The sequence below is a fragment of the Roseobacter sp. genome (assembly GCF_045106495.1).
Lineage (GTDB): Bacteria > Pseudomonadota > Alphaproteobacteria > Rhodobacterales > Rhodobacteraceae > Roseobacter.
Window position 1 is genome coordinate 57672 of sequence record NZ_JBGCEQ010000005.1, and the last position, 56174, is coordinate 113845.

The 56174-nt window shown below is 56.4% G+C and carries 59 protein-coding genes (2 of these 59 cut by a window edge); 48 read left to right on the plus strand and 11 right to left on the minus strand.

The features are described from left to right. The 3 genes from AB8B75_RS05155 to AB8B75_RS05165 form a co-directional block, all read right to left on the minus strand. A protein-coding gene (locus AB8B75_RS05155) for an ABC transporter permease (RefSeq protein ID WP_405360362.1) crosses the window boundary here: on the minus strand, window positions 1-486 show its start. 501 nt of this gene lie to the left of the window's left edge; only the first 486 of its 987 coding nucleotides appear in the window; it begins with the start codon at window positions 484-486; its stop codon lies off the left edge, out of view. Next, window positions 479-1486, minus strand: a complete 1008-nt coding sequence (locus AB8B75_RS05160; RefSeq protein ID WP_405360364.1) for an ABC transporter permease — start codon at window positions 1484-1486, stop codon at window positions 479-481. The genes AB8B75_RS05155 and AB8B75_RS05160 overlap by 8 nt, the downstream gene beginning before the upstream one ends. A gap of 121 nt (window positions 1487-1607) precedes the next feature. Further along, complete coding sequence (locus AB8B75_RS05165; RefSeq protein WP_405360366.1) at window positions 1608-3338, minus strand: peptide ABC transporter substrate-binding protein; 1731 nt, start codon at window positions 3336-3338, stop codon at window positions 1608-1610. A 276-nt stretch (window positions 3339-3614) separates the two neighbouring features. Here AB8B75_RS05165 and AB8B75_RS05170 point away from each other — a divergent pair, with 276 nt between their 5' ends. The 4 genes from AB8B75_RS05170 to AB8B75_RS05185 all read left to right on the plus strand — a co-directional run bounded on the left by AB8B75_RS05170 (window position 3615) and on the right by AB8B75_RS05185 (window position 9428). Beyond that, complete coding sequence (locus AB8B75_RS05170; protein WP_405360367.1) at window positions 3615-5459, plus strand: ABC transporter ATP-binding protein; 1845 nt, start codon at window positions 3615-3617, stop codon at window positions 5457-5459. 3 nt (window positions 5460-5462) lie between these two features. Next, entirely contained in the window at window positions 5463-6629 is a 1167-nt protein-coding gene (argE, locus tag AB8B75_RS05175) for an acetylornithine deacetylase (RefSeq protein WP_405360369.1), read from the plus strand. 88 nt (window positions 6630-6717) lie between these two features. Further along, window positions 6718-8064: an NAD(P)/FAD-dependent oxidoreductase gene (locus AB8B75_RS05180; protein ID WP_405360371.1), complete on the plus strand. Its 1347-nt coding sequence runs from the start codon at window positions 6718-6720 to the stop codon at window positions 8062-8064. Between the two features lie 197 nt (window positions 8065-8261). Continuing rightward, window positions 8262-9428 carry a M20 aminoacylase family protein gene (locus tag AB8B75_RS05185; RefSeq protein ID WP_405360372.1) on the plus strand — a complete coding sequence of 389 codons (1167 nt, stop codon included), beginning with the start codon at window positions 8262-8264 and terminating at the stop codon, window positions 9426-9428. A gap of 22 nt (window positions 9429-9450) precedes the next feature. Here the strand turns inward: AB8B75_RS05185 and AB8B75_RS05190 are convergent, their stop codons facing one another. The 3 genes from AB8B75_RS05190 to moaA are packed head-to-tail and all read right to left on the minus strand — an operon-like array spanning window position 9451 to window position 12835. After that, window positions 9451-10524: a glycosyltransferase family 4 protein gene (locus AB8B75_RS05190; protein WP_405360373.1), complete on the minus strand. Its 1074-nt coding sequence runs from the start codon at window positions 10522-10524 to the stop codon at window positions 9451-9453. After that, the gene (locus AB8B75_RS05195; RefSeq protein ID WP_405360374.1) at window positions 10521-11819 is read right to left on the minus strand and encodes a 3-deoxy-D-manno-octulosonic acid transferase; all 1299 of its coding nucleotides are present in this window, start codon (window positions 11817-11819) and stop codon (window positions 10521-10523) included. The genes AB8B75_RS05190 and AB8B75_RS05195 overlap by 4 nt, the downstream gene beginning before the upstream one ends. 8 nt (window positions 11820-11827) lie before the next feature. Further along, on the minus strand, window positions 11828-12835 hold the full coding sequence (gene moaA / locus AB8B75_RS05200) for a GTP 3',8-cyclase MoaA (protein WP_405360376.1): 1008 nt from the start codon (window positions 12833-12835) through the stop codon (window positions 11828-11830). A gap of 91 nt (window positions 12836-12926) precedes the next feature. Here moaA and AB8B75_RS05205 point away from each other — a divergent pair, with 91 nt between their 5' ends. Next, a complete protein-coding gene (locus tag AB8B75_RS05205) occupies window positions 12927-13391 on the plus strand; it encodes a hypothetical protein (protein WP_405360377.1) in 465 nt (154 codons plus the stop codon). A gap of 2 nt (window positions 13392-13393) precedes the next feature. Here AB8B75_RS05205 and AB8B75_RS05210 read toward each other — a convergent pair whose 3' ends face one another. Genes AB8B75_RS05210 through glmU form a run of 3 tightly spaced genes read right to left on the minus strand, consistent with a single transcriptional unit; the run spans window position 13394 to window position 17129 of the window. Continuing rightward, the gene (locus tag AB8B75_RS05210) at window positions 13394-13948 is read right to left on the minus strand and encodes a pyridoxamine 5'-phosphate oxidase family protein (protein WP_405360378.1); all 555 of its coding nucleotides are present in this window, start codon (window positions 13946-13948) and stop codon (window positions 13394-13396) included. A 3-nt stretch (window positions 13949-13951) separates the two neighbouring features. Continuing rightward, window positions 13952-15772, minus strand: coding sequence for a glutamine--fructose-6-phosphate transaminase (isomerizing) (gene glmS / locus AB8B75_RS05215; protein ID WP_405360380.1), 1821 nt, complete (start codon window positions 15770-15772; stop codon window positions 13952-13954). Between the two features lies 1 nt (window position 15773). Then, the gene (gene glmU, locus AB8B75_RS05220) at window positions 15774-17129 is read right to left on the minus strand and encodes a bifunctional UDP-N-acetylglucosamine diphosphorylase/glucosamine-1-phosphate N-acetyltransferase GlmU (protein ID WP_405360381.1); all 1356 of its coding nucleotides are present in this window, start codon (window positions 17127-17129) and stop codon (window positions 15774-15776) included. A 138-nt stretch (window positions 17130-17267) separates the two neighbouring features. Between glmU and AB8B75_RS05225 the strand changes: the two genes are divergently transcribed. From AB8B75_RS05225 to AB8B75_RS05435, 43 genes are all read left to right on the plus strand, one after another. Further along, window positions 17268-17933, plus strand: coding sequence for an HAD-IA family hydrolase (locus AB8B75_RS05225; RefSeq protein ID WP_405360383.1), 666 nt, complete (start codon window positions 17268-17270; stop codon window positions 17931-17933). Window positions 17934-17980: 47 nt separating this feature from the next. Further along, a complete protein-coding gene (locus AB8B75_RS05230) occupies window positions 17981-19189 on the plus strand; it encodes a DegT/DnrJ/EryC1/StrS family aminotransferase (RefSeq protein WP_405360385.1) in 1209 nt (402 codons plus the stop codon). Window positions 19190-19322: 133 nt separating this feature from the next. Further along, entirely contained in the window at window positions 19323-20486 is a 1164-nt protein-coding gene (locus tag AB8B75_RS05235; protein WP_405360386.1) for an isovaleryl-CoA dehydrogenase, read from the plus strand. After that, on the plus strand, window positions 20483-20980 hold the full coding sequence (locus AB8B75_RS05240; protein WP_405360387.1) for a lysozyme inhibitor LprI family protein: 498 nt from the start codon (window positions 20483-20485) through the stop codon (window positions 20978-20980). The genes AB8B75_RS05235 and AB8B75_RS05240 overlap by 4 nt, the downstream gene beginning before the upstream one ends. Next, entirely contained in the window at window positions 20980-21300 is a 321-nt protein-coding gene (locus AB8B75_RS05245; protein ID WP_405360388.1) for a hypothetical protein, read from the plus strand. The genes AB8B75_RS05240 and AB8B75_RS05245 overlap by 1 nt, the downstream gene beginning before the upstream one ends. A gap of 39 nt (window positions 21301-21339) precedes the next feature. Next, complete coding sequence (locus tag AB8B75_RS05250; protein WP_405360389.1) at window positions 21340-22944, plus strand: carboxyl transferase domain-containing protein; 1605 nt, start codon at window positions 21340-21342, stop codon at window positions 22942-22944. Window positions 22945-23025: 81 nt separating this feature from the next. Further along, complete coding sequence (locus AB8B75_RS05255) at window positions 23026-23724, plus strand: hypothetical protein (RefSeq protein WP_405360391.1); 699 nt, start codon at window positions 23026-23028, stop codon at window positions 23722-23724. A gap of 3 nt (window positions 23725-23727) precedes the next feature. Then, window positions 23728-25668 carry an acetyl/propionyl/methylcrotonyl-CoA carboxylase subunit alpha gene (locus AB8B75_RS05260; protein ID WP_405360393.1) on the plus strand — a complete coding sequence of 647 codons (1941 nt, stop codon included), beginning with the start codon at window positions 23728-23730 and terminating at the stop codon, window positions 25666-25668. Next, a complete protein-coding gene (locus AB8B75_RS05265; RefSeq protein WP_405360395.1) occupies window positions 25665-26330 on the plus strand; it encodes a glutathione S-transferase family protein in 666 nt (221 codons plus the stop codon). Before AB8B75_RS05260 ends, AB8B75_RS05265 begins: the two co-directional genes overlap by 4 nt. 30 nt (window positions 26331-26360) lie before the next feature. Next, complete coding sequence (locus AB8B75_RS05270) at window positions 26361-27218, plus strand: hydroxymethylglutaryl-CoA lyase (protein WP_405360397.1); 858 nt, start codon at window positions 26361-26363, stop codon at window positions 27216-27218. A gap of 13 nt (window positions 27219-27231) precedes the next feature. Continuing rightward, entirely contained in the window at window positions 27232-27747 is a 516-nt protein-coding gene (locus AB8B75_RS05275) for a DUF6653 family protein (RefSeq protein ID WP_405360399.1), read from the plus strand. Next, on the plus strand, window positions 27740-28522 hold the full coding sequence (locus tag AB8B75_RS05280; RefSeq protein WP_405360401.1) for a crotonase/enoyl-CoA hydratase family protein: 783 nt from the start codon (window positions 27740-27742) through the stop codon (window positions 28520-28522). The genes AB8B75_RS05275 and AB8B75_RS05280 overlap by 8 nt, the downstream gene beginning before the upstream one ends. Window positions 28523-28732: 210 nt before the next feature. Continuing rightward, window positions 28733-29425, plus strand: coding sequence for a phosphatidylserine decarboxylase (locus AB8B75_RS05285; protein WP_405360468.1), 693 nt, complete (start codon window positions 28733-28735; stop codon window positions 29423-29425). Window positions 29426-29428: 3 nt separating this feature from the next. Beyond that, the gene (pssA, locus tag AB8B75_RS05290; RefSeq protein WP_405360403.1) at window positions 29429-30169 is read left to right on the plus strand and encodes a CDP-diacylglycerol--serine O-phosphatidyltransferase; all 741 of its coding nucleotides are present in this window, start codon (window positions 29429-29431) and stop codon (window positions 30167-30169) included. A gap of 382 nt (window positions 30170-30551) precedes the next feature. Next, complete coding sequence (locus tag AB8B75_RS05295; protein WP_405360405.1) at window positions 30552-30917, plus strand: NADH-quinone oxidoreductase subunit A; 366 nt, start codon at window positions 30552-30554, stop codon at window positions 30915-30917. Continuing rightward, window positions 30908-31444 carry a NuoB/complex I 20 kDa subunit family protein gene (locus AB8B75_RS05300; RefSeq protein ID WP_405360407.1) on the plus strand — a complete coding sequence of 179 codons (537 nt, stop codon included), beginning with the start codon at window positions 30908-30910 and terminating at the stop codon, window positions 31442-31444. The genes AB8B75_RS05295 and AB8B75_RS05300 overlap by 10 nt, the downstream gene beginning before the upstream one ends. 12 nt (window positions 31445-31456) lie before the next feature. Further along, on the plus strand, window positions 31457-32062 hold the full coding sequence (locus AB8B75_RS05305) for an NADH-quinone oxidoreductase subunit C (protein ID WP_405360409.1): 606 nt from the start codon (window positions 31457-31459) through the stop codon (window positions 32060-32062). 13 nt (window positions 32063-32075) lie between these two features. Beyond that, a complete protein-coding gene (locus tag AB8B75_RS05310) occupies window positions 32076-32465 on the plus strand; it encodes a hypothetical protein (protein ID WP_405360472.1) in 390 nt (129 codons plus the stop codon). Continuing rightward, window positions 32465-33685 (plus strand): NADH-quinone oxidoreductase subunit D, encoded by a 1221-nt coding sequence (locus tag AB8B75_RS05315; RefSeq protein WP_405360470.1) that lies wholly within the window; start codon window positions 32465-32467, stop codon window positions 33683-33685. Before AB8B75_RS05310 ends, AB8B75_RS05315 begins: the two co-directional genes overlap by 1 nt. Before the next feature lie 78 nt (window positions 33686-33763). Then, window positions 33764-34789, plus strand: coding sequence for an NADH-quinone oxidoreductase subunit NuoE (nuoE, locus tag AB8B75_RS05320; RefSeq protein WP_405360410.1), 1026 nt, complete (start codon window positions 33764-33766; stop codon window positions 34787-34789). A 66-nt stretch (window positions 34790-34855) separates the two neighbouring features. Then, entirely contained in the window at window positions 34856-35560 is a 705-nt protein-coding gene (locus AB8B75_RS05325) for a hypothetical protein (RefSeq protein ID WP_405360412.1), read from the plus strand. A gap of 20 nt (window positions 35561-35580) precedes the next feature. After that, entirely contained in the window at window positions 35581-35829 is a 249-nt protein-coding gene (locus AB8B75_RS05330) for a DUF5337 domain-containing protein (protein WP_405360414.1), read from the plus strand. A 12-nt stretch (window positions 35830-35841) separates the two neighbouring features. Further along, complete coding sequence (gene nuoF, locus AB8B75_RS05335) at window positions 35842-37137, plus strand: NADH-quinone oxidoreductase subunit NuoF (protein WP_405360416.1); 1296 nt, start codon at window positions 35842-35844, stop codon at window positions 37135-37137. A gap of 7 nt (window positions 37138-37144) precedes the next feature. Then, the gene (locus tag AB8B75_RS05340; protein WP_405360418.1) at window positions 37145-37567 is read left to right on the plus strand and encodes a DUF5333 family protein; all 423 of its coding nucleotides are present in this window, start codon (window positions 37145-37147) and stop codon (window positions 37565-37567) included. A gap of 4 nt (window positions 37568-37571) precedes the next feature. Beyond that, complete coding sequence (locus AB8B75_RS05345) at window positions 37572-38063, plus strand: DUF3291 domain-containing protein (RefSeq protein WP_405360420.1); 492 nt, start codon at window positions 37572-37574, stop codon at window positions 38061-38063. A gap of 4 nt (window positions 38064-38067) precedes the next feature. Continuing rightward, window positions 38068-38391, plus strand: coding sequence for a hypothetical protein (locus AB8B75_RS05350; RefSeq protein WP_405360422.1), 324 nt, complete (start codon window positions 38068-38070; stop codon window positions 38389-38391). 120 nt (window positions 38392-38511) lie between these two features. Beyond that, window positions 38512-38919 carry a DUF5333 domain-containing protein gene (locus tag AB8B75_RS05355; protein ID WP_405360423.1) on the plus strand — a complete coding sequence of 136 codons (408 nt, stop codon included), beginning with the start codon at window positions 38512-38514 and terminating at the stop codon, window positions 38917-38919. A gap of 138 nt (window positions 38920-39057) precedes the next feature. Then, entirely contained in the window at window positions 39058-41073 is a 2016-nt protein-coding gene (gene nuoG / locus AB8B75_RS05360; RefSeq protein WP_405360424.1) for an NADH-quinone oxidoreductase subunit NuoG, read from the plus strand. Beyond that, window positions 41070-41453 carry a hypothetical protein gene (locus AB8B75_RS05365; RefSeq protein ID WP_405360426.1) on the plus strand — a complete coding sequence of 128 codons (384 nt, stop codon included), beginning with the start codon at window positions 41070-41072 and terminating at the stop codon, window positions 41451-41453. The genes nuoG and AB8B75_RS05365 overlap by 4 nt, the downstream gene beginning before the upstream one ends. A gap of 6 nt (window positions 41454-41459) precedes the next feature. Continuing rightward, window positions 41460-42497: an NADH-quinone oxidoreductase subunit NuoH gene (nuoH, locus tag AB8B75_RS05370; RefSeq protein WP_405360428.1), complete on the plus strand. Its 1038-nt coding sequence runs from the start codon at window positions 41460-41462 to the stop codon at window positions 42495-42497. A 1-nt stretch (window position 42498) separates the two neighbouring features. Further along, window positions 42499-42993 (plus strand): NADH-quinone oxidoreductase subunit NuoI, encoded by a 495-nt coding sequence (nuoI, locus tag AB8B75_RS05375; protein ID WP_187428661.1) that lies wholly within the window; start codon window positions 42499-42501, stop codon window positions 42991-42993. Beyond that, window positions 42990-43376, plus strand: coding sequence for a carboxymuconolactone decarboxylase family protein (locus tag AB8B75_RS05380; RefSeq protein ID WP_405360429.1), 387 nt, complete (start codon window positions 42990-42992; stop codon window positions 43374-43376). Before nuoI ends, AB8B75_RS05380 begins: the two co-directional genes overlap by 4 nt. After that, window positions 43373-43792 (plus strand): carboxymuconolactone decarboxylase family protein, encoded by a 420-nt coding sequence (locus tag AB8B75_RS05385; RefSeq protein ID WP_405360431.1) that lies wholly within the window; start codon window positions 43373-43375, stop codon window positions 43790-43792. The genes AB8B75_RS05380 and AB8B75_RS05385 overlap by 4 nt, the downstream gene beginning before the upstream one ends. Continuing rightward, complete coding sequence (locus AB8B75_RS05390) at window positions 43789-44391, plus strand: NADH-quinone oxidoreductase subunit J (RefSeq protein ID WP_405360433.1); 603 nt, start codon at window positions 43789-43791, stop codon at window positions 44389-44391. Before AB8B75_RS05385 ends, AB8B75_RS05390 begins: the two co-directional genes overlap by 4 nt. Continuing rightward, the gene (locus tag AB8B75_RS05395) at window positions 44391-44750 is read left to right on the plus strand and encodes a hypothetical protein (RefSeq protein ID WP_405360435.1); all 360 of its coding nucleotides are present in this window, start codon (window positions 44391-44393) and stop codon (window positions 44748-44750) included. Before AB8B75_RS05390 ends, AB8B75_RS05395 begins: the two co-directional genes overlap by 1 nt. Then, entirely contained in the window at window positions 44747-45052 is a 306-nt protein-coding gene (gene nuoK, locus AB8B75_RS05400) for an NADH-quinone oxidoreductase subunit NuoK (protein ID WP_187428658.1), read from the plus strand. The genes AB8B75_RS05395 and nuoK overlap by 4 nt, the downstream gene beginning before the upstream one ends. A 4-nt stretch (window positions 45053-45056) precedes the next feature. Continuing rightward, window positions 45057-45182: a hypothetical protein gene (locus AB8B75_RS05405; protein ID WP_405360437.1), complete on the plus strand. Its 126-nt coding sequence runs from the start codon at window positions 45057-45059 to the stop codon at window positions 45180-45182. A gap of 7 nt (window positions 45183-45189) precedes the next feature. Beyond that, window positions 45190-47322, plus strand: coding sequence for an NADH-quinone oxidoreductase subunit L (nuoL, locus tag AB8B75_RS05410; protein ID WP_405360438.1), 2133 nt, complete (start codon window positions 45190-45192; stop codon window positions 47320-47322). Then, window positions 47322-48863 carry an NADH-quinone oxidoreductase subunit M gene (locus tag AB8B75_RS05415; protein WP_405360439.1) on the plus strand — a complete coding sequence of 514 codons (1542 nt, stop codon included), beginning with the start codon at window positions 47322-47324 and terminating at the stop codon, window positions 48861-48863. The genes nuoL and AB8B75_RS05415 overlap by 1 nt, the downstream gene beginning before the upstream one ends. A gap of 13 nt (window positions 48864-48876) precedes the next feature. Continuing rightward, window positions 48877-50322, plus strand: coding sequence for an NADH-quinone oxidoreductase subunit NuoN (nuoN, locus tag AB8B75_RS05420; protein WP_405360440.1), 1446 nt, complete (start codon window positions 48877-48879; stop codon window positions 50320-50322). 67 nt (window positions 50323-50389) lie between these two features. Continuing rightward, a complete protein-coding gene (locus AB8B75_RS05425; RefSeq protein ID WP_405360442.1) occupies window positions 50390-51145 on the plus strand; it encodes a biotin--[acetyl-CoA-carboxylase] ligase in 756 nt (251 codons plus the stop codon). 12 nt (window positions 51146-51157) lie between these two features. Then, entirely contained in the window at window positions 51158-51931 is a 774-nt protein-coding gene (locus tag AB8B75_RS05430; RefSeq protein ID WP_405360444.1) for a type III pantothenate kinase, read from the plus strand. Between the two features lie 4 nt (window positions 51932-51935). Continuing rightward, a complete protein-coding gene (locus AB8B75_RS05435; protein WP_405360446.1) occupies window positions 51936-53603 on the plus strand; it encodes a ribonuclease J in 1668 nt (555 codons plus the stop codon). 496 nt (window positions 53604-54099) lie between these two features. On the opposite strand, the gene AB8B75_RS05440 is transcribed toward AB8B75_RS05435, so the two are convergent. Together AB8B75_RS05440 and AB8B75_RS05445 are read right to left on the minus strand one after the other, a co-directional pair. Further along, entirely contained in the window at window positions 54100-55566 is a 1467-nt protein-coding gene (locus tag AB8B75_RS05440) for a DEAD/DEAH box helicase (protein ID WP_405360448.1), read from the minus strand. Window positions 55567-55825: 259 nt separating this feature from the next. Beyond that, window positions 55826-56174, minus strand: the 3' portion of a protein-coding gene (locus tag AB8B75_RS05445) for a peptide chain release factor 3 (RefSeq protein WP_405360450.1). The gene runs 1259 nt beyond the window's last position; 349 of the gene's 1608 nt are visible here — the last part of the coding sequence; its start codon lies off the right edge, out of view; its stop codon occupies window positions 55826-55828.

Genomic DNA, 56174 nt, shown 5'->3' on the forward strand with positions numbered 1-56174 from the left:
GATCGGCAACGATAGGAAAAGATCCGTCAGGCGCATCAAGGGCCCGTCCATTTTGCGGAAATAGCCGGCGCAGACACCGACGGCGGTGCCAATAAAGAGCGCCAGTATCATGGCTGTCCAACCCACGGCCATCGAGGCTCTGCCGCCTGCGATCAACGTGGCCAGAATATCCCGACCGAGGTTGTCCGACCCCAGCGGTTTTTCCCAGCTTGTTTTGGCGTCGCCATCCCAAAGCAGGGTGTAGAGGGGGCGCATATCCTTGTTGCGAATGTCGAGTGTCTTGGGGTCCACGTCCCAAACCATCGGCCCAAACAGAACCGCCAGCGTGATGAAAAGCAAAAAGCCACCGCCGATCAACGCGCCTTTGTGTTTGCGGAATTGATCCCAGACGTCCTTCCACTGACTGCGTGGCGCCTTGGGGGGTTCTTTGTCTTTAAGAGCGCCGTAGAGTTCCACTTCGGCAGGGGGTGTGGTCAGATCAGTCATAGCGGATCCTCGGATCGAGAACACCGTAGAGGACGTCAGCGATCAGATTGAAGAAAACGATGAGGATGGCAAAGATAAAGGTCAGCGTCATGACCATTGGCAGATCATTGGCAAAAAGCGCGGTAAGGAGTAACTGTCCGATGCCGTTCACCTTGAAAAGAGTTTCGGTTATGATCGCGCCGCCAAAGATCGATGGGATGCCCAAAGCGATCACCGTGATGATCGGTATCATCGAGTTGCGCAACACGTGTATCAGAACGACCGAACTTTCTTTCAAGCCTTTGGCGCGGGCGGTGCGCACGTAATCCTGGTTTAGATTGTCGAGCATGGAAGCGCGCATGAACCTGCTGATCTGCGCTGTGGTTTGCAAGGCCAGAACCATGACAGGCATAATCATCTGTTGCAGCTGAACTTTGAAGCTGTCCCAATCCGTAACCACGTGCGTGGTATCATAGATCGAAGGAAACCATCCCAGGTTTACCGAGAAGATCACGATCACAACGACACCGGAAAAAAATGGCGGTACAGAAAACCCGATCATAGAAACAAAAGTTCCAGCCTGGTCGAACACGGAATATTGTTTGTAGGCCGAATAAATCCCGATCGGCAGGGCAATCAGGATGCCGACGATATAGGACATGCCCACAACCCACAGCGTCTGAGGTATGCGCTGTACCACGATGTCCATGACCGGCGAGCGGCTCTGCCAGGAAATCACGCGCTGCTTGCCTTCCGCGAAGGTCGTTCCAAACCAGTGATCGAAAACCACCTGAGGTTCGATCCAGAAAAACTGCACCAGCCATTTTAAGTATTGCACGTGCAGTGGCTGACCCAATCCAAGCGCTTCGCGCATCTTCTCTTTAACTTCGGGAGGGACCGTCAGCGGCACTTGCGCCATTGGATCACCGGGTGCCAGTTGCAGAAGAAAAAAGATCACCAGCGAGATGAAAAACAGGGTCGGGATCGACAGAACCAGTCGCCGGATCGTGAAAGTCAGCATGTGCTACGCCTTTATGCGTCAGTCTTGTTATTGTTGCGGGCAGGGGTGCAGGTATTCCAACCTGCAAGAGGTAGCAGCGGGCAGGGGCGCGTCACTTTCTGCGCCCCTGCCCAAAAATGCATCAGCCGTCGATGCGATACCAGTCAGCAATGTTCCAGATTTCGCTGTCCCAGTCAGACATCTTCACGCCCCCGAGCGTGTTGCTGTGTGCCGATGGGTTGCCGCGGTGGATCAGCGGGATGATCGAATTGCTTTGCACCAGCATGTCGTTCATCTTTTTGGCCAATTCGCCCCGTTTAGCCAGATCGGAAGTTTGAGACATTTCTTCGACCAAGGCATCGTATTCAGGGTCGCAGAACCGCTGCATGTTGTTGCCCTGCCATTGGGTGTTCGGGCCCGGAATGTCCGCACAGACCCAATTGCCCATATAGGCCTCTGGATCGACGCCTGCGAAGTTGTTGGTGTACATTTCGACGTCTGCATAGAACTTCTGGAAGGTGTCCGGTGAGCCCGGGTCACTGCCAAAAAAGACCGAAGCGTCGATATTGCGCAGTTCTGTTTCCACGCCGATCTGGTTCCACCAGTCTTTGATCAAAGCCTGTGTGTCCTGACGTACAGCATTGGTTGATGTCTGGAACAGGATCGACAACTCGATGCCATCTTTGTCGCGCACACCATTGCCATTTGTGTCGACCCAACCTGCCTCGTCTAGCAATGCGTTGGCACCCTCGATATCCTGCACAAGGCAACCGTCATTGGCTGTTGAGGCATAGAGCTCTGGTGCAGGCAATACGTTACAGGTCGGTTGGCCGCCGGCACCATAGCCGATCTCATCAATCAGCGCCCGGTCGATGGCCATCGATAGTGCCTGACCAACTTTGGGGTCCGTAAGGAAAGGATGTTTGTTCTCACCACCCATATAAACAGAGCGTTGTTCCGGTCCAAGCTCTGGGCTGGCGTTGGTCTGGTTGATCATCAGCCGTTCCACGGATGTTCCATAGGCCGCGACAACAGTCCCTTTGCCCGCCTCTTCCATGCGCGCCAAAACGTCGGGCGCAAGTTGCAGGTTCCAAGCGTAGTCAAACTCACCTGTTTCCAGAACGGAACGCGCAGCCGCAGCTGCATCGCCGCCGCCTTTGAACGTCACGGTGGCGAAAGCCGGTTTGCCTTCTTCGCGGAAGTTGTCATTGGCAACGTATGTAATCACATCGTTTGGGCGGAATTCTGAAACCTTGAAGGGGCCGGTGCCGATAGGGCCAAAATTGGCGTCGGTGCATTCTGGAGCGCGTGCGCCAAGGCAGTCTTCAAATTGGGCTTTTTGCAAAATTGGCGATTCTGCTCCCACAAATGCCGTGTAGGGGAAAGGTTTGGGCGCATCGAATGAGATTTTGACGCCACGATCGCCGACAGCTTCGATACCCGAAATACCATCGAAATAGCTCAGCGAGGCACAGCCGCTTTCTGGATGCGTACAATATTCATAGGTAAACAGGATATCGTCTGCAGTCACCGCTGATCCATCTGACCATTGCAGGTCTTCTTTCAGCGTCCAGGTGATTGACGTCAGATCTTCGGCAACAGCGCCATTGTCGACGGTAGGGATGTCTTCGGCCAACCAGGGTACCATCTCGCCTTTTTCGTTGAAACGCGCGAGCGATTCCAGAATGAGGCTTGCCGCTTCGTTTTCCTTTGTGCCGCCTGACAGGAACGGGTTCAGCGTCGAGGGGGCCTGCCAATAAATAATATTGAGCTGGCCATCGCGGCCACGATCGCCTGAATGGCCATCTGCAAGTGCAAGAGGCGCAAGTGCTGATATCGCGACTGCCCCCATCAAAACAGTTTTGAGATTCATTTTATACTCCATGTTGGACACGTCAGTGCCGCTTTACGCCTCTTTTTCGCGACAGGCGCTTTTGTTTGGACCGAAGGCACCGCGATTAATTGCCCTAACGTAGCTAAATTACTTGGTTTTTGAGCAATCGTCCCGGTTGCACGTGCCTATCGAAGCATCTTTTTCGGAAAATGCAACCCTTGAGATGTTCGACTTTGTGACAACTCAACCACGCGGGTTTGACACTGCCTGTCTCTTGGCCTTAGCGTTCCGAAGTAACGAACATCAGGGGCGGCGATGCTGGATCAGGAACAAGAAGTCGGCGCTGTGCATCCGATCGCACAGATCAAGGGGCTGCGTGTAGAATTCCAGACCAAAGATGGGCCAGTGCTGGGTGTCGAAGATGTCTCATTTGATATCAACCCGGGAGAAACGGTATGTGTCGTGGGCGAGAGCGGCTCGGGCAAATCGGTGTCCTCCCTTTCACTGATGCGGCTCGTCGAATTCGGCGGCGGTGAAATCACCGGCGGGCAATTGTTGTTTGATCGCGCGGATGCAGATGATGTCGATCTCGCAACCATCGGCCGCGAAAAAATGCGTTCTATTCGCGGCAATGAAATCGGCATGATCTTTCAGGAACCGATGACCGCCCTGAACCCGGTCTTCACAGTAGGCCGCCAGCTGACCGAGGGCTTGCGGCTGCACAAGGGTATCAGCAAGGCGGAAGCCAACGCCCGGGCACTGGAATTGTTACGTGAGGTACGTATTCCTGAGCCGGAACGGCGTCTGGGACAATACCCGCACGAGCTGTCTGGTGGCATGCGTCAGCGTGTTGTGATTGCAATGGCGTTGGCCTGCAAACCGCGACTGTTGATCGCGGATGAGCCGACAACGGCGCTTGATGTGACCATACAGGCGGAAATTCTGGCGTTGATGGATCGGCTGAAGCGCGAAACCGGTACGGCAGTGATGTTTATTACCCATGATATGGCGGTGGTCGCCCAGATGGCGGATCGCGTTGTTGTCATGTTTCGGGGCAACAAGGTTGAAGAAGGCTCCGTTGCCGAGATTTTTGAAAACCCCAAACACGCCTACACCAAAGCTCTGTTGGCCGCGGTGCCCAAACTAGGTGAGATGCGGGGCAAAGCGCTCCCCGAACCGATGAAGCTTCTCGGTTCTGAAAATGACGCGATCCATCCCATTCCCGGCACGGACGAAGCGCTTTTAACCGTCAAGAACCTGACCACGCGCTTTCCGGTCAAGGGCGGGTTTTTCCGCAGAACGGTGGCCAATGTCCATGCTGTCGAAGACTTGTCTTTCACGATCAACAAGGGCCAGACATTGAGTCTTGTTGGCGAAAGCGGCTGCGGCAAATCCACCGCCGGGCGATCCATATTGCGACTGGTCGACCCGATGTCAGGTGCAGTGGATCTGGATGGCAAGGACATCATGTCGCTGGACCAAAATGCGCTCCGGAAAGCGCGGTTGGACATGCAAATGATCTTTCAGGACCCGTTTGCATCGCTCAACCCACAGATGCAGCTGTCTGATCAAGTGGCGGAACCGATCCATAACTATGGCACGCTCAAAGGATCAGCCGTACAGGACCGGGTCGGCATGTTGTTTGACCGCGTGGAATTGCCGCGGAGCTTCATGCGCCGCTTCCCCCATGAGCTTTCGGGAGGGCAGCGTCAGCGGGTGGCTATCGCTCGGGCTCTGGCTTTGAACCCCAAGTTGATCATTGCAGATGAGGCCGTCTCGGCGCTGGATGTTTCCGTGCAGGCGCAGGTGCTGAACCTGATGATGGAATTGCAGGCCGAACTGGGGCTGTCGTTTCTGTTCATCAGCCACGACATGGCGGTGGTTGAACGCGTCAGCCATCAGGTCGGTGTGATGTATCTGGGGCGCATCGTTGAGCTTGGATGGCGCGCGCAGGTGTTTGAAAATCCGCAGCATGCCTACACGCAAGCGTTGATGAAGGCGGTGCCGATTGCGGACCCGCGGCAACGAAAAGATGAAAAAGACCTGAACTTCAAACCGATCCCGTCCCCAATCCATCCGGCCAGTTACGAGCCGGAGAAATCCGTATACCGGGAGGTTGCGCCCGGCCACCTCGTGCTCGTAACTGATAGCGGGTATTGAGCGATGGCAAAGGATCGGCTGGCGCCGCTGGATATCATGCGGAAACTTGTGTCTTTTCCCACGGTCAGCCGTGACACGAACTTGCCGCTGATTGACTGGGTAGACGAGTACCTCAACTTCCACGGCATCGAAGCACATTTATATCGTGATCCGGATGAACCCAAGGCGGCGCTCTTTGCGCATGTAGGCCCTTGGGAAGAAGGGGCGGTGGTTCTGTCCGGGCACACCGATGTGGTGCCCGTGGATGGGCAAATTTGGGATACGGATCCTTTTGAAGTCGTTGAAAAGGAAGGTAAATACTTTGGGCGTGGCACCTGCGACATGAAAGGTTTCGACGCGCTGGCTGTCTGGGCTTTGGTCGAGGCGCATCATTCGGGTGTGAAAAGACCGTTGCAGATTGCTTTGAGTTTTGACGAAGAGATCGGCTGCACCGGCGCGCCGCCCATGATCAAGGCCATGCAGCCTGTTTTGCCGAAAGGCTCCGCCGTCATCGTTGGTGAACCATCCTCCATGCAGGCGGTCTCGGGTCACAAGGGCGGTGCCGGGTTCGATACCCATGTGCAAGGCTTTGAGGTACATAGTTCGCTGCTCGACCGCGGGGTCAGCGCGATCATGCATGGCGCTCACCTGATCGAATGGGCCAACCAGATGAACGCGCAAAACCAAAACGCAAAACCCAGCGACGTGGCCGCGATGTTTGATCCGCCTTTCACCACGGTTCATGTTGGCATGATCGAAGGCGGTACAGCCCATAACATTACAGCCAAGGACTGCAGGTTTTCCGTCGATTTTCGGGTTGTGCCTGGAGAATGCAAAACAACCTGGGAAGCGCGGTACCGCGCGCGCGTCGCAGAAGTGGAAGCCATGATGCAATCTGTTGTGCCAGATACCAAAATTGATGTGTCCCAGCGGTTCGATGTGCCCGCGCTGCAGCCCGAGCAAGACGGCGAGGCGGAAAGCCTGGCGCGCATTTTGACCGGCGACAATGCAAACCATGTGGTGAGTTATGGTACCGAAGCCGGTCAATTTCAGGAGGCCGGTTATTCTGCTGTGATCTGCGGGCCGGGCGATATTGCGCAGGCGCATCAACCCAATGAATACATTTCTGTAGCGGACTTCAATGCGGGTCATGCGTTCATGAAAAAGCTTGTGACGCGTCTGAACCAGTGAGCGCGGCGGTCTTGTCCACGTTTGATCGAGCCCGATTGGCGGAATTGATTTTTCCCGGCTTCGGGTCTCGCCGACAAAGGCAACGCAATTGACGCCCTTCCCCTTCTCTGACGCCACACCGTTACGCTACATGCGTGCTGCCCCTGAAAAGGCAGATGTGGTGGTGATTGGCGGCGGTGTGATTGGGGTATCGACCGCCCTTTTTCTGGCGCGCGCCGGCCACAAAGCGGTGTTGCTGGAAAAAGGGTGCATCGCCGGGGAGCAGTCCAGCCGCAACTGGGGGTGGATTCGACAGCAGGGGCGCGATCCGGATGAATTGCCGATCATGGTCGAAGCCAACCGCCTATGGCGCGAGCTGGCGGCGCAGACCAACGAGGACATCGGACTCACGATGGCGGGTGTGACCTACCTGGCGCGCACAAAAGAGCAGATGGCGCGCTATGAAGACTGGGTTTCTCACGCCCGCGAGCAAGGCGTGGACACGCGGTTGCTGACATCTTCTCAAGTGATCGAAAAACTGCCGGGCATGTCAAAGAAATACGTCGGTGCACTGCATACGGCGTCGGACATGCGCGCAGAGCCCTGGCGTGCCGTCCCCGCTCTGGCCGGGATCGCGGTGCGAGAAGGCGCGGTGATCGTCGAAAACTGTGCGGTGCGGTGTCTGGATGTCTCGAACGGAAGAGTTACAGGTGTTGTGACCGAAGCGGGACAGATCGCTGCGCCGGAAGTTGTTCTGGCTGGGGGAGCATGGTCTTCTCTCTTTTTGCGCAATCACGGAATCGCTTTGCCACAGCTGTCAGTCCGCGCAACTGTCGCAGCCACAACTGCTTTACCTGCTGTGGATCCGGGCGGTGTGGCGGATGACACACTTGCTTTTCGCCATCGGGCAGATGGGGGATACACTCTGGCGCCAGGCGGGTTCCATGAACTGTTTCTGGGCTGGGATGCACTGCGCGCGCTCCCCAAGTTTCTGACGCAGTTGCGATCAGATCCTTTTGGCACGAAGTTCTTGCCCGCGGCCCCGAAAGGGTATCCGGATGGATGGCGTACGCCTCGGCGCTGGTCCGCAGATGGTCCAAGCCCTTTTGAGACCATTCGCGTTCTGAGTCCTGAGCCCAATCTGGGACGTGCCAACAACCTGAAAACCCAATTCGCCTCTTTGTTTCCGGATTTGCCGGATTTTCGGTTGTCATGCGCTTGGGCCGGTATGATCGATACGATGCCGGATGTTGTGCCAGTGGTGGACCGGGTCACGGCATTACCCGGTTTGACCCTGGGCACTGGTATGAGTGGCCATGGATTTGGTATTGGTCCGGCAATGGGCCGCATCCTGGCAGATTTGGCGACGGGCAAAGCGCCGGATCACGACTTGACACGTTTTCGCATGTCGCGGTTTTCAGACGGCAGCAAAGTGGAACTGGGTCCAGGTTTGTAACGCAGGGGTCACTCGGCAAATTCGAACCGATCTGCTTGAAGACTTCGGTCTTACGTTTACAGTCGCACTGGGGCTGAATAAGACGTAAGCCGTATCATAGAGGCACCCGTCGTCGAAGGACTGGCATTCAGTCGCTCAATTGTTCGAAAGTCGTTTTGATATCATTAGGTCCGTCCGACCTTAAGGAGTAAAATCACATGGCCGTCAAAAACCGTTTTGCCGAACTGCATGATGAAATCACCGCATGGCGACGTGATCTTCATGCCCATCCTGAGTTGTTGTTTGACACGCATCGTACCTCGGCTCTGGTGGCTGAAAAGCTCAGGTCCTTTGGTTGTGATGAGGTGGTTACTGGTATCGGGCGCACCGGAGTTGTTGGGGTGATCAAGGGTCGTGCGGATACATCGGGCAAGGTGGTAGGCCTGCGGGCCGATATGGATGCGCTGCCCATTCACGAACAGACGGGTGTTGACTATGCGTCAAAAACGCCCGGTGCCATGCACGCCTGTGGACACGATGGTCATACAGCGATGCTGCTTGGAGCGGCAAAATATCTGGCTGAGACGCGTAACTTCGATGGGACTGCTGTTGTGATCTTCCAACCTGCAGAAGAGGGCGGCGCTGGCGGGCGCGAGATGTGCGAAGACGGCATGATGGCGCGTTTTGGCATTCAGGAAGTTTACGGCATGCACAACTGGCCCGGTAAACCTATGGGTAGTTTTTCGATCCGTCCCGGCGCATTTTTCGCGGCCACCGATGTTTTCGATATCGAAATCGAGGGTTTGGGCGGACATGCTGCCAAGCCGCATGAAACGGTGGATACAACTGTGGTGGCAAGCCACATCGTGATTGCTTTGCAGACGATTGCGAGCCGCTATGCGGACCCTGTTGATCAGGTTGTTGTTTCTGTGACTTCTTTTGAGACTTCGTCCAACGCCTTCAATGTCATCCCGCAGAAGGTCATGCTCAAAGGCACCGTGCGCACAATGACCGAGCAGATGCGCGACCTTGCTGAAATGCGGCTGAACAAAATTGCAACCGGCGTCGCCGAAAGCTTTGGCGCGCAGGCGCAGGTAGACTATGAGCGAAACTACCCGGTCATGGTTAACCACACAGCGCAAACCGAATTTGCCGCGAAAGTAGCTGCGCAGGTTGCAGGGTCTTGTGACGAGGCACCTTTAATCATGGGCGGCGAAGACTTTGCTTTTATGCTGGAAGAAAGACCCGGCGCTTACATTCTGGTGGGTAACGGGCCCGGGGCCGCGGTGCACCACCCTGAATATAATTTCAATGATGAAGCGATCCCCGCAGGATGCAGTTGGTGGGCCGAAATCGTTGAGCAGCGCCTACCTGCGTCGAGGTAGGGTGTCTGAATCCAGTGTTGGGCTATTCGGCCAGGAGCTTGCGATAGACAGCGATGATTGAGGCCGCTTCCTGCTCGATCCTGAAATTATCGACCACAGAGGCGCGCGCCGCCACTGACATCTTTTGAAGTTTCTCGGGGTTAGCCAGAATGCGCCCGACGCGATCGGCTATTCCAGCAACGTCTTCGATCTCTACAAGATGTCCGGTCTGGCCTTCGGTGATCAGTTCTTCGAAAGCACCGACCTTTGTGGCGACAACCGGCGCGCCGCAAGACATGGCCTCCAAAGGGGTGAGGCCAAAGCCCTCCCACCTTTGGGGCGCCACGTAGAGATCCAGCGCCTGAAAATGCCGTTCGAGATCAGCAATTGGTACTTCGTCACGAAACAGAATGCGCTCGCTCAAACCGGCTTCTGCGACGTCGTTTTTGAGCTTGGTCAGATAGTCTTGATGCTCGTTTGTTGCGCGCCCCATGATCAATGCCTTGGCATCGGGATTTGTCGCAAATACTTCGATCATCGCCGCGACAAAAAGGTCATTGCCTTTTTGATGCCGGATGCGCCCGTAACACCCGATAAGTGGCCCTCGAGCGGGTAAGTCAAGCTCCTCTCGCAATGCTTCACGATCCTTAACGGGTTGAAACCGTTTACAATCCACGCCGTGCCGGATGACCGTTGCGTCACGTTCCAAGTAGCTGGCCGATTTGGCCGAGGTCGCGATAACAGCGTCCATTTGGCGGATCAGCCAGCGGGTAAAGCCGGTGTGACGGCGTTGCGCGGCAGACGTGAAAAGGAGCTTTAAGCGCTTGCCCGCTAGATGTTTCAAAGCCAGCCCGGCCACCATTTCCACGTTCCGGCGCGCGTGCCAAACGCGCGGCCCTGAGGGTCCATTGCGCGGCAGACTTAGAAGTTTTCCTGGTCTGAGATTGGGAACCTCGGAGGGCAGTTCCGGCGCACAGGCGACAATCCTGATGTCACTGGCCTGCAGCGGCACAAGTCGGATCACAGTGGAAGTGACACCAGAGTGGCGGCGTTTGAAGTTCGGCGCGATTACCTCGATGTCCTTCAGCGCAGGCACTTGTGCCGATGCGGTGTTCATCGACTTTCGTCCTTTAACTTGAGAATATGTATGAGGCGTTCAGCAATGCTGCCCAACTCGTCTGATTTGCCCTGAACGAAGGCCCGAGCTGCGGTAAGGCAAGACGCGCGATGTGCCTCATCCTTCATGAGGCGATCTGTTGCAGCGGCCAGCGAAGCGGTATCGGACACAATTTCTACTGCGCCGGTTTCCGTCATTTGAGAATAGGTTTCCGCAAAATTCGTAACATGCGGTCCCGACAATACGGCTGCGTTTGATTGAACCACTTCATAAGGGTTATGTCCGCCGATGGGTAACAACGACCCCCCTAAAAATACGGTTTCGGTAAGCGTATACCAACTGCCCAATTCGCCCAGAGTATCGGCCAGGTAAACCGAGTTGTTTTCCCTGGGCAGTGTTTCCTGTGAGCGGATCGTATAGGACAGACCACTCTTTGCGATAAGTTTAGATATCTCTGCGCTGCGGGCAGGGTGGCGCGGAACTAGGATCAGTAACAAGTCCGGCATGCTTTTCAAAAGCGTGCGATGCGCATCAAGAACAATTGTCTCTTCGCCTTCATGGGTCGAGGCGGCAACCCAAACCGGACGTGCCTTGATCGCTGTGCGGATCTGCGCCAGCACGATGGGATCTTGCGGCAGGGGGCTCGACAGTGATTTGAGGTTTGTGCCCCGCGCAACCCGCTCAACCGGTGCATGCATGTCGACCATGGCCTGAGCCATTTCATCGTTTTGGGTCAGGATAAGGTCAAATACATCCAGCACATAGGCGGCAAAGGCGGGTTTGCTGGCCCAAGCGGCGCGGGATTTTGCGCTCAGACGTGCATTGACCAGGGCCATAGTCGCGCCTCGCTCACGTGTCATGCGGAGCATGCGCGGCCACAATTCACTTTCAACAAAAATCGCCGCCGCAGGGCGCCAGTGCCGCAAAAACCGAGTAAGTGGACCGCGCGCATCTAACGGCGCGAATTGATGTACGGTACGAGGCGGCATCCGCTCGGCAACCAGTTTGGCGGAAGTCGGCGTTCCGGAGGTGATCAGGAAGTGCGCGCGGGGCAACATTTCACCCATCTTTGTGATCAGCGCCAGCACCGACAGGCTTTCGCCCACAGAAGCCGCGTGAAACCAGATAAGGTCGCCTGATCCTATTCGCGGTTCGCTGGCATGGCCCATTTTTTCATGTGCGCGCAGGGCTGATATACCCTGTTTGCGCAGTTTTCGGATCTCGGACCAGGCCGCAAAAGGAGCCAATAAGACGGTCACCGCCACATAAAGGTGAAAGAGCGGCGGCGTGCGCATGGGTGCAATCAGCCGCCTGTATGGCTCATGTGCCGCGGCATTTGCCCGTCCAGCCGCTGGCGGGAATAATCGAAATCATGCCCTTTGGGTTTAAGCCTGATAGCGGCACGTATGGCTTCTTCCAGCGGGGCATTGTCATCCGGGTGTGCCCGCAATGGCGCGCGCAGATCTGCCGCGTCCTCTTGTCCAAGACACATGAAAATCTCGCCCGTGCAGGTCAGTCTTACCCGGTTGCAGCTTTCACAGAAATTGTGGCTCAGCGGTGTGATAAACCCGATCTTCTGCCCTGTCTCCTCAAGACGTACATATCGGGCCGGGCCACCAGTGCGCTCTGCAAGATCCGTGACCGTATAGTGTTCGGCATAGCGCGCGCGCACATCTTTGAGCGACCAGTATTGCCCCAGGCGGTCTTCGTTTCCGATGTCGCCCATTGGCATCACTTCGATCCAGGTCAGATCAATGTCACGATCTGCACACCAAGCGGTGATATCAGGCAGTTCTGGCTCGTTGAAGCCTTTTAGAGCAACTGCGTTCAGCTTAACCCGCATACCTGCTGCCTGGGCCGCATCGATACCGCGCAACACCTGCGGCAAACGGCCCCACCGCGTGATATCTGCAAATTTGGTCTCATCCAAAGTATCCAACGACACGTTTACCCGGCGCACACCGGCGGCGTACAGGTCCTCGGCGAAACGTTCCAATTGACTGCCATTGGTCGTTAGGGTCAGCTCTTTAAGGGCGCCGCTTTCGAGATGCCGGGACATGCTGTTGAAGAATGTCATGATGCCTTTGCGCACCAATGGTTCCCCGCCGGTGATGCGCAGTTTTTCGACACCCAAACCGATGAAGGTTGAACACATGCGATCCAATTCTTCGAGAGTCAGCAGTTCCTTTTTTGGCAGGAAGGTCATGTTTTCCGACATGCAATAGACACAGCGAAAATCGCAGCGGTCCGTGACCGATACCCGGAGGTATGTGATGGCGCGGGCAAATGGGTCGATCAAAGGAGTATTCATGTAACGATAGTTAATGCGGCAGGGCATAGGCAGCAAGAGGTTAACAGCATTGATGGTTGTAGATCTCTGTGCTTTAGACGACAGCATGAAGATGAATAGGTTTTTTCTCGCGGCTTTATGTGTCGGGATTTCCGGCTGTTCCGAGCTCAATCAACTGAATATCGCACTGGGCGGACCCGACAATTTACTGGCGCAGCCTGAGGCAGGAGTGGCCGGGCCCTTGTCGCAGTCAGCAGCTGCGACTGCAGAAACATTGGATCAAACCACTGAAATGGAGCGCACAGCCGCTGCACAACCCATTCGTGAAAGTCGCAATCTAGGCCAAACCACCGCCTCGCTGGGCAGTGCGGCTGAGCCCGGATTTTGGCTTAAAACACCGCTGGTTTCGAAGGAAACGTCAGGGCAGGTTACAAATCCTATTACCGGGAAATCGGTTGCGGTTGCTTTGCTTCCTATCGAGGGCCCCGCAACAGCAGGCAGCCGCATTTCCTTGGCTGCAATGCGCATTCTGGAGGTCAATCTGACCGATCTTGTGGTTCTCGACGTATCTCTTTGATATTACGAGTTTTCAGGGGCGATAACATGCGTCGGTGCACCATCGATGGTTTGGCGATTGCGCGTGTCCCAATAGTCGGCGATGCCTTCCGGCCCTTTGTCTTCGGCCCAGTTTTTGAGAACGTCGCGCTCGTCGACGTAGTCCATAAAGGGCACCGCATATCCGCAGCTGGTCTGCACCATGTTAATGGACAGATCGTATATTTGTCGTGCGCCATTGGACGTCTGGAAAAGCGCGTTGAGTTCTGCGAAATCACCATCCCGAGGATGCAGAGTGCGCGCAGTCCCATAAGTGCGCAAAATCATCGGCTTTGTCTCAAACCCGCACCACATTAGCGTCATTCGATTCACCTGCGCCAAATGCCCGGCCGTCTCGTTGCCTGATCCGGTTAGATTGCGCCAAACGATCCGGTCGGGCCCCAGAACTCTCAGGCTATCCATGCCCTTGGGGGACACGTTGACCTGCCCGGTTCCTGCAGCCGTACCAACAAAAAAGATGTGCTGGGCTGCGATAAACCGCGTTAGCGCATCGCTCAAATGGTCGTATTGAGTGGCCATGATCTATTCCACTGTCACAGATTTCGCGAGATTTCGAGGTTGGTCGACGTCTGTGCCCTTGGCAACAGCTGTGTGGTACGCAAGGAGTTGCGCCGGAATGGCATATAGCAAAGGGGTCAGCGCATCCGGCACAGATGGCAGTTCGATGGTCGCGAAAGCACCTTCACCAGCCTCCTCCAGCCCTTGACGGTCAGAGATCAGAATGACACGCCCTTTGCGCGCCATGACCTCCTGCATGTTGCTCACCGTCTTGTCAAAAAGCGCATCACGCGGTGCCATCACCACCACCGGAACTGACTTGTCGACAAGGGCAATGGGGCCGTGTTTAAGCTCTCCTGACGCATAAGCTTCAGCGTGTATATAGCTGATTTCTTTTAATTTAAGTGCGCCCTCATGCGCTAAGGGGAACATCAAGCCGCGTCCCAGAAAGAGCACGTCGCGGGCTTCCGCAAGTTGTAGTGCGGCTTTTTGCATGGCCGGGCTTGTCTCCAGCGCGGTGCTCAGGATGCCCGGCATGCTGCGTAGCGCAGAGAGGTGATCCGCAAGCACATCCGCTTCGATCACGCCGCGATCCTGTGCCGCTTTCAATGCCAAAAGAAACAGGACCGTAAGCTGGCAGGTAAAGGCCTTGGTCGATGCGACACCCACCTCTACGCCCGCGTGAATGGGTAGGACCAGATCACTTTCACGCGCGATAGAGCTTTCAGGTACATTGACGACCGATACGATGCGCTCCGCCTTGCCTTGGCAATATCTCAACGCGGCTAATGTGTCGGCCGTTTCGCCAGACTGGCTGACGAAGAGAGCGGCGGTGCGGGCCGGAACAGGCGGCTCACGGTATCGGAATTCCGAGGCCACATCGACGTCCACCGGCATGCGCGCAATCTGCTCGAACCAGTATTTGGCGGTGAGGCAGGCATAAGAGGCTGTGCCGCAGGCCACCATTGTCAAACGATCCAGGCTTGAGAAGTCGAGGCCAGGGTCCGGCAAGGTGATCTGATCCCCATTCAAAATGTAATGTCCCAGTGCTTCGCTGATCACAGTGGGCTGTTCGGCGATCTCTTTGGCCATGAAGTGTTTGTGGCCTGCCTTGTCGATCTGTGTATCACCCACCTGCACAGTTTTAATTGCACGGTTGGCCAAATTGCCGCGGATGTCGCGCACTTCGACGGAGCTGCGGGTCACAACCGCTCGGTCGCCTTCTTCAAGATAGCTGATGCGGTCCGTCAGAGGGGAAAGTGCAATGGCGTCTGACCCCACGAACATTTCTCCGGTTCCATGACCGATCGCCAGTGGAGATCCCTTGCGCGCGGCAACGATCAGATCGTCCTCGCCGGAAAACAGGAAGGCCAATGCGAACGCGCCGTCCAGCCTGTCCAGTGTTTTGTTTGCCGCTTCGACCGGGCCCATGCCCTCTGACATGTACCGTTCCGTCAGCAAGGCGATGGTCTCAGTATCGGTCTGGGTGACGAATTCGATGCCCAGCTCTGCGAGCTCAGCCCGCAGCTCACGGAAGTTTTCGATGATCCCATTGTGTACGACAGCCACACGGCCTGCCTGATGGGGGTGCGCGTTTTCGACCGTTGGCGCGCCATGCGTCGCCCAGCGGGTGTGGCCAATGCCTGACTTGCCTGTCAGCGGTTCATGCACCAGCAAATCCGAGAGATTGACCAGTTTGCCAACGGCGCGACGCCGGTCTAGGACACCGTTGGCGACCGTGGCGATGCCTGCACTGTCGTAGCCGCGGTATTCCAGGCGTTTTAGCGCTTCGACAAGGATTGGCGCCACTTCGTGGTCGCCTAGTACCCCAACAATTCCACACATTTTAGCTGCCTCTTTGGAGTTTAGCCTTCTTGGCCTTTAACATTTTCAACAATTTGGCCGCCATGCCCGGTTTTTCGACCTGTGGCGCGCGGGCAATGGCCAAAGCGTCCGCTTCGACGTCAGATGTAATGACAGACCCGCTGCCGGTCATCGATCCGTTGTCCAGAACGACAGGGGCGACCAACATGGTATTTGACCCTACGAAAACATTGTCGCCGATGTCGGTATGGTGCTTCATTACGCCATCATAGTTGCAGGTAATGGTCCCGGCCCCAATGTTTGTGTTGCGTCCCAGTGTTGCGTCCCCGATGTAGCTCAGGTGATTGACCTTGGTGCCTTCGCCAATGCGGGCATTCTTGATTTCAACGAAATTTCCGACGCGTGTGTTTTCGCTCAACTCGGCACCGGGTCGCAACCGCGCATAAGGCCCAACGATGGCGCCTCGTGCCACGTGACAGCCCTCAAGGTGCGAAAACGCCCGGACCGTTGCACCGGATTCGATTGTGACCCCTGGGCCAAAGACAACATTTGGTTCCACAACTGCGTCGCGGCCGAGCACCGTGTCATAAGCGAAGTAGACCGTGTCTGGCGCTGTCAGCGTCACCCCGTTGGCCAGGGCAGTAGCGCGGGCGCGGGCCTGATACGCTGCCTCGGCGGCGGCGAGATCGGCGCGGCTGTCGATCCCGAGCGTTTCGGCCTCGTCACATTTAACTGCCGTCACCGAGAGACCTCGGGCGTTCGCCAATGCCACGATTTCGGTTAGGTAGTATTCGCCTGAGGCGTTGTCATTGCCCACCTCGGCAATCAGCTCAAAGAGCAACTGCGCATTACACCGTAACATCCCGCTGTTGGTGAACCGTATGGCGCGTTCGTCTTCCGTTGCATCTTTGTATTCGACGATGCGCAACAATTGGTCATCCTGCATGACCAGCCGCCCGTAGCGGGGTTGCACCTCGGCGATGTCGAACCCAAGCACGACCATATCATGATCAGCTCGCGCAGCGAGCATGCGCTCCAATGTCTCCGCTTCCAAAAACGGCGTATCGCCAAATAGGACGGCAACGTCGCCCTCAAACCCGTCCAACGCCGTGCGGGCCTGGTCGACCGCATGTGCCGTACCCAGCTGTTCGGTTTGCAAGACCAAATCAACCGAGGCATCGAGACCGAAAGCGGCGCGCTGCACCTGATCGGCGCCATGCCCTGCTACAATAACGGTTTTTTCAGGTTCGAGACGCGCGCCTGCCTGCATTGCATGGGCCAAAAGCGGCGCTCCAGCGAGTGGTTGCAAAACCTTTGGCAGTTCCGAGTTCATACGGGTGCCTTTGCCTGCAGCCAAAATGACCAATGCGGTTTTCATAAGGTTTCTCTTTGTGTTCTGCTCCGACCCTGTTTATCGATCTTGCGACGCGACGCAAGGCAGGCATCCATCAAAGAAGGTTGCGGCTTGCAACAACTAGTGGCGGGGTATTGCCCAGCAGAATACCGGGGAACAGGTATGAAAACGGTAATTTTTGATCTCGATGGCACGTTGGCCGACACCAGCGGCGATCTGATCGCGGCCGCAAACACCTGTTTTCGGGACATGGGCGAAGGCGACATTCTGAACGCCAAGCTGGATGCCGGAACAGCTTTGCGCGGCGGGCGAGCGATGCTGCGCCTGGGTATGGCGCGTTTGGGTCGCCCGGAGGATTTGGCGACCGTCGACCTCTATTACCCGATTCTGTTGGAAGCTTATGGCACGGCGATTGACGTGCACACGCAAATCTATCCTCGGGCCATGGATGCCGTCGAGCAGTTGAAAGTCAATGGATACGGTGTGGGCATTTGTACCAACAAACCGGAAGGGTTGGCCGAAACATTGCTTCAGCGTCTCGGTGTGCGAGACGCTTTTGCAGCGCTTGTCGGGGCGGATACTTTGTCAGTGCGTAAACCGGATCCAGAACCCTTGTTTGAAACGGCGCGGCGCGCGGGGGGCGATCCGATGAAATCCGTGCTCATTGGCGATTCCGACACCGATCGAAATACGGCCAAGGCCGCTGGTGTTCCTTGCGTGCTTGTCACATTCGGGCCTGCGGGTGGGGACATGGCAGCTTTGTCGCCCGAAGCCCTGTTGCAGGACTATGCAGATTTGCCGCAGATCGTAGACCGCTTGCTGGCTTGACCCCCAGTAGATCGGGCGGCACAGTTTGAACGAACATGGGGCGCGATATGACAGAAGTTTTCAAAGGTAGTTTCACCCAGCAGGAGCCGATCCCCGAAGCCGGGATTCAAGCAGCGATGGCTGTGCTTCAGCACGGACGGCTACACCGCTACAATACGGTCGCCGATGAGGTCAGTGAAACGGCGTTGCTGGAGCAGGAATTTGCCGCTCTCGTCGGCGCGAAGTACTGCCTCGCGGTTGCCTCTGGTGGCTATGCTATGGCCACAGCATTGCGAGCCGTTGGTGTTCAATCGGGCGATCTTGTCTTGTCCAATGCCTTCACCCTTGCGCCCGTGCCCGGGGCCATCGCCGCTGTTGGCGCCAAACCCCTGTTTGTGGGTGTTACCAGCGCGCTGACCATCGATCTTGACGATTTGGAAGCGAAGGCGGCGCAGGCCGATGTCTTGCTGCTCAGCCATATGCGCGGGCATATCTGCGACATGGATCGTTTGATGGCGATCTGTGAGGCTGCGGGTGTGAGCGTTATCGAGGATTGTGCGCATACCATGGGGGCGGCATGGAATGGGGTGCCGTCGGGGCGGCTAGGCACGGTGGGCTGCTACTCCTGCCAAACTTACAAACACGTCAATTCGGGGGAGGGCGGGTTTTTTGTAACCGACAATGCGGAGATCGCCGCCCGTGCGATCATGCTTTCCGGGTCCTACATGCTTTATGAACGGCATTTGGCCGGTCCGCCCAAAGAGGTGTTTGACAAGATCCGCTACGAGACCCCGAATATCTCTGGCCGCATGGACAATCTGCGTGCTGCCATTTTGCGCCCGCAACTTGCCGACCTGGCCACGCAATGTGCCCGCTGGAATGAACGATACTTTTGTCTCGAAGAGGGACTGGGCGGCACACCGGGTTTGCAGGTCATTGAACGACCAGCGCAAGAAACCATTGTGGGGTCTTCCATCCAGTTTCTATTGCTGGATTGGGATCCCGATGACCTGACGGATGTAATTGCGCGTTGTGCAGCGCGAGGCGTCGAACTGAAATGGTTTGGTGGCGCCGAACCGGTCGGCTTCACCAGCCGCTATGACAGTTGGCGCTACGCCGACACGCCCGCCCTTCCGGACACGGACCGCTTACTGGCGGGCATTGTCGACATGCGCGTGCCACTAACTTTTTCACTTGAAGATTGTGCGTTGATTGCACGGATTATTCGGTCAGAGGTGAGTTCTGTTTTTCAAAGCCGGTCCACCGCCGCTGAATAGACGACGGATAGGCCACCCGCAAAGTTGGTTATCTTGGACGCGCCACAGCGAGCCATGTTGGCTTGACCGATGGCGCGGGCTATGGCATTTATGAACGTGCGTTCAATAAACGCCACGAGGGAGGTGCTGCGCGATGTTCATGGCAACAATGTCTTTCGATCTGGGTGAGGACGTCAACGCGCTGCGCGACATGGTGCATCGATGGGCCCAAGACCGGGTGAAACCAATTGCTGCCGAGATAGACGCTGAAAACGCTTTCCCTGCCGATCTATGGACCGAGATGGGTGAGCTTGGACTGCTTGGTATCACAGTTCCTGAAGAATTTGGCGGCGCAGGCATGTCTTACCTGGCCCATACGGTCGCTATCGAAGAAATCGCACGTGCCAGCGCGTCTGTATCGCTGTCTTATGGGGCCCATTCCAACCTCTGCGTCAATCAGATCAAGCTCAATGGTACCGAAGAGCAAAAGCAGAAATACCTGCCCGGATTGATCTCGGGCGCTCATGTTGGGGCTTTGGCAATGTCGGAGGCTGGCGCTGGTTCGGACGTGGTTTCCATGAAGCTGCGCGCCGAAAAGCGCAATGATCATTACCGCCTGAATGGCACGAAATACTGGATCACAAACGGCCCGGATGCCGATACGCTTGTAGTTTACGCCAAAACGGACCCGGAGGCTGGCTCAAAAGGCATCACCGCCTTTCTGATCGAAAAGCAGATGACGGGTTTTTCCACCAGCCCGCATTTCGACAAGCTGGGCATGCGCGGGTCTAATACCGCTGAATTGATATTTGAAGATGTCCAAGTGCCGTTTGAAAATGTGCTGGGTGAAGAAGGCAAAGGCGTCCGTGTGCTGATGTCGGGCTTGGATTATGAACGCGTGGTTTTGGCGGGTATTGGCACCGGCATCATGGCGGCCTGTCTGGACGCGGTGATGCCGACCCTGAGCGAGCGTAAGCAATTTGGCCAGCCCATCGGGAACTTCCAGTTAATGCAGGGTAAGATCGCGGATATGTATACCGCGATGAATTCCGCGCGCGCCTACGTTTATGAGGTCGCAAAGGCCTGTGATCGCGGCGATGTGACCCGCCAGGACGCTGCGGCCTGCTGTCTTTATGCTTCCGAAGAGGCGATGAAGCAGGCGCATCAGGCGGTGCAGGCGATGGGCGGTGCGGGCTTCATGAATGACAGCCCGGTTGCGCGCCTTTTCCGGGACGCCAAGCTGATGGAGATTGGTGCGGGCACTTCCGAAATACGCCGGATGCTGGTCGGGCGCGAGATGATGGGGTCGATGGTGTGATCCGCGCGCTGGTCCTTCTGCCGTTTTTGATGCCTCTGCCCTTGGCCGCGCAGGGGATCGTCTATTCGGACGCACAAACTCAGAGCTGTCTTGAGGACTTGAGTGGTGACGCCACAATGACCGATTGCGCGGGCTTGTCTTCGGCGGCCTGCATAGCGGCCAATGACGCAGGCTATACCACTGTGGGTATGGGCGGTTGTTTGGACGGGGAGCTGCAGTTCTGGGATGCTTTTCTGAATGCGCAATACCAGACGGTCCTGAAACGCGCCGAGGATTCTGATGCAGAAATGAAAGAACTGGGCGCGACGGTGCCCAGTACCGCCGATGCGCTTGTTGCCATGCAACGCGCCTGGATTTCGTTTCGTGACGAGGCTTGCGCCTATGAACGCAGCCTTTGGGGTGGGGGGACGGGTGGTGGTCCGGCGACCCTGCAATGCCTGATGGAGCTGACCGCGGACCAGACGGAGCGGCTGTCACGAAGGCTGGGGGAGTGATGCCTGCGTGGCTCTGGTGGGCGCCCTTGGCAGTGCTGGTGTTGGCCTTGGGTATTTGGGCGTTTCGATGGGGCTGGATTGCAACCATGATAACGGAGACGGACGTGATCAATACCTATGCGGAGCGGTACCTGCAAGAAGCTGGCAACGCGGCGCGCCGGACAGATTGTTCGGCAGTTCCCGGCGATCAAAACGGTGTCTGGATCATGATCCGCTGCGCGCCAAGCGCTGGTGGTCGATACGACTACCCGGTTGACAGGTTTGGCCGTCTTCTGGAGCTACGCAGCAGCACTCGCCCCCCCACCACGCCCGAAATTTGAGATCCGGCGCGATGCCTTTTGAGCAGCAAAGGAAGTGACATGAAACTAACATCGCAGGCATTGCCGTCATCTGAAGCCTTCAAGGCCAACTGTGACGCGCATCTGGCGGCCCTGTCCGAGATTACGAACGCTGCCGCTGCTGCTGCACTAGGTGGTGGTGAAAAATCACGTGCGCGTCACATCAGCCGCGGTAAGATGTTGCCGCGCGAACGTGTCGCCAACCTGCTGGACCCTGGCAGCCCGTTTCTGGAGGTGGGCGCGACGGCCGCGCATGGGCTTTACAGTGGTGCTGCCCCCTGTGCGGGCGTGATCGCAGGTGTCGGTCGCGTTCAAGGTCAAGAGGTCATGGTCATCTGCAATGATGCCACCGTTAAAGGCGGTACTTACTATCCGATGACGGTAAAAAAGCACCTGCGCGCGCAAGAGATTGCGCAGGAAAACCATCTGCCTTGTATCTATCTGGTCGACAGCGGCGGGGCAAACCTGCCCAATCAGGACGAGGTCTTTCCCGACCGCGATCACTTTGGTCGTATCTTTTACAATCAGGCGCGGATGTCGGCGAAGGGCATCGCTCAGATCGCGGTCGTGATGGGGTCTTGCACGGCGGGCGGGGCCTATGTGCCGGCCATGTCAGATGTGACCATAATCGTGCGCGATCAAGGCACGATCTTTCTGGCCGGGCCGCCCCTGGTCAAGGCCGCAACCGGCGAAGTGGTCAGCGCAGAGGACCTGGGCGGCGGCGATGTGCACACCCGGCTCTCTGGCGTCGCCGACTATCTGGCCGAGGATGACGCCCACGCTCTGGCTCTGGCGCGCCGGGCGGTAGCTGCTCTGAACCGTGCAAAACCTGTGACGGTGCAGATGGAAACCCCGCAGGAGCCAGACTTTGATCCGCAGGAGATACTCGGTGTAGTACCCGCAGATTTGCGAACCCCCTATGACATCCGCGAGGTCATCGCGCGGTTGGTAGATGGCTCGCGGCTTGACGAATTCAAACCGCGCTTTGGCGAAACCCTGGTGACCGGATTTGCCCACCTCAAGGGTTGCCCGATCGGCATCATTGCCAACAACGGTGTCTTGTTTTCGGAAGCCGCACAAAAGGGCGCACATTTTGTCGAGCTTTGTTCTCAGCGCTGCATCCCGTTGGTTTTTCTGCAGAATATCACGGGATTTATGGTGGGGCGCAAATATGAAAACGAAGGCATTGCGCGCCATGGTGCAAAGATGGTGACCGCGGTTGCCTCTACCAATGTACCTAAAATCACTATGTTGGTCGGCGGCTCGTTTGGCGCCGGTAACTACGGCATGGCTGGCCGCGCCTACAGTCCGCGTTTTATGTGGAGTTGGCCAAACGCACGGATTTCCGTGATGGGGGGCGCACAGGCGGCCGGGGTTCTGGCCACCGTAAAACGCGATGCCATGGAACGCGCGGGCGAAACCTGGTCAGACGAGGAAGAGGCCAGCTTCAAACAGCCGACGATTGATATGTTCGAGCGCCAAAGCCACCCGCTCTATGCGTCTGCGCGGCTTTGGGACGATGGCATTATTGATCCCCGCAAATCCCGAGACGTGCTCAGCCTGTCATTGTCTGCCGCGCTGAATGCGCCGATTGAGGAGACCCGTTTTGGCGTTTTCCGCATGTAAACCGGCTGGATCGCCGCGCCTGCGTTTATCTGCACTTTCGGAGCGTCAGATGGCCTGTCCTGAAACATGCGGTTTGTGTCCATGAAGAACATCAAGGCGATAGCAGACAAGATCAGCGGAACTGTCTCGGGTTTGAAGCTTCCGAACCTGCCATCTCTAGGGCGCGAGGTCGCGTTGCCGGTTTACGTCATTCACAACTCCCCGAACGCAGAAGACTATTTTTTCATTTTCGACTTCGAGGAATTTGTCGAACAATCGCGCCAGGGATGGTTTGTGCGCCCGAAACTCAAATTATGGGCGGGCAGGGCGGATTTGAATCGCCGCGCATTTGCACGCCAGTTTCGCCAGAGTTTCGCGCAGGAATTCGAATTGGCGCGTCAGGAATTGGCCGCTCAAAAGGATGTGAAAAAGGGGTGGTTCGGCGGTTTACCCGGATTTTTCCGCGATGTCGCGGCACCGTCCTTGCCAGGCGTCTTGGCCAATCTGGTTTTGTTGGTGGCTCTGTCAGCGGGAACCAAAGTGTTGGATCAGATTTTGCCAGCCGGATGGATGCGGCAAAAGACCGAAGCGCAAAAGCTGGAAGACGGTATTGAAGAGACCAAGAACAAAGTCGATGCAGCACTGGGTGAAATTGAAATCACGCTGCATATGGATCTTTATCGACATGCCTGGCGTGGCCAGCCGCCGGGTCGCTTGACCGGTGTGGACTATGATGCCTGGCCCTTGCCACGGTATGTGCAAAAACATTTGATGGATGGGACATCCGGCTCATGGTGGTAATTTATGTTTGATACAATACTGATCGCGAACCGGGGCGAAATCGCCTGTCGGATCATGAAAACAGCCCGTGTCCTGGGGGTCCGGACCGTGGCGGTATATTCGGATGCAGACACAGCGGCCAAGCATGTCGAATTAGCCGATAGGGCGGTGCATATCGGTGGTTCTGCCCCGGTCGACAGCTACCTGCGCGGCGATGTGATTATTCAGGCCGCACTTGATACAGGCGCGCAGGCGATCCATCCAGGATACGGTTTTCTCAGTGAAAACCCGGATTTTGTTGAGGCGGTGGAGGCGGCAGGGCTGACCTTCATCGGGCCATCTGCGTCCGTGATCCGAGCCATGGGTTTGAAAGATGCGGCCAAAGCCTTGATGATCGAGGCGGGAGTGCCCGTGGTGCCTGGTTACCATGGTGCCGACCAAAATGACGATCTGCTGGCCGAAGAAGCTGCAAAAATCGGTTATCCGGTGCTGATCAAAGCGGTGGCTGGCGGCGGCGGCAAAGGGATGCGTTTGGTTGAGGCGGCAGATGCCTTTGCGTCGGCCCTTGCCTCCGCGCGCTCGGAGGCGCTAACGGCATTTGGCAATGGGGATGTGCTGGTCGAGAAGTTCGTCTCCCAGCCACGCCATATCGAAGTGCAGGTTTTTGGCGACGGCGTACGCGCGATTCATCTTTTTGAGCGCGACTGTTCACTACAACGCCGCCATCAAAAGGTTATCGAAGAAGCTCCCGCACCCGGCATGACGGATGACATGCGCGCGGCCATGGGGGCAGCGGCAGTGCATGCTGCGGAATCTATTGGCTACAGTGGCGCGGGCACAGTTGAGTTCATCGTGGATGGATCTGACGGGCTGAAAACGGATGGCTTCTTTTTCATGGAGATGAACACCCGGTTGCAGGTCGAACATCCGGTAACAGAGCTGATCACAGGGATTGACCTCGTTGAATGGCAACTCCGGGTGGCCGCGGGCGAAAACCTCCCAACCGCGCAAGAGGACCTTCAGATCGTTGGACACGCCTTTGAGGCGCGGCTTTATGCCGAAGACGTGCCGGCGGGGTTTCTGCCAGCTACGGGGACGCTCAGTCATTTGCAATTTCCGGCCGATGCGCGCGCGGACAGTGGTGTGCGGGCCGGCGACACGATCAGCCCGTATTACGATCCGATGATCGCGAAACTGATCGTGCATGGTCCAAATCGCGCAGTGGCCCTGTCTCGGCTGCGTCAAGCTCTGGCAGCAACCCAGGTTGCTGGCGCCGTGACAAACCTTGCGTTCTTGGGTGCCTTGGCAAGCCATGCCGGTTTTGGGCGTAGCGAGGTGGACACCGGGTTGATTGGCCGCGAACTGGAGACGCTCACAGTGCCGCCTGAGGTGCTGCCGCGACACATCGTTTTGGCAGGTATGGCCGCGCTTGATCTGTTGGCGCCGCAACCAGACACAGGTTTCACCTTATGGCAACCGCTGCGGCAGTCCCTGCAGTTGGTCTCTCTGGATGAAACGATCGATCTGGCGGTCGAAATCGTCGACGCTCAGCACCAGATATGGGAGGTGGCAGGCGCACGCGTTGAGGCGCAGTGCCGGGGCGAGACTTGGATGATAGATGGTCATCCCATACCACCGGTTTTCGTTGATGCCGGCACGGTTACCGTGTTTGACGCCTACGGGCTGTCATTCGAAATCGTTGATCCCCTGGACCGCACCGGCACTGCAGCCGGTGATGGAAATCTGATCGAAGCGCCAATGCCCGGTTTGGTTAAAACCGTGGATGCGCGGGTGGGGCAAACTGTGACCACTGGCGAACGTCTGGCAGTCCTGGAAGCGATGAAAATGGAACACGCGTTGCTGGCCGCGCGTGATGGTGTGGTCGCCGAGGTCATGGCCCAGCCCGGCGATCAGGTCGAGGCTGGCACTGCATTGGTGCAACTGGAACCGGAGGCTGAAGCATGATCACGCTGCACCATTGTCCCCAAACCCGTTCAATGCGGACACTTTGGCTGCTGAATGAACTTGGCGTGCCCTTTCAGTTGCGCACTTACCCCTTTGATCGCACCCTGCGCAGCCCGGCTTTCCTGAATCTATCGCCCGCCGGCCGTGTGCCAGCGTTGGAGATCGACGGCGCGCGGATGTTTGAAACCGGCGCCATCACGGAATACCTCTGCGAGCGTTTCAGCCCGGATGGGCTTGGCACCAGGCCCGGCAGTCCGAACCGCATGCAATGGCTGGTGTGGGTGCATTTTTCCGAAACACTGAGCCAACACACTGCGGCGCTGACCCAGCAGCATGTGGCTCTGCGCGAAGATCATATGCGCAGCCCGATCGTGATGAAACTGGAGGCCGCCCGCCTTGGCAAGTGTTATGCAGCCCTCGAGGCGCGTTTGGCAACGCCTGACGAAAACCGAGAGTACTTGTTAAGTTCCGGGTTTTCCGCCGCGGACATCTCGGTGGGGCAGGCAGTATACATGTCGCGCCATTTTGCGACGCTTGATGATTTCCCGGCTACGGCAGACTGGTATGCGCGCATTACCGCACGGGACAGCTTTGCTGCGTCCCTGCCCAATGACGATGGTATTTATGACCGAGACTTTTACGCCCCATGGCCGTTAGAGTGATCTGGGCAGCGATCAAAGGGAGGATGCGCGATGAGTTTGGGATCATGTGAAATTTTTGAGGTAGGCCCACGCGATGGCTTGCAAAACGAAGCGCGCGAAATTCCGGTGGCCGAAAAAGTGGCACTGATCGACGCATTGAGCCGGGCGGGTTTCCGGCGGATCGAGGCCGCGAGCTTCGTGTCTCCCAAGTGGGTGCCGCAAATGGCAGGATCCGCCGAGGTTCTGGCCGGCATCCAGCGTGCGCAAGGCGTGCGCTACGCGGCTCTGACTCCCAACATGCGCGGTTACGAAGACGCCCGCGCCGCTGGTGTGAATGAGGTCGCCATATTTGCTTCGGCCTCCGAGGGGTTTTCCAAGGCCAACATCAACGCCAGCATCGCCGAGAGCATTGCTCGGTTCGAGCCCATTCTGGAAGAGGCGCGTCACATAGATCTGCCGGTCCGCGGTTACGTGTCTTGCGTGATCGAGTGTCCGTACGACGGCCCGGTCGCGCCTTCTGCGGTGGCGGATGTGGCGGACAAGCTTTTTGGGATAGGCTGCTATGAGGTGAGTTTGGGCGATACCATCGGCGCTGGCAGTCCCGACAGCATTGCGCGCATGCTTCTTGCCGTGCGGGACGTGGTGCCCGTTGGGCGGCTGGCGGGCCACTATCACGATACAAATGGGCGGGCGATGGCGAATATCGATGCCTCGCTGAGCCTGGGTGTGCGCGTCTTTGATACTGCCGTGGGCGGCTTGGGGGGTTGTGCTTTCGCGCCCGGTTCGGCGGGCAATGTGGCCACCGAAGACGTGGCGCAGCATCTTGCCGCGCTGGGCTATGACACCGGGCTCGATCTTGAGGTGATCAATGAGGCTGCGGATATGGCGCGGGCCATGCGGTCCGGGTGATGGGTTTAGGGCGATGGATTTCTTCAAAATCACAGAGCGGTTGATGACCATGAACGCAGACGTCTGGCAGCGTCATGCAAACCCCTGGTCGGGCTGGACCCGAATGCTGACCTGCTTGCCCTTGTTGGCGCTGGCGGTCTGGAGCCGTGTCTGGCTGGGGGCTTGGGCGTTGGTACCTGTCGCGGTCTCCTTCCTTTGGATCTGGGTGAACCCACGCGCTTTCCCGCCGCCTGAAAGCCTCGACAACTGGATGAGCCAAGGTGTGATGGGTGAACGAATTTTCCTCAATCACCGCGCGGAAATCGCAGCCCATCACAGGCGGGCCGCCTTGGTACTGAGCCTACTCAGCGTTCCAGGCGCAATTGCTATGATTTGGGGGCTTTATGCGCTGTGGTGGGAAGGCGCGGTCTTTGGTGTGATTCTGACAGCCCTGCCAAAGATCTGGTTCGTGGATCGGATGGTTTGGGTTTATCACGACTGGATCGGCGCGGGAGGCGTTGTGCCCGGGTTGGAGGCTGCGCATGTTTGAAACATTGAAGCTAGAAACGGACGCTCGCGGTGTCGCAACCCTGACCCTCAACAGGCCAGAGAAACACAACGCAATGTCGGCGCAGATGTTGGCTGACCTAACGCAGGCGGCCGCGCAATTGGGGGCCGACGCGGCAGTGCGTGTGGTGGTCTTGACCGGTTCCGGCAGATCCTTCTGCGCAGGGGGCGATCTAGCTTGGATGCAGGCACAGCGCGACATGGATGCATCCAAACGATCTGCTGAGGCGCGAAAACTGGCCATCATGCTGGGTGCGCTCAACACGCTGCCGAAACCACTCATCGGAGCTATTCAGGGCAACGCCTTTGGCGGCGGTGTTGGGTTGGCATGTATTTGCGATGCGGCCGTTGCCGTGGACACAGCCAAATTTGGGTTCACGGAGACTCGGTTGGGTCTCATCCCGGCAACCATTGGCCCTTATGTGTTGGCCCGCATGGGTGAGGGACGTGCACGCCGTGTTTTCATGTCCGCGCGGCTTTTCGATGCGCAGGAGGCGGTTGATCTGGGCGTTATTGCCCAATGCATCCCGGCTGGGGATCTTTCAGCGGCGGTCGAGGCCGAAGTGGCCCCTTATTTATCCTGTGCGCCGGGGGCTGTGGCTGCGGCCAAAAAATTGGCACGCGATCTGGGGCCAAAAATAGATGACGCCGCGGTGGATCACACAATTGCGTCACTTGCTGCGCGTTGGGAAACCGCGGAAGCCGCCCAAGGCATTGCGGCCTTTTTTGAAAAGCGTAAGCCTGATTGGACGACCTGAAAACAGGTGATCCAAGTGGTCCAATAGAGCTCAATTTGCATGAGAAAGTGCCGCGTGCAGCAAGAGCCGCGCACCTGGTTTAGGAGAAAAATCTACGCTGAACACCCGTAAAAGGTGCGAATTCAAGGCAAAATGCCGTTGAAAACAGTTGTAGACGCGCGGGAGTTCAGGCAAGGACACGGTCAGTCTTTCGAGGATCGCGACACTTATATGAAAATGCATGAAACTTTTATCAAACCGATGCATCCGGAAGGGCGCAAGTTTGTAGGTATTTTTGCAGTCATTGCGCTGGTTCTTTATATGCTGGTGCCGTTTTTGGGCTTGGTGGGATTAGCGTTAACCGTATGGTGTTATTACTTTTTTCGCGACCCTGTGCGGGCGACGCCGACACGCGATGGTTTGCTCGTCAGCCCAGCGGATGGGGTGATATCGCTGATTGAAAAAGCCGTGCCGCCGGCGGAGCTGGGTATGCCCGACGAAGCGTTGACACGTGTCAGTGTTTTTATGAACGTGTTCAATTGCCATGTGAACCGAGCGCCGATTGCCGGAGAAATCAACGCGATTTCATACCGACCGGGCAAGTTTTTTAACGCCTCGCTGGACAAGGCAAGTGTCGATAATGAACGTAACAGCCTGGCGATAACCATGGCCGATGGACGCCAGATTGCGGTGGTTCAGATCGCGGGCTTGGTGGCACGACGGATTGTCTGCTTTGCCGCCGAGGGCGACAGCATCCAAACGGGCGAGCGTTTTGGATTGATACGCTTTGGATCGCGGCTTGATGTCTATTTGCCTGACGGCGTCGCTCCTCTGGTCAATCTCGGGCAGACGATGGTGGCAGGAGAAACAGTGATTGCTGATCTTGTCTCTGACGAAACGGCGCGTTCGGTTCGGGCGGACTAGACGATGTCACACGGGGCACCTGAGAGAGAAACCAAAGTTCGCGTCCTCAGCCTTTTACCCAATCTCCTAACGATCGCCGCGATCTGTGCAGGCCTCACCGCCATACGGTTTGGCTATGAGGGGAATTTCGATATGGCGGTTGGGTTGATCCTCGCAGCCTGCATCCTGGATGGGATGGACGGTCGTTTGGCGCGCATGACAAATAGTGCGACACCCATTGGGGCCGAGTTGGACTCGCTTGCTGATTTCTTGAATTTCGGCATTGCGCCAGTGCTCATTCTGCACAACTGGGCATTGCAGGATTTTCGCAATGAAGGCTGGATCGCGGTCCTTTGCTATGCCATTTGCTCTGTGTTGCGCCTGGCGCGTTTCAATGTCAGCAACCGATCGGAAAAAGTGGGCGGCGCAAGTGATTTCTTTGTGGGCGTACCGTCGCCTGCGGGTGCACTTTTGGTCATGCTTCCCTTGGTTTTCTCCCTGGCCTTCGCCGACTTACCCATTGCACCACCCGCCGCTGTGGCGGCCTACATTTGTATGGTCGGGTTGTTGATGATCAGCCGCGTGCCGACCTATTCGTTCAAAAATCTGACCATTGATCGCGGCAATACCAAGTTCTTCATGCTGGGCGCCGGTATACTGATTGCCGCGTTGTTGATGTATCCGTGGGCGACACTGGTCTTGTTGACGCTTGCCTATATTGGCAGTTTTTTCTGGGCGTTGCGATCGACACGCAATCCACGATAAATTAATGTATCCCGACAACGGCGTTGCGTCGCGTCAAATTCGACAAACCGGGGGTTGGAAAGGCTACAATAGGTCCGGTGCAAAATCGAGCGCTGCAGCAAGGAAATTCTACATGTGCCCAAAAGGGCTGCTGAGGCTGAACATTTTAACCTTGTGGAAAGCTTTTGTGTGATTTCCCTTTTTCTGGACAGTCATGATAAGTGTATTGTTGCGGCCATGTGCCGCGCTCTGCATTTCACAAGCCATTCCAACGCCTAAAGCCCCTAAAAGACGGCCGCAACCGTTGACCCCGCTTGGCCACAGGCGTAAACCGATAACAGCGCTCAAGACACTGAGTAGAGTGTCATCTTGCACGTGTGAGCAGCTCTAAAGGAGTCAACCCTTGGACGAGATGCTACGGGAGTACCTTCCCATACTTGTTTTTCTTGCCGTGGCCATAGGCTTAGGCCTAGTTTTGATCCTCGCTGCGGTCATTTTGGCCGTGCGCAATCCAGATCCGGAAAAAGTCTCCGCCTACGAATGCGGTTTCAACGCATTTGATGACGCGCGGATGAAGTTTGATGTGCGATTTTATCTCGTGTCGATCCTCTTTATTATTTTCGATCTCGAGATTGCTTTTCTCTTCCCTTGGGCCGTGGCGTTTCAGGATGTTTCCATGGTTGGGTTCTGGTCTATGATGGTCTTTCTGGCCGTTTTGACCATCGGGTTCGCCTACGAGTGGAAAAAAGGAGCGTTGGAATGGCAGTAGCCGCCGCCGGAGCCGCCGTTGCAGGTGCTGATCGCGATGTCGCCGCCGAGGAGTTGAACCGCGAGTTGCAGGACAAAGGTTTCCTGCTGACTTCCACCGAAGACATTATCAATTGGGCGCGCACCGGCTCGCTGCACTGGATGACGTTTGGCTTGGCATGTTGCGCCGTGGAGATGATGCACACCGCCATGCCGCGTTATGACATGGAACGCTTCGGAACCGCGCCGCGGGCCAGCCCGCGCCAGTCCGATCTTATGATCGTCGCGGGCACGCTGACCAACAAAATGGCGCCCGCGTTGCGCAAGGTCTACGATCAGATGCCCGAGCCACGTTATGTCATCTCGATGGGGTCCTGCGCCAACGGCGGCGGTTATTACCACTATTCCTATTCGGTGGTGCGCGGTTGTGACCGTATTGTTCCTGTAGATGTCTATGTGCCCGGCTGCCCGCCGACGGCCGAAGCACTGCTCTACGGGATCATGCAATTGCAACGCAAAATTCGCCGAACCGGCACAATCGTGCGCTAGGGAGCATTGATCATGTCCGAAGCCCTTAAAGAACTTGGCGGCTATATAGAGGCGAAACGCGCAGATTGCGTGTTGGGGTGGGACGTCACCCACGATGAGCTGAACCTTGATGTAACGCCTTCCAATATTGTCGGTCTGGTGGAGTTTCTGAAGACCGATCCAACCTGCCGGTTCTCATCACTGGTGGACGTCACTGCAGTGGATTACGCAGGGCGTGCCAAGAGGTTTGACGTCGTCTACCACTTCCTGTCGATGTATCAGAACCACCGCATCCGCTTGCGGGTGAGCATCCGCGAAGACCAGATGGTGCCTTCGATCAATTCAGCGCACCCTTCAGCCAATTGGTTCGAGCGCGAGATCTTCGACATGTTCGGCATTCTGTTTTCCGGCCATCCTGATCTGCGGCGCATCCTGACGGACTACGGTTTTCGCGGCCACCCGCTGCGCAAGGATTTCCCGACCACCGGCTATACGGAAGTGCGGTATGACGAGGCGCAGAAGCGTGTGGTTTATGAGCCGGTGTCTCTGGTGCAGGAATATCGCCAGTTTGATTTCATGTCTCCGTGGGAAGGCGCTGAATACATCCTCCCTGGCGACGACAAAGCGGAGGCCAAGTAATGGGTGGCATCTGGTGGCTGATCCTCTCGGCGCTGACGGCGATCCCGATGATCAAGCTGTTGCCGCACTTTGGCATCCACAAGTACTGGGCGGCGGCCTGCCTTATCCCCTTTGGCACCATTGCCCTGCTCTGGTGGATGGGGCTAAAGCTGCAAGAGCTGGAGAAGCGGTGATGGGGGATTTCTTCAATGCGCTGCTGGATGCCAGTATGTTTCACCAATACAGTCCATTTTGGGCAAGCGTTTTCAGTTTGTCTGTAGTTCTCGGTTTTGACGCCATTCTGCAAGAACTTAAAATTCCACGCTGGATAGCTCCACCAACCTTCATTCCAATCTTCGCAATGGCTGCGCTAGTCGCGATCATGGGCACAGTACATTTGCGCAATCGAGAGGCCCTGAAATGATGGACGGCACCAAAGGTTTCGAAGACGCCCTCACCGGCGAACAGAAAATCCGCAACTTCAACATCAACTTCGGCCCGCAACACCCGGCGGCGCATGGCGTGTTGCGGCTGGTGTTGGAGCTCGACGGCGAGATCGTGGAGCGCTGTGATCCGCACATCGGCCTGCTGCATCGTGGCACTGAAAAGCTGATGGAAAGCCGCACCTACCTGCAGAACCTGCCCTATTTCGACCGGCTGGACTATGTGGCGCCAATGAACCAGGAGCATGCCTGGTGTCTGGCCATTGAAAAGCTCACAGGTGTCGAGGTGCCGCGCCGCGCTTCTCTGATCCGAGTGCTTTTCTGTGAAATCGGACGCATTCTCAACCACATCCTCAACATCACGACGCAGGCCATGGACGTCGGCGCCCTGACCCCGCCTCTTTGGGGTTTTGAGGAGCGCGAAAAGCTGATGGTATTTTATGAACGCGCCTGTGGAGCGCGTCTGCACGCGGCTTACTTCCGCCCCGGTGGCGTGCATCAAGACCTGCCGGACGGCCTGCTGGACGACATGGAAACCTGGGCCAATGAATTCCCGCGTGTTGTTGCGGATATCGATGGCTTGCTGACCGAAAACCGCATTTTCAAACAGCGCAATGCGGATATCGGCGTGGTGACCGAGGAAGATATTTTGGAATACGGGTTTTCCGGCGTCATGGTGCGCGGCTCTGGACTGGCTTGGGACTTGCGGCGTGCGCAACCCTATGAATGTTATGACGAATTCGACTTCCAAATCCCAGTAGGAAAGAACGGCGACTGCTATGACCGTTACCTTGTGCGGATGGAAGAGATGCGGCAGTCGCTTTTGATCATCCACCAGGCGATCGAAAAACTACGCGCGCCGGAGGGGCAGGGCGATATTCTGGCTCGCGGCAAGATCACTCCTCCTTCGCGCAGCGACATGAAGACCTCGATGGAGAGCCTGATCCATCACTTCAAGCTCTATACCGAGGGCTTCCACGTCCCCGCAGGAGAGGTCTATTGCCCGGTCGAAGCGCCCAAAGGCGAGTTTGGCGTTTATCTGGTGGCCGATGGGTCCAACAAACCCTATCGCGCCAAAATACGCGCGCCGGGTTTTCTCCATTTGCAGGCCATGGATCATATGTCGCGCGGCCACCAACTGGCTGATGTGGCTGCGATCATTGGTACCATGGATGTGGTCTTCGGAGAGATAGACCGTTGATGCGCAGTATCCTTTTCCCGGTCCAAAATGTTCTCGCCGACGGTTCCCGCAACCGCCGCATATTCTAAGGTTCTACCCATGCTCCGCCGTCTCCACCCCGACCAACCCGAAAGCTTCATGTTCACGCCAGACAATCAGGCCTGGGCAGAGGGGCAGGTCACAAAGTACCCTGAGGGCCGTCAAGCCAGCGCCATCATTCCACTCTTGTGGCGGGCGCAGGAGCAAGAGGGGTGGCTGTCCAAACCCGCGATTGAACATGTGTCAGATATGCTCGGTCTGAGCTACATCCGAGGGTTGGAGGTGGCGACATTCTATTTCATGTTCCAGCTGCAACCGGTCGGCGCGATTGCTCATATTCAGGTCTGCGGCACCACGTCTTGCATGATCTGCGGTGCCGAAGATCTGGTTGCCGTCTGCAAGGAAAAGATCGCGCCAAATGCGCATGAGCTTTCTGCAGATGGGAATTTTTCCTGGGAAGAGGTTGAGTGCCTGGGATCTTGCTCCAACGCACCGATGGCGCAGATTGGCAAGGATTACTACGAAGATCTGACCGCTGAGCGCATGGGCGAGATCATAGATGAGTTGGCCGCAGGGAAGGTGCCGGTGCCCGGGCCACAGAACGGTCGATACGCGGCAGAACCTCTGAGTGGGCTGACATCGCTCAAAGAGCATGATGGCGGCAAGATCAAGTATAACGCTTCGGCGCAACTGGCTGTAGACATTGGCGATACCGTCAAACGGATTGATGGCACCGAGGTGCCTTTGCTGACCCCGTGGCAAGGCACCAAGTCACAAAAGAAAACACCTAGAAAAGCGTCACCGAAGAAAGCAGCTCCGGCGCCGGTCCCCTCTGACGCACGTCCGGCGGCATTGTCTGATGCCGCGCGGGAAGAGGGCCCCGACGATTTGAAACTCATCAGCGGCGTCGGTCCCAAGCTGGAAGAAACGCTGAACAATCTGGGCATCTGGCACTTTGATCAGGTGGCGGGATTGCAAAAATCAGACATCGCCTGGATTGATGAGCGGCTGCGTTTCAAAGGACGTATCGAGCGGGATGACTGGGTAGGTCAGGCCAAGGCGCTGGCAGAAAACAAAGCAAAATGAGTTTTTCAGAATAGGGAAAAGCCAAAAAAAAGATCAGGGATGTGAACAACGGGAAGGTGAAATACAATGGACAACAATAGTGGTTTGATCGGAATGGCGCTTGGCAGTTGGCTTGTCGCGGCAGCCGTAGGTACTTTGGCGGCAGTTTTACTGTGGGTACTGGGGTCTTGGGGGTTTATGCAGGGCGCCTTTATGGGGTTTGTAGTTACCGTTGTTGTGGGGTTGTTGATAAGCTGGGTCATGACAAGGCCCTTGCCAATGCCGGGCGAGATATCGGCACGTGCGCCACAGCCTGCGGCACCTGCTCCTGCTCCAGCCAAACCAGCGGCTCCGGCCACGGCTGCAGCGCCCGAAGCTACCAAACCGGCAACCGCACCGAAGCCTATTGCAAAGTCCTCGTCGCCAGCACCGGCAGCGTCACCCGTAACGGCAGAAAAACCGAAGCCTGCTGAGAAAAAGGCTGCACCGAAGAAAGCATCTCCCAAGGCTTCTGATGCACGACCCACAACCCTGTCTGACGCTGCGCGCGAGGGCGGTGCGGATGACTTGAAACTGATCAGTGGCGTCGGTCCAAAGTTGGAAGAAACATTGAACAGTCTGGGCATCTGGCACTTTGATCAGGTTGCCGGGCTCAAACAGAAAGACATCGCCTGGGTAGATGAACGCCTGCGCTTCAAAGGCCGGATTGAGCGCGATGATTGGGTCGGTCAGGCGAAGATACTCGCTGAGGGCGGCGAAACCGAGTTTTCGATAAAGAAACGTAAGAGCTAAGAAAAGGGCGGGCGACCGCGATGAGTGCGCAAAATCAACAGACTGCGCCGCAAGATGTGGCACTGGCCGCCAAAGGGCGGCGCGTCAGCATGGTGATTGCGGGCACAATGATCTTGTGGCTGATGTCCTTGTGGCTGGGACCCAAGTTGGGTCTGCCTGGCCGTTATGCTTTTCTTTTTGATTTTGCGGCACTGGCTGGGCTCTTCTGGGCGCTGGTGGTGTCTTTACAGATACGGCGTGCGCGCAAGGCCGCGCGCGACAACGATTAAAAGGGGAGCGTCATGCTTCAGGATCAAGACCGCATCTTCACCAATATCTACGGCATGCATGATCGCACGCTGACGGGCGCGCAAACGCGCGGGCATTGGGATGGCACTGCCGGTATCATCAAAAAGGGCCGCGACTGGATCGTGGAACAGATGAAGGCTTCTGGTCTGCGCGGGCGCGGTGGTGCGGGATTCCCAACCGGTCTCAACTGGTCGTTCATGCCCAAGGAATCCGATGGTCGCCCGGCGTATCTGGTGGTGAATGCAGACGAATCCGAACCGGGTACCTGCAAAGACCGCGAGATCATGCGCCACGATCCGCACACGCTGGTGGAGGGGTGTCTGATCGCGAGTTTTGCGATGAATGCGCATGCTTGCTACATCTACATTCGCGGTGAATACATACGCGAGAAAGAGGCGCTGCAAGCGGCGATTGATGAAGCCTATGACGCCGGGTTGATCGGCAAGAACGCCGCTGGCTCGGGGTGGGATTTCGACCTTTATCTGCATCATGGTGCGGGGGCATACATCTGCGGCGAGGAAACGGCTCTGCTGGAAAGTCTCGAAGGCAAGAAGGGGATGCCGCGCATGAAGCCACCGTTTCCGGCTGGCGCGGGACTGTATGGCTGCCCGACCACAGTGAACAACGTAGAGTCGATTGCCGTGGTGCCGACGATCCTGCGGCGCGGGCCGGAATGGTTTGCGGGATTTGGCCGTCCGAACAACGCGGGCACAAAGCTGTTTGCGATCTCCGGCCATGTGAACAACCCTTGCGTGGTCGAAGAGGCGATGTCGATTTCGTTTGAGGAGCTGATCGAGACTCATTGCGGCGGCATTCGGGGCGGCTGGGACAATCTCAAGGCCGTGATCCCCGGCGGATCGTCTGTGCCGATGATCCCGGGCGCGCAGATGAAAGACGCGATCATGGATTTCGACTATTTGCGCGAACAACGCTCCGGCCTTGGCACGGCGGCGGTGATCGTGATGGACAACTCGACGGATGTGATCAAGGCGATCTGGCGGCTCTCGAAATTCTACAAGCACGAAAGCTGCGGCCAATGTACGCCCTGCCGCGAAGGTACCGGCTGGATGATGCGGGTGATGGACCGTCTGGTCACCGGTGAGGCAGAACCTGAAGAGATCGACATGCTGCTGGATGTGACTAAGCAGGTCGAAGGGCATACGATTTGTGCCCTAGGCGATGCGGCGGCTTGGCCCATTCAGGGATTGATCCGCCACTTCCGCGTTGAGATCGAGGATCGGATTAAACACAAGCGGACCGGGCGCGTGAGCGCTGTGGCGGCAGAGTGAGTTTTAAATGTCTAAGCGAATTTTGATGTTCGCCGCCTTACTTGGCTTAATGGCTTGCGAGCCCGTGTCCGAAAACGTGATACCCTTTCGAAACACGATCGAGATACCCAAGTATTTTTACGACGGTGCCTTGAACGCCGGCATTGCTGGTCAAATTGCTGCTGAATGTAGCGGCCTTGAATACAATAGCAAGAAAGCAGCAGTGTACGAGGCCGAACTCACAGAACGAGCTAGGGCGGATGGTTTGACAAAAGCTCAAGACATAATTGCAGGCAACAACTTACCAGAAAGGCAGCTGCAGAAGGATTTGTTTGCTTACATCCAGAAGCGTAAGATCGTCGTTGTCTCGCCAGATACATGGTGTGCAGCTGGACGCGCCGAAATTTCGGAGAAAACCGAAATTGGTAATCTGTTGCTTGAAAAGGGGTGATGAAATGAGTTTTCATCTCGCTGAACTCAACGTCGGACGCCTGCTTGCCCCCACGGATGATCCGCGCGTGGCGGAGTTCATGGAGAACCTTGACCGGATCAATGGCTTGGGCAAGCGCATGCCGGGCTTCGTGTGGATGATGGAAGGCTCGGGCGAGCCGGGCACAGGCAATACCGAGGCCAAGATTGATGGCGATCCGCAGTATGTTTCTAACCTGACTGTTTGGGAAAGCGTCGAGACCTTGGAGAAATTCGTCTGGGGCACGATCCACAAGCAGTTCTACGAACGACGCCAGGAATGGTTTGAAGTGCTCGGAGAGATGCATTTCGTGATGTGGTGGGTGCCCGAAGGCCATGAACCGACGCTTGAGGAAGCCTTGGCGCGGCTGGAGCATCTGAAAACCCATGGGGACAGTGATCACGCTTTTGGCTGGTCCTATTTGAATGAAGCAAGCCAGTGGCGCGACAACCGATGCGCCCCGACTGCGGCGGAGTAACGAAATGAGAACGGGCATCAGTGTTTTGTTTTTGGGGTGCGCGCTGGCGGCCTGCAGCAATGAGGCCGAAAAGATCGCCTTTGACGGCCACTTTTTCAAAACTGACCTCGATGGTTTGGACGCACGTCATGAGTTTCAGGTCAAGGCTTCTCCCGTTTCTGCCTCTTTGTTGGGTGCAAAAGAGGCGGCGCGTTATGCAGCCACGGTTTTTTGCGTCAATGAATATGGCAGTTCGGCGATTGAATGGGTTGTAGGTCCGGATGATCCTGACGAGACCCTTCCCATCGCCAATGACACACTAACTCTGCAAGGAGCCTGTCCGCAGTGAGAGCTGGAGCCGGATATCGTGTTTTGATAAGCGTAGGCGGCAATGGTACTGCTTGTTCGGGCGGTTTTTCCAAACTGGTTTTCAATAATGGCGCAACCCGTCCAGGTTGGGAGGCTGATGATGCGTAACTGTGTTTTGGCCGGTATGGTCGCCGTATTGATGTCGACGTCTACGGTGGGCGCGGATATCCCGCCTCTCAGGGAGGTGAAATCTATCGACGATGGTCTATTTGCCATCGGCTTAGCCGACCAGATCCGTAAGAACTGCCCATCGATTTCGGCACGTATTTTCAAAGCGCTGGGCGCTTTGCAGGACTTAAACAATCAGGCAATGGCCATGGGCTACACCAAATCTGAGATCGACGCGCATGTGGAATCGGATGCAGAAAAAGACCGTCTGCGCGCCCGGGCGAAGGAGTATATGGCAGAACAGGGTCTTGTGCCGGACGAAGCTGGCTATTGCGCGCTGGGCCAGTCAGAGATAGCACGCAACAGTAAAGTTGGTGCCTTGTTGCGAGAGGAAGACTGATGCGTCCCCAACCAAAACGAAACGATGGGGTGCGTATCGCGGTCACTTCTGGTCAACAAAACGCGCTAGATTGCGCCTTGCTCACGATATTCACTCGCGCGCCCGCACAGGGCGCATTGATAAACAAAGGCAAATGATATGAGCGATTTACGCAAAGTTATTATTGATGGTCAGGAAGTCGAGGTGGATGGCGCGATGACGCTCATTCAGGCCTGCGAAGAGGCAGGCGTCGAGATCCCGCGGTTTTGTTACCACGAGCGGCTGACCATCGCCGGCAATTGCCGGATGTGTCTTGTGGAAGTGGTCGGCGGCCCGCCAAAACCTGCCGCCAGCTGTGCGATGCAGGTCAAGGATTTGCGCCCCGGGCCGGAAGGCCAGCCTCCTGTGGTGAAGACCAATTCGCCCATGGTCAAGAAAGCCCGTGAAGGGGTGATGGAATTTCTGTTGATCAACCATCCGCTGGATTGCCCTATCTGTGATCAGGGCGGCGAGTGCGATTTGCAGGATCAGGCGATGGCTTATGGCGTTGATTTCAGCCGCTACCGTGAACCAAAGCGCGCGACAGAGGACCTGGATCTCGGCCCGCTGGTTGAGACGCATATGACGCGCTGCATCTCCTGTACGCGCTGTGTCCGCTTTACCACCGAGGTCGCAGGCATTCACCAGATGGGCCAGACCGGGCGAGGAGAGGATGCCGAGATCACATCCTATCTCGGCCAGACGCTAGACAGCAACATGCAGGGCAACATCATTGACCTCTGCCCAGTCGGAGCATTGGTATCAAAGCCTTACGCCTTTACCGCGCGACCCTGGGAGCTGAGCAAGACCGAGAGCATCGACGTGATGGACGCGCTGGGTTCTAACATTCGTGTGGATACCAAAGGACGGGAAGTAATGCGCTTCTTGCCGCGAAACCATGATGGCGTGAATGAGGAATGGATATCTGACAAGACACGCTTTGTCTGGGATGGGCTGCGGCGGCAACGGTTGGACAAACCCTACATCCGCGAAAACGGCAAACTGCGGCCTGCATCATGGCCCGAAGCGCTGAGTGCCGCGGCAACGGCTATGGTCGGCAAAAAACTGTCGGGTATAGTCGGCGATCTGGTGCCCGTAGAGGCCGCTTTCGCGCTCAAGCAATTGATCGAAGGGCAAGGCGGCGTTGTCGAGTGTCGCACCGACGGGGCAAAACTGCCTGCCGGGAACCGGTTTGGCTATGTTGGGAATGCCACCATCGAAGAGATCGATGACGCGACGCATTTCATGCTGGTCGGTACCGACCCAAGCGTCGAGGCACCGGTTTTAAATGCGCGCATCCGAAAGGCGTGGCTCAAAGGTGCAAAAATCGGACTTGTCGGCCAAGCGGTTGAGCTGAGCTACGACTATCACCACTATGGCGCAGACCGTGAGGGTCTGAAGTCATGGGAAAGCGAGTCCGTAGAGGATGTACTTGATAAACCAACGATTTTGATCGTGGGGCAAGGGGCGTTGACCGGGGCTGACGGTGCGGCTGTGCTCGGTGCTGTCCATGCTTTTGCAGAACGGAGCAACTCCAAGGTTCTTGTGCTGCACACGGCCGCATCGCGGGTTGGCGCGCTGGACATCGGTGCGTGCAATGAGGGCGGCATGGCTGCCGTAGAGCAGGCCGAGGTCATCTACAACCTCGGCGCCGATGAGATTGAGATCGCTGACGGGCCTTTCGTCATCTATCAAGGCAGCCACGGTGATCGTGGTGCGCATCGTGCTGACATCATCCTGCCGGGTGCGGCCTATACCGAAGAACCCGGATTGTTTGTAAATACTGAAGGCCGCCCGCAGTTGGCGTTGCGAGCCGGTTTCGCCCCGGGTGAGGCCAAGGAAAATTGGGCCATCCTTCGTGCGCTCTCCGCCGAGATGGGTGCGCAGCTGCCTTACGACAGCATCGCAAACTTGCGCCATGCTGTGGTCAAAGCGGTGCCCCATCTGGCGAAGATCGACAGGGTGCCGGAAAACGATTGGCAAAAATTACCGCGTGGGACTCTCGGCAGCGCCATTTTCCAACCTGCGATCTCCGACTTTTACCTGACCAATCCCATCACGCGGGCCAGTCAGTTAATGGCTGAGCTGAGTGCGAATGCGAAAGCCCGTCGTGAAGAGGCGATTGCCGCCGAATGAAGCCAATTGCCTTCATATCACCTTTGGCCCTGGCTGCCTGTGCGTCGCCCGTGCCGATGGCAGAGGACTTTGTTCCGGAGTATCTCGGCGTTCAAACCCAGTTACTTGATGGGGATCTGGTGCAATTCAACGTTGCGATGACCAAAGCGCAGTCCGAGGAAGATGTGGAACGGTATGCGGAATGTGCGGCTGCACAGTACGCGTTGATCCGGGGATACGGATTTGCGCGCCATTTGCGGACAAATGTGACCAAAGAGGCTGGTGTGTGGGCGGCAGATGCTGTTTACACCATCTCGCCAACCCTGCCTGACGGGCTTGCCAAGATTGACGCAGAAGTCACCGTGGCGGACTGTAAGCAAACTGGAATACCGACGGTGTGAGGACCTATGGCTGATTTCTTTTCCACTCCTGGCGGCATTGCCGTTCTGATCCTGGCACAGGTGCTTGCTGTAGTTGCCTTCGTGATGATCTCACTGCTGTTTCTGGTTTATGGTGATCGCAAAATCTGGGCCGCTGTGCAGATGCGGCGCGGTCCGAACGTGGTGGGCGCCTTTGGTTTGCTTCAGACGGTCGCAGACGCGTTGAAATACGTGGTCAAGGAAGTCGTGGTGCCTGCGGGCGCGGATAAAACGGTTTTCATGCTGGCCCCGATGGCCTCATTTGTGTTGGCGCTAATCGCTTGGGCCGTGATCCCGTTTAACGAGACATGGGTACTCAGCGACATCAACGTGGCGATCCTTTTCGTTTTCGCGATTTCTTCGCTCGAGGTCTATGGCGTGATCATGGGCGGCTGGGCCTCCAATTCGAAATACGCCTTTCTCGGCTCTTTGCGGTCGGCAGCGCAGATGATTTCTTATGAGGTTTCACTGGGTTTGATCATCATCGGTGTGATCATCTCAACGGGCTCTATGAACTTTGGCGGGATCGTCGCCGCGCAAGACGGCGCTTTCGGCTTCTTTTCCTGGTACTGGCTGCCGCATTTTCCAATGGTGTTTCTCTTCTTCATCAGTTGCCTGGCTGAAACCAACCGACCTCCCTTTGACCTGCCCGAAGCGGAATCGGAATTGGTCGCCGGATATCAGGTTGAATACTCCTCTACACCTTTCCTGCTCTTCATGGCGGGCGAATACATCGCGATTTTCCTGATGTGTGCACTCACGACACTGCTCTTCTTTGGCGGATGGCTCTCGCCCATCCCCGGTCTTCCTGATGGCGCGCTGTGGATGGTGGCCAAGATGGCTTTCTTCTTTTTCCTCTTTGCAATGGTCAAGGCGATCACGCCGCGTTACCGCTATGACCAGTTGATGCGTCTAGGCTGGAAAGTCTTCCTGCCATTTTCGTTGATTTGGGTGGTTTTTGTATCTTTCGCTGCGAAATTTGACTGGTTCTGGGGTGCTTATGCCCGTTGGACCGTAGGAGGCTGACATGACACAGATCGACTACACCCGTGCTGCCAAATACTTCCTGTTGCAGGATTTCTGGGTCGGCATGAAGCTGGGGCTGAAGTACTTCTTTGCCCCCAAGGCCACGTTGAACTACCCGCATGAAAAAGGCCCGCTCAGCCCACGTTTCCGGGGCGAACATGCCTTGCGTCGTTATCCGAATGGCGAAGAACGTTGCATTGCTTGCAAGCTATGCGAGGCAATCTGCCCGGCGCAGGCGATCACGATTGATGCCGAGCCGCGCGATGATGGCAGTCGACGCACCACCCGGTACGACATCGACATGACAAAGTGCATCTACTGTGGGTTTTGTCAGGAAGCCTGCCCGGTGGATGCGATTGTCGAGGGGCCAAACTTCGAGTTTGCTACGGAAACACGCGAAGAACTCTATTACGACAAAGACAAGCTGTTGGCCAATGGCGAACGCTGGGAAGCCGAAATCGCCCGGAACCTAGAATTGGATGCGCCCTACCGATGAACGACAGCGACGCCTATACCCGCGGCAAAGCGATGGCAGAGGCCACAAACCCGGGCATCGAGGATGCCTTGGCGGTGCGGTATGATGCAATTCTGCCGGGGTTTTCGAGCTCGATGATGGAAGTGGCGTTTGGGCACTACTACACCCGCGAAGGTCTGGACGATAAAACACGTTACCTCGCAACGGTGGCGGCTTTGGCCGCGTTGGGAGGGCAGACAGGGCCGCAATTGAAGGTGCATATCAAGAACGCATTGAGGTCGGGTGCCAGCCAGCGCGAAGTTGCCGAAGTGATCAACCAGATGGCGCTCTATGGTGGGTTCCCGGCCATGATCAACGCACTGAACGCCGCGATTGAAGTCTTTGAAGCGGAGGCTGCCGCATGACAGACAGCAAGAACCCGTTTGAAGGCACAAATCCTTTCGCTGCGATGATGGCGCAGGCGCAGGAAATGGCAAAGAGCTTTCCCGCGATGGAGGCGTTTTCGCCCAAGGGCTTTGAAAAGATGATGGGCACAATGCCCAAAGAAATGATGGAAATGATGTTCGGCAACGCGCTGAACGAAGGGTCGCTGGATGCGCGGACCCGCATGTTATTGACGCTGGCTGGCTTAACCATGCAGGGCGCACAAAACGATGTGGGCTTTCGGCAGGGGGTGCGTCATGCGCTGGAAGCGGGCGCGACCGAGCAGCATATCGTTGAGACGATCGGGCAAATGTCGATGTTTGCAGGACTGCCCGCCATGACCCGTGCGTTGGAACTGGCGCAGCAGGTATTGGACGAAGAGAAGGACGCGACATGACGGTTTTTGCCTTTTACCTATTCGCCATCAGCGTGATTGCCGGGGGGCTTTTCACCGTTATTAGCCGAAACCCGGTGCATTCGGTGCTCTGGCTGATCCTTGCATTTTTGTCTGCCGCCGGGCTTTTTGTGCTCTTGGGCGCAGAGTTCGTGGCGATGCTTTTGATCATCGTTTACGTGGGTGCTGTCGCGGTCTTGTTCCTTTTTGTGGTGATGATGCTGGATGTGGATTTTGCGGAATTGAAGGCAGAAATGGCAAAATACATGCCGCTGGCGCTGCTCATTGGAATGGTCATTCTGATGCAATTTGTGATGGCCTTTGGGGCCTGGGAGAGCAATGCCGCCGCTGAAGGTCTTCGCGCGCAGGTCATGCCTGTTGATCGGCACAACACTGAGGCTTTGGGCATGATCCTCTATGACCAGTATTTCCTCTTGTTCCAACTGTCGGGCCTGATCCTTCTGGTTGCGATGATCGGCGCGATTGTGTTGACGCTGCGCCATCGCACGGATGTGAAGCGCCAAGACGTGGTCGCCCAGATGATGCGTGATCCTGCCGTGGCAATGGAATTGAAAGACGTTAAATCGGGGCAGGGGCTTTGATGTTTATGCGGTTTTGTTTGCTGGCTTCGTTGGCTGGCACTGCTGTCCCGGCTTTGGCGATAACGGAGGCAGATTGCGGGAACACGCCAAGTGTATCTATCGTCGTGGGAACTTATTCGTCTATTTGCGCGGAGATCGTTGAAGGTTCGGCTATCTTGGCGATCACACAGGCAGAGAGGCAAGGAACTCAGGTTAATATTTCGCACCGAGTGAATTTCCCCGATATGACTTGGACAAGGTTCGCCGCAGGAACAGCTCCGAAATTCTCAACCGTTTACGCGGTCGCTTCTACAGAAAAGCTGGATGTTAAAGACGATATGGTGCTCTACGCATCTGCTCTATGCGAGGAATTACAATGATCGGACTTGAACACTACCTGACCGTTGCGGCGACGCTCTTTGTCATTGGCATCTTCGGGCTGTTTCTCAACCGCAAGAACATCATCATTTTGTTGATGAGCATCGAATTGATGCTGCTGGCAGTGAACATCAATCTTGTCGCCTTCTCCAGCTTTCTGGGCGATCTGGTCGGGCAGGTTTTCACGCTGTTTGTGCTCACGGTCGCTGCTGCGGAGGCGGCGATTGGTCTGGCTATTCTGGTCTGTTTCTTCCGCAACCGCGGCACGATTGCCGTCGAAGATGTCAACGTGATGAAGGGGTAGCACCATGAGCATCGCGCTGAATTACATTTGGATGCTGCCGGTCGCGATTGGCATTTTTGGTGTGTACCATTTCGCGATGAAAGACCTTGGGGCACAGGTCACAACAACCCGTTTGAAGGCCGAGGAATAAGCTAACTATGGAAACAATCATCCTCTTTGCCCCGCTGGTTGGCGCACTGTTGTGCGGGTTTGGCTGGCGCATATTCGGCGAGACCGCCGCCATGTGGATTTCCACCTCGTTACTTTTTGTCTCGGCGATCTTGTCATGGGTCGTATTCCTGACGTTCGACGGCACAACCGAGCAAATCCAAATCCTGCGCTTTATTGAAAGTGGCACGCTCAGCACGGACTGGGCCATTCGACTGGATCGTTTGACGGCGATCATGCTGATCGTGATCACCACCGTGTCGAGCCTCGTGCACCTCTATTCCTTTGGCTACATGGACAAGGATCCGCAATGGAAAGAAGGCGAAACCTATAAGCCGCGCTTCTTTGCCTATCTGTCTTTTTTCACCTTTGCGATGCTGATGCTGGTAACTGCTGACAACCTGGTTCAGATGTTTTTTGGCTGGGAGGGTGTCGGTGTCGCGTCCTATTTGCTGATTGGGTTTTACTACCGCAAACCCACCGCCAATGCCGCGGCGATCAAGGCCTTTGTGGTCAACCGGGTTGGGGATTTCGGCTTTGCCTTGGGCATCTTCGCACTGTTCTTCCTGACCGACAGCATCAATTTTGATGATGTTTTTGCAGCCGCACCGGACCTTGCGGAAACGCAATTGACCTTCCTGTGGGGGGAATGGAACGCGGCCAATTTAATCGCCATGCTGCTCTTCATCGGCGCCATGGGCAAATCGGCGCAGCTCTTTCTGCACACCTGGTTGCCGGACGCGATGGAAGGCCCGACACCGGTCTCTGCGCTTATTCACGCGGCAACCATGGTGACAGCGGGTGTCTTTCTCGTATGCCGGATGTCACCGATCATGGAGTTTGCACCCGAAGCAACTGCCTTCATCACCTTCCTGGGTGCGACGACCGCGTTCTTCGCGGCAACCGTGGGTCTGGTACAAACTGACATCAAACGCGTGATCGCCTATTCGACCTGTTCACAACTGGGCTATATGTTCGTTGCCGCCGGTGTAGGCATGTATTCGGCCGCGATGTTTCACCTCTTCACACACGCGTTCTTCAAGGCGATGTTGTTTCTGGGTGCGGGATCTGTGATCCACGCGATGCACCACGAACAGGACATGACGAACTACGGTGGCTTGCGTAAAAAGATCCCCTATACCTTTGCGGCAATGATGATGGGCACGCTGGCGATCACCGGGGTGGGCATTCCACTGACCCATATCGGATTTGCGGGTTTCCTGAGCAAGGATGCGATCATTGAGAGCGCCTTCGCTGGCGGCACCGGATATGCTTTCTGGTTGCTCGTGGCAGCCGCCGCGATGACGTCATTTTATAGCTGGCGCTTGATGTTCCTGACTTTCTACGGGACGCCACGCGGGGACAAGCACACCCATGATCACGCGCATGAAAGCCCGATGACAATGCTCATTCCACTGGGTGTTCTGAGCCTCGGTTCGATTTTTGCGGGGATGGTCTGGTTTGGCAGCTTCTTTGGTCACACGGATCAAGTCGCAAAATTCTATGGTATTCCTTACGCGGAAGCCGGCGCTCACGGTGAAGGCCATTCCGACGAAACCCATGCCGAGCATGTGGCGGATGGCACCGCTGATGAACATCATGACGAAGACGCAGGTCACGGCGGTGAGGGTAAAGAGGGCGATCATCACTATGCCTTTACCGGTCAACCTGGCGAGGGTGCGATTTACATCGGACCTGACAACACTGTTTTGGATGACGCGCATGCAGTCCCAAAATGGGTTAAAACCTCGCCTTTCATTGCGATGCTGGGAGGCTTCCTGATGGCCATGTGGTTCTATATCTGGAACCCGACATTGCCGGGCCGTCTGGCCGAAAACCAGCGCCCGCTGTATCTCTTCCTCAAGAACAAGTGGTATTTTGACGAACTCTACGATGTGGTTTTTGTGGGGCCTGCAAAATGGATTGGCAGGGCGTTGTGGAAACGCGGTGATGGCGATGTGATCGATGGCGGTTTGAACGGTGTCGCGATGGGCATTATTCCCTTCTTTACCCGGCTGGCTGGACGCGCGCAGTCGGGCTACATCTTTACATATGCATTCGCAATGGTGATCGGCATCGCCGTTTTCGTGACCTGGATGACGATGAGCGGAGGGGCACACTGATGGACAATCTTCTGTCGATCGTAACCTTCTTTCCGGCTGGCGCGGCGCTTATTTTAGCGATCTTCCTACGCGGCGATGACGAAGTAGCCAACAGGAATGCCAAGTGGTCCGCCATGACGGCGACCTCGATCACCTTCCTTGTGTCGTTGTTCATTCTCGCCGATTTCGACCCCCAAAACACTGGTTTTCAATTTGTAGAACAAGCGCCTTGGCTCTTGGGGTTCCAATACAAACTGGGCGTCGATGGCATCTCGGTGCTTTTTGTGATGCTGACGACTTTCATGATGCCTTTGGTGATTGCAGCCTCGTGGAACGTTACGACCCGAGTCAAAGAATACATGATCGCGTTCTTGCTACTTGAGACACTGATGCTTGGTGTCTTCATGGCCCTGGATCTGGTGCTCTTCTATTTGTTCTTTGAGGCAGGCCTGATCCCGATGTTCCTGATCATCGGCATCTGGGGCGGGGCAAACCGCATCTATGCGTCGTTCAAGTTCTTCCTCTATACATTCTTGGGCTCTGTGCTGATGCTGGTGGCGATGGTCGGCATGTACGCGGATGCAGGTACCACCGATATCGAGGTTCTGTTGAACCACCAGTTCGCCTTCGATACCTTCTCGATTGCGGGTATTACCGTCGTGGGCGGATTGCAAACGCTGATGTTCTTGGCCTTTTTCGCCAGCTTTGCTGTGAAAATGCCGATGTGGCCGGTGCACACATGGTTGCCGGATGCGCACGTACAAGCCCCCACTGCGGGTTCAGTGGTACTTGCCGCGATCCTTCTCAAACTGGGTGGGTACGGGTTCATTCGCTTTTCTCTGCCGATGTTCCCGGTCGCGGCTGAAATCTGGTCGCCGATGATCCTTTGGATGTCCGCAATTGCGATTGTCTACACCTCGCTGGTGGCGCTTGTGCAGGAAGATATGAAAAAGCTGATCGCCTATTCTTCCGTGGCACATATGGGATTTGTGACCATGGGAATTTTCGCGGCGAACCAGCAGGGCGTGGATGGTGCAATTTTCCAGATGGTCAGCCACGGTTTCATCTCAGGTGCGCTGTTCCTTTGCGTCGGCGTGATTTACGACAGGATGCACACGCGGGACATCGATGCCTATGGCGGATTGGTCAACCGTATGCCGGCCTACGCGTTGATCTTCATGCTCTTCACCATGGCCAATGTCGGTTTGCCGGGCACTTCCGGGTTTGTCGGTGAATTCCTGACACTTATGGCCGTATTCCAAGTCAATACTTGGGTTGCCGCCGTGGCCACCACCGGTGTGATCTTTTCCGCGGCCTATGCGCTCTGGCTCTATCGCCGGGTGGTGATGGGTGATCTGATCAAGGAGAGCCTGCGCTCGATCACGGATATGACCCCGCGCGAGCGCTGGATCTTTGCTCCACTGGTGGCGATGACGCTGCTCTTGGGGGTCTACCCGGCACTGGTGCTCGACATCACTGGGCCTTCGGTTGCGGCGCTGGTTGGAAACTATGACACAGCACTAGGTGCGGCGGAAGCCGCCTCTCAGTTGGCTGCGAATTAAGGGACGGTACATCATGGTATCCGCTGATTTAACACTTGTACTGCCGGAAATCCTGTTGGCGGTTTACGCTATGGTGATGCTGCTGGTGGCGGTCTACACGTCGAAGGACGGGCTGGCCTCGGCATTGCTCTGGATGACAGCCGCCATAATGGCAGCTTTGGGCATCTGGATTGCAACAACGGGTGAAGGAGCCAACGAGGCCTTCAACGGTATGTTGATGCTGGACGGATTTGCGCGATTTGCAAAGGTCACGATTTTGCTGTCCGCCGCTGCGGTTCTGGTGATGTCAGAAGCCTACATGAAATCTCGCGATTTACTGCGCTTTGAGTACCCACTGCTGGTGGCACTAAGCGCGGTTGGCATGATGGTAATGGTATCTGCGAATGATCTGATGGCGCTTTACATGGGGCTAGAGCTGCAGTCGCTTGCGCTTTATGTGGTCGCTTCTTTGCGACGCGACTCGGTGAAATCAACCGAGGCGGGTCTGAAGTATTTCGTACTCGGTGCGCTGTCTTCGGGGTTGCTCCTTTATGGCGCGTCTCTGGTCTATGGGTACGCAGGCACGACGCTCTTCTCGGGTATTATTGAGACAGCACAACACGGAGAGGTTTCCCTCGGACTGCTCTTTGGCCTGGTTTTCCTGATTTCCGGTATGGCTTTCAAAGTCTCCGCTGTTCCTTTCCACATGTGGACCCCGGACGTTTACGAAGGGTCCCCGACCCCGGTCACTGCTTTCTTTGCGACGGCTCCCAAGGTCGCTGCCATGGGCCTTTTCGCCCGTGTCCTGCATGACGCCTTTGGCAACGCCGTGGCCGACTGGAGCCAGATTGTCGCGCTCTTGTCCGTGTTGTCGATGTTCCTCGGTGCGGTTGCGGCGATCGGTCAGACCAACATCAAACGTCTTATGGCTTTTTCATCGATTGCCCATATGGGGTATGCGCTGATGGGCCTGGCGGCGGGTACTGTACTCGGCGTGCAAGCGATGCTGATCTACATGGCGATTTATGTCACAATGAATGTCGGCACCTTCGCCTTTATCCTGATGATGGAAAAGGACGGCCAGCCCGTTACGGATATTGGTGCGCTCAACAATTACGCCAAGCGTGAGCCCGGCAAAGCACTGGCAATGTTGGTTCTGCTTTTCAGCCTCGCTGGTGTGCCACCGATGCTAGGTTTCTTTGGCAAATTCTATGTATTGCGCGCCGCATATGAGGCAAACTTGGCGTGGCTTGCAGTGGCGGGCGTGGTCGCTTCGGTGATTGGTGCGTATTATTACCTGCGTATCGTTTTCTACATGTATTTCGGCGATGAGGCACAAGAAGGCGTCGACAGTGGCGGGGCAAATACGGTGCTCTGGGGCTTCCTCATGGCTTCTGCTGCGATCATGGTCTTGGGGATTGCCAACATGTTCGGTGTTGAAACTGCGGCGGCGGCTGCAGCGGCAACGCTGGTCAACTGAAACGCCAGAGATCGGCGATGATACAGCGCCATTCTTGCGTGCAGACCATTGCGTGCCGCAACATGCCATGACCGTTTGGCCAGATGGATATGGCCGCATCATTCGTGACAGCGTTGGATCCACGCTGGACGAGGCTGCGCATCTTGCGTCCGTAACGCCAGATGCGTTTTGGGTGCTGGCGCATCATCAAACTTCGGCACGGGGCAGGCGCGGCCGGGCCTGGTCGATGCCTGAAGGCAATTTTGCCGCAACGCTGATCTTGCGCGCCAAAGAAGCGCCAGGCGTCGCGGCGTTGCGTTCATTCGTTATGTCTCTTGCGCTTTGTCGGACCTTGACTGATGTGTCGGGTGATCCCAAGGACTATGCGCTGAAATGGCCAAATGACGTTTTGCTGAAAGGCGGAAAGGTTGCCGGCATCCTTCTGGAAAGCGCAGGCCAAGGTGGGCAGCTTGGTCCGTTGGCCATAGGGGTCGGCGTCAATCTGAGAACCGCGCCTGCATCGGACGCCGTTGAAGCAAATTCTCTGGAGCCGGTTTCATTGCATGGTCAAACCGGCGTTACCATCGACCCCGAACCTTTTTTGGACCAATTGGCTCGTCACTATGCGATCCTTGAAAACCAGTTTCTGAATTTTGGGTTTGCACCAATCCGGACCGCTTGGTTGGCGCAAGCCGCACGCCTGGGTGAGCCGCTTGTCGCGCGCACCGGTCGTGAAGAAATCGCCGGTGTCTTTGAAGATGTGGACGAGACTGGTAACTTGATGTTGCGCACGCCACTTGGTCTGCGTGCTATCGCTGCTGCGGATGTCTTTTTTACCCCTTAGAGGAGGCCGGCCATGCTCTTGGCAATTGATTGCGGGAACACGAACACGGTCTTTGCAATATGGGACGGAGAGGCATTTCTGGCCTCCTGGCGCACCTCAACCGAATGGCAACGAACAGCCGATCAATACTACGTCTGGCTATCGACCTTGATGAAACTGCAAGGTATCGAGGCACAGATCACAGACGTCATCGTCTCTTCCACTGTGCCGCGTGTGGTCTTTAACATTCGGGTTTTAGCGGACAGGTATTTCAACACGCGCCCCTTGGTCGTGGGTAAATCTGATTGTTTGCTGCCGGTGGATGTGCGTGTGGATGCAGGGACCCAAGTGGGCCCCGACCGATTGGTCAACACTGTCGCGGGGCACGATCTATATGGCGGTGATCTGATCATGGTGGATTTTGGCACCGCTACGACCTTTGACGTGGTGGCCAGCGATGGCGCCTATATTGGCGGGGTGATCGCACCCGGTGTGAATCTCAGCCTTGAGGCGCTTCATCAGGCCGCAGCCGCTCTGCCGCATGTGGATATAACCAAACCCCAGTCCGTTGTGGGCACGAATACGGTCGCTTGCATGCAATCAGGTGTTTTTTGGGGTTATGTCGGGCTTGTACGTGAGATATGTGCCCGGATTAAAGCTGAGCGTGATCGCGAGATGCGCGTGATATCAACGGGGGGGCTGGCCCCGCTATTCCAGCAGACCGAAAAGCTATTTGACGCTTTTGAGGACGATCTGACAATACACGGCTTGACCGTGATCCACAAATTCAACAAGGAAAACGCCTGACATCATGAGCAATGAAAGATTGATCTACCTACCCCTTGGCGGGGCGGGTGAAATAGGCATGAACGCCTACGTGTATGGCTATGGCCGACCGGGCAAGGAACGTCTGATCGTGGTGGACCTTGGCGTAGCATTTCCGGATATGGATACGAGCCCTGGGGTTGATCTGATCTTTGCAGATATTTCCTGGCTGATCGAACGCCGCGATCAGATCGAGGCCATATTCATAACGCACGCACATGAAGATCACGTCGGGGCCGTGGCTCATACCTATGACCAGTTGAAAGCGCCGATATATACGCGCGTCTTCACGGGCAATATCGCACAGCGTAAGATGCTGGAACACGGTCACCCTGAAGATGCCGTAACAGTTGTGTCTGCTTGGCCGGAAAAGGTGCAAGCGGGGCCATTCACAGTTGGCTTTTTGCCGATGTCGCACTCCATTCCTGAGAGTTCTGCGATGATTATCGACAGTCCAGAGGGGCGCGTGATCCATTCCGGTGACTTCAAGTTGGATGAAACGCCCTTGGTCGGGGAGCCTTTCGATCCTGATCTCTGGGCTGACGTGAGCAAGGACGGCGTCAAAGCCCTGATTTGCGATAGTACAAATGTGTTTTCTCCCAAGCCCGGCCGATCCGAGGCGACGCTTGGTCCTGACATTACCGATCTGGTGCAAAGCGCCAAGGGCATGGTTGTCGCGACCACCTTTGCGTCCAACGTCGCACGAGTCAAAACGCTGGCCGAGGCTGGCGTGCGCGCGGGCAGGTCCATCGTCTTGATGGGCCGTGCCATGAAACGCATGGTCGAAGCCGCTGTGGAAACCGGGGTTCTGACGGATTTTCCGTCAACGGTACCGCCGGAGGACGCCAAGTCCATACCACGTGAGAACCTGATGTTGCTGGTGACCGGGTCGCAAGGCGAACGGCGCGCCGCCTCCGCGCAACTGGCCCGCGGTAAATATCAGGGCATGGAGATGAAGGAGGGCGATATGTTCCTGTTTTCGTCCAAGACCATTCCCGGCAACGAAAAAGGTGTCATCCGCATCATAAATGCATTCTCGGAACTCGGTGTGGATGTGGTGGATGACAGCACCGGGCTTTATCACGTATCGGGCCATGCGAACCGGCCGGATCTGGAAAGGTTGTCTGGCATCGTCAAACCTCAGGTGCTGATCCCGATGCACGGCGAACACCGGCATTTGCGCGAACATGTCAAAATCGCCAACGGCAATGGTATGACCGGTGTCCTGGCGGTGAATGGCATGATGGTGGATCTGTCGGGCAATCAGCCGACAGTTTCAGAATACGTCGAGACCGGACGCACTTACATCGATGGATCGGTTCAGATTGGTGCGATGGATGGCGTGGTGCGTGACCGTATCCGCATGGCTCTGAACGGACATGTGGTCGTCACGGTTATTCTGGACGATGAAGACGAACCGCTCGGCGAACCCTGGTGTGAATTGAAAGGGTTGCCCGATACCGGCACAAGTCGCGCTGCTTTGGTGGACGTCATGGAAGCTGACCTTGGCCAGTGGCTGGCACGGGCAGGGGCCAAGATTCTACGCGACGATGACAAGTTGAACGAGGGTTTGAAACGCGTGGTGCGACAGACCGCGTTAGAAGAGATCGGACGCAAGCCGGAAGTGACGATTGTCGTGAGCCGGTTGAGCTGATGCATTACCACTACCGCGATCTTCTCAGCAGGATTGCGGAGTCGCCGCTGTGGTTTGATGAACATGCAGTGCCAAGATTCGAGGCTTTTGCGCCGAACCGGGTTTCCAATATCTACGCGCGGGAAGCTGCATTGGTTTGGATTGCGTGCCAAAGGTGTGGGCGGCGGTTCGATGTCGCCTTCACGGATCCTATAGCATCGAACTCGCTCCTCGAAGGCGCCCAACGAGAAGGCAAACATCCAATGGTCCGAGATCACATTCGGGCAGGTACACTTCACTATGGTGATCCACCGAATGGGGATTGTTGCCCAGCGGGCGCCACGATGAACAGCGTGCCAGGGCAGGTTCTGGTGTATTGGGTTCAACCCTAAGCGCTTGGCGAAGGTTTAGGATTTGAGAAGAAATCACGAGGGGAGAAGGTGATTCTTGCTCCAAAGGCGACGCATTTCCAACGCGACCCCGCGTTGGAAATTGACATTACTCCCGATTGGGCCCGCTAAACTGCGCAGCGTTCCTTGAAACTAAGCCCAATGAACTCAGGGGTATGATCGCCCAAGCCCACCACCTTGTTGTCGTTCCGATCGTTGTTGGCAGGTCGTCCCCGGCCGACTGACCGACCACGGGTATTGCGCTTTGGTTCTTCCGGTACGGGCGGCTCTGTACTCTCAGCAACAACCGTTTCCGGAATGTTCACTGGCGTATCTTGCGGTTGGGTCTCATTAGCATCGTCCTTGACCCGACTGCGTGATCGTCTGCGTTTTGGCTTCTCTTCGGGCGACACAGGTGGCGATGCATCTTCCTCTTCAGGTTTTTGCGCAACTGGATTGTCGATGCGTGGAATTTCACGTTGCACAAGCCGTTCAATATCCGCGAGGTTCTTCTCATCCCGCGGCACACAGATCATGATCGCCTTGCCATCGCGGCCGGCGCGACCAGTGCGACCAATGCGGTGCACATAGTCTTCTGCATGGCCGGGGACATCAAAGTTGAAAACATGGCTGACGGCGGGCACGTCCAGACCGCGGGCGGCCACATCGGAAGCCACCAGAAACCGAAGCGTGCCTTCGCGAAACCCATCCAATGTACGGGTGCGGTGGCTTTGTTCCAGATCGCCATGGATCGGCGCTGCATCATATCCATATTTTTTCAATGACTTAGCGACAATGTCCACATCAACCTTGCGGTTGCAGAAAACGATGGCGTTGGTGCATTTATCGCCTTCGCGATCAATCAGACCGCGCAAAACCTTGCGTTTTTCTGTGGCTTCCCGGTCGCGTCGGCTGCCTTTGAACATGACCACGCACTGTTCAATGTTTTCGCCCGTGGTGGCCTGGCGGGCCACTTCAATCCGCTCCGGAGCGGACAAAAACGTGTTAGTGATCCGCTCGATCTCAGGCGCCATAGTTGCCGAGAAAAACAGCGTTTGACGAGTGAAGGGCGTCAGACCAAAAATGCGCTCGATATCGGGAATGAAGCCCATATCGAGCATCCGGTCCGCTTCGTCTACGACCATGACCTTGACGTCCGACAGGATCAGTTTACCGCGCTCGAAATGGTCCAGCAAACGACCGGGTGTCGCGATCAGAACATCGACGCCTTTGTCGATCAAATTGTCCTGTTCCTTGAAGGATACACCGCCGATCAACAGGGCTTTTGTCAGTTTCAGATGTTTCGAATAAGTGTCGAAATTCTCTGCGACCTGTGCCGCAAGCTCGCGGGTCGGGCACAATACAAGGCTGCGTGGCATCCGTGCGCGTGCGCGCCCACGGGCCAACAATGTGATCATAGGTAATGTAAAACTGGCGGTCTTCCCCGTACCTGTTTGCGCGATTCCCAGAACGTCCTTGCCTTCCAGCGCTGGCGGAATTGCGCCAGCTTGTATCGGCGTGGGGCTTTCGTAGCCTGCTTCGTCGATAGCTTTCAGAACTTTGGGATTCAACTTCAGGTCAGAAAATTTTGTCATATATGTCCGTGGTTAGCGGACACTTTCTTGGCCCGCAGCAGCATTCATGTCGGCCCGCATGGCCTAATTGGCGACCGACTGTCGCGACATGCTGCGCGTGTCTAGCAACAAGTACCGTCAGCGTCAAACGCTTGCGGCATTCGTAGGTTAATTACGGTAAATACTTGAAAATAATACGCGTAATGGTTGAAGATGCGCTCCCAAGTAGTATTGATCAGTAAAAACGGCGCCGTATCGACATACGTCACATGAGGGTTTGCTACACCATCATTTCTTTTGTCGCGGTCAAATTGACATCCGGGTAGTCGCGCGCAACCCGATCAATATCCCACTGCAATCGCGTCAGATAAACGATGTCACCATCGTGGTCGTGCGCGATATGTTGTTTGTTGCTCTCGGTGAAAGCGTCAACTGCTTGTTTCGCGCCGCTTACCCACCGCGCCGAGGTGAATTGCGAGGCGTCAAAACGGACCGGCAAACCATATTCCAACTCAATGCGGCTGGCGAGGACCTCGAATTGTAGCTGCCCCACGACCCCAACCACAAAACCCGATCCGATCGAGGGCTTGAAAACTTTCGCAGCCCCTTCTTCGGCAAATTGCATCAGC

What these genes read in the sequence shown, in the direction of transcription:
- AB8B75_RS05160 (WP_405360364.1), bottom strand. Translation starts at nt 1,486, where the DNA reads ATGCTGACTTTCACGATCCGGCGACTGGTTCTGTCGATCCCGACCCTG.
- AB8B75_RS05165 (WP_405360366.1), bottom strand. Translation starts at nt 3,338, where the DNA reads ATGAATCTCAAAACTGTTTTGATGGGGGCAGTCGCGATATCAGCACTT.
- AB8B75_RS05170 (WP_405360367.1), top strand. Translation starts at nt 3,615, where the DNA reads ATGCTGGATCAGGAACAAGAAGTCGGCGCTGTGCATCCGATCGCACAG.
- argE (WP_405360369.1), top strand. Translation starts at nt 5,463, where the DNA reads ATGGCAAAGGATCGGCTGGCGCCGCTGGATATCATGCGGAAACTTGTG.
- AB8B75_RS05185 (WP_405360372.1), top strand. Translation starts at nt 8,262, where the DNA reads ATGGCCGTCAAAAACCGTTTTGCCGAACTGCATGATGAAATCACCGCA.
- AB8B75_RS05190 (WP_405360373.1), bottom strand. Translation starts at nt 10,524, where the DNA reads ATGAACACCGCATCGGCACAAGTGCCTGCGCTGAAGGACATCGAGGTA.
- AB8B75_RS05195 (WP_405360374.1), bottom strand. Translation starts at nt 11,819, where the DNA reads ATGCGCACGCCGCCGCTCTTTCACCTTTATGTGGCGGTGACCGTCTTA.
- moaA (WP_405360376.1), bottom strand. Translation starts at nt 12,835, where the DNA reads ATGAATACTCCTTTGATCGACCCATTTGCCCGCGCCATCACATACCTC.
- AB8B75_RS05205 (WP_405360377.1), top strand. Translation starts at nt 12,927, where the DNA reads ATGAATAGGTTTTTTCTCGCGGCTTTATGTGTCGGGATTTCCGGCTGT.
- AB8B75_RS05210 (WP_405360378.1), bottom strand. Translation starts at nt 13,948, where the DNA reads ATGGCCACTCAATACGACCATTTGAGCGATGCGCTAACGCGGTTTATC.
- glmS (WP_405360380.1), bottom strand. Translation starts at nt 15,772, where the DNA reads ATGTGTGGAATTGTTGGGGTACTAGGCGACCACGAAGTGGCGCCAATC.
- glmU (WP_405360381.1), bottom strand. Translation starts at nt 17,129, where the DNA reads ATGAAAACCGCATTGGTCATTTTGGCTGCAGGCAAAGGCACCCGTATG.
- AB8B75_RS05225 (WP_405360383.1), top strand. Translation starts at nt 17,268, where the DNA reads ATGAAAACGGTAATTTTTGATCTCGATGGCACGTTGGCCGACACCAGC.
- AB8B75_RS05230 (WP_405360385.1), top strand. Translation starts at nt 17,981, where the DNA reads ATGACAGAAGTTTTCAAAGGTAGTTTCACCCAGCAGGAGCCGATCCCC.
- AB8B75_RS05235 (WP_405360386.1), top strand. Translation starts at nt 19,323, where the DNA reads ATGTTCATGGCAACAATGTCTTTCGATCTGGGTGAGGACGTCAACGCG.
- AB8B75_RS05245 (WP_405360388.1), top strand. Translation starts at nt 20,980, where the DNA reads ATGCCTGCGTGGCTCTGGTGGGCGCCCTTGGCAGTGCTGGTGTTGGCC.
- AB8B75_RS05250 (WP_405360389.1), top strand. Translation starts at nt 21,340, where the DNA reads ATGAAACTAACATCGCAGGCATTGCCGTCATCTGAAGCCTTCAAGGCC.
- AB8B75_RS05255 (WP_405360391.1), top strand. Translation starts at nt 23,026, where the DNA reads ATGAAGAACATCAAGGCGATAGCAGACAAGATCAGCGGAACTGTCTCG.
- AB8B75_RS05260 (WP_405360393.1), top strand. Translation starts at nt 23,728, where the DNA reads ATGTTTGATACAATACTGATCGCGAACCGGGGCGAAATCGCCTGTCGG.
- AB8B75_RS05265 (WP_405360395.1), top strand. Translation starts at nt 25,665, where the DNA reads ATGATCACGCTGCACCATTGTCCCCAAACCCGTTCAATGCGGACACTT.
- AB8B75_RS05270 (WP_405360397.1), top strand. Translation starts at nt 26,361, where the DNA reads ATGAGTTTGGGATCATGTGAAATTTTTGAGGTAGGCCCACGCGATGGC.
- AB8B75_RS05275 (WP_405360399.1), top strand. Translation starts at nt 27,232, where the DNA reads ATGGATTTCTTCAAAATCACAGAGCGGTTGATGACCATGAACGCAGAC.
- AB8B75_RS05280 (WP_405360401.1), top strand. Translation starts at nt 27,740, where the DNA reads ATGTTTGAAACATTGAAGCTAGAAACGGACGCTCGCGGTGTCGCAACC.
- AB8B75_RS05285 (WP_405360468.1), top strand. Translation starts at nt 28,733, where the DNA reads ATGAAAATGCATGAAACTTTTATCAAACCGATGCATCCGGAAGGGCGC.
- pssA (WP_405360403.1), top strand. Translation starts at nt 29,429, where the DNA reads ATGTCACACGGGGCACCTGAGAGAGAAACCAAAGTTCGCGTCCTCAGC.
- AB8B75_RS05300 (WP_405360407.1), top strand. Translation starts at nt 30,908, where the DNA reads ATGGCAGTAGCCGCCGCCGGAGCCGCCGTTGCAGGTGCTGATCGCGAT.
- AB8B75_RS05305 (WP_405360409.1), top strand. Translation starts at nt 31,457, where the DNA reads ATGTCCGAAGCCCTTAAAGAACTTGGCGGCTATATAGAGGCGAAACGC.
- AB8B75_RS05315 (WP_405360470.1), top strand. Translation starts at nt 32,465, where the DNA reads ATGGACGGCACCAAAGGTTTCGAAGACGCCCTCACCGGCGAACAGAAA.
- nuoE (WP_405360410.1), top strand. Translation starts at nt 33,764, where the DNA reads ATGCTCCGCCGTCTCCACCCCGACCAACCCGAAAGCTTCATGTTCACG.
- AB8B75_RS05325 (WP_405360412.1), top strand. Translation starts at nt 34,856, where the DNA reads ATGGACAACAATAGTGGTTTGATCGGAATGGCGCTTGGCAGTTGGCTT.
- AB8B75_RS05330 (WP_405360414.1), top strand. Translation starts at nt 35,581, where the DNA reads ATGAGTGCGCAAAATCAACAGACTGCGCCGCAAGATGTGGCACTGGCC.
- nuoF (WP_405360416.1), top strand. Translation starts at nt 35,842, where the DNA reads ATGCTTCAGGATCAAGACCGCATCTTCACCAATATCTACGGCATGCAT.
- AB8B75_RS05340 (WP_405360418.1), top strand. Translation starts at nt 37,145, where the DNA reads ATGTCTAAGCGAATTTTGATGTTCGCCGCCTTACTTGGCTTAATGGCT.
- AB8B75_RS05345 (WP_405360420.1), top strand. Translation starts at nt 37,572, where the DNA reads ATGAGTTTTCATCTCGCTGAACTCAACGTCGGACGCCTGCTTGCCCCC.
- AB8B75_RS05350 (WP_405360422.1), top strand. Translation starts at nt 38,068, where the DNA reads ATGAGAACGGGCATCAGTGTTTTGTTTTTGGGGTGCGCGCTGGCGGCC.
- AB8B75_RS05355 (WP_405360423.1), top strand. Translation starts at nt 38,512, where the DNA reads ATGCGTAACTGTGTTTTGGCCGGTATGGTCGCCGTATTGATGTCGACG.
- nuoG (WP_405360424.1), top strand. Translation starts at nt 39,058, where the DNA reads ATGAGCGATTTACGCAAAGTTATTATTGATGGTCAGGAAGTCGAGGTG.
- AB8B75_RS05365 (WP_405360426.1), top strand. Translation starts at nt 41,070, where the DNA reads ATGAAGCCAATTGCCTTCATATCACCTTTGGCCCTGGCTGCCTGTGCG.
- nuoH (WP_405360428.1), top strand. Translation starts at nt 41,460, where the DNA reads ATGGCTGATTTCTTTTCCACTCCTGGCGGCATTGCCGTTCTGATCCTG.
- nuoI (WP_187428661.1), top strand. Translation starts at nt 42,499, where the DNA reads ATGACACAGATCGACTACACCCGTGCTGCCAAATACTTCCTGTTGCAG.
- AB8B75_RS05380 (WP_405360429.1), top strand. Translation starts at nt 42,990, where the DNA reads ATGAACGACAGCGACGCCTATACCCGCGGCAAAGCGATGGCAGAGGCC.
- AB8B75_RS05385 (WP_405360431.1), top strand. Translation starts at nt 43,373, where the DNA reads ATGACAGACAGCAAGAACCCGTTTGAAGGCACAAATCCTTTCGCTGCG.
- AB8B75_RS05390 (WP_405360433.1), top strand. Translation starts at nt 43,789, where the DNA reads ATGACGGTTTTTGCCTTTTACCTATTCGCCATCAGCGTGATTGCCGGG.
- AB8B75_RS05395 (WP_405360435.1), top strand. Translation starts at nt 44,391, where the DNA reads ATGTTTATGCGGTTTTGTTTGCTGGCTTCGTTGGCTGGCACTGCTGTC.
- nuoK (WP_187428658.1), top strand. Translation starts at nt 44,747, where the DNA reads ATGATCGGACTTGAACACTACCTGACCGTTGCGGCGACGCTCTTTGTC.
- AB8B75_RS05405 (WP_405360437.1), top strand. Translation starts at nt 45,057, where the DNA reads ATGAGCATCGCGCTGAATTACATTTGGATGCTGCCGGTCGCGATTGGC.
- nuoL (WP_405360438.1), top strand. Translation starts at nt 45,190, where the DNA reads ATGGAAACAATCATCCTCTTTGCCCCGCTGGTTGGCGCACTGTTGTGC.
- AB8B75_RS05415 (WP_405360439.1), top strand. Translation starts at nt 47,322, where the DNA reads ATGGACAATCTTCTGTCGATCGTAACCTTCTTTCCGGCTGGCGCGGCG.
- nuoN (WP_405360440.1), top strand. Translation starts at nt 48,877, where the DNA reads ATGGTATCCGCTGATTTAACACTTGTACTGCCGGAAATCCTGTTGGCG.
- AB8B75_RS05425 (WP_405360442.1), top strand. Translation starts at nt 50,390, where the DNA reads ATGACCGTTTGGCCAGATGGATATGGCCGCATCATTCGTGACAGCGTT.
- AB8B75_RS05430 (WP_405360444.1), top strand. Translation starts at nt 51,158, where the DNA reads ATGCTCTTGGCAATTGATTGCGGGAACACGAACACGGTCTTTGCAATA.
- AB8B75_RS05435 (WP_405360446.1), top strand. Translation starts at nt 51,936, where the DNA reads ATGAGCAATGAAAGATTGATCTACCTACCCCTTGGCGGGGCGGGTGAA.
- AB8B75_RS05440 (WP_405360448.1), bottom strand. Translation starts at nt 55,566, where the DNA reads ATGACAAAATTTTCTGACCTGAAGTTGAATCCCAAAGTTCTGAAAGCT.